This window comes from Micromonospora sp. WMMD734, from assembly GCF_049178975.1.
Lineage (GTDB): Bacteria > Actinomycetota > Actinomycetes > Mycobacteriales > Micromonosporaceae > Micromonospora > Micromonospora wenchangensis.
Genome location: NZ_JBMHMK010000001.1, coordinates 7,235,001 through 7,292,288 on the forward strand (window position 1 = coordinate 7,235,001; position 57,288 = coordinate 7,292,288).

A 57,288-nucleotide genomic window follows, 5' to 3' on the forward strand; every position below is an offset into this window, starting at 1 on the left:
GAGCCTGCTGGAGGTTGCCAGGCACGGCCTGGTTTCTCATACCGCCGGTGTTGGCCGGGTTTGGTGGGAAGCTGTGGGTTGTGGGTTGGTTGTTTGTTGAGAATTGCACAGTGGACGCGAGCATCTTTGTGGTCAAGTTGTCAAGGGCGAACGGTGGATGCCTTGGCACCAGGAGCCGATGAAGGACGTGGGAGGCCGCGATAGGCCTGGGGGAGCTGTCAACCGAGCTGTGATCCCAGGGTGTCCGAATGGGGAAACCTGGCACCAGTCATGTGGTGTCACCCACATCTGAACACATAGGGTGTGTGGGGGGAACGCGGGGAAGTGAAACATCTCAGTACCCGTAGGAAGAGAAAACAAATAGTGATTCCGTGAGTAGTGGCGAGCGAAAGCGGATTGAGGCTAAACCGGTTGCGTGTGATACCTGTCAGGGGTTGCGTGGTCGGGGTTGTGGGACCCTGCTGAACAGGCTGACACTTGTTCGAGGAGTTATAAAGTCAGTGGCTAGCCGAATGGTGTGGAAAAGCCAACCGTAGTCGGTGAGAGTCCGGTAGGTGAAAGTTGCTGATCTTCTGTGGGTGTTCCCGAGTAGCGGCGGACTCCTGAAATCTGCCGTGAATCTGCCAGGACCACCTGGTAAGCCTAAATACTTCCTGGTGACCGATAGCGGACGAGTACCGTGAGGGAATGGTGAAAAGTACCCCGGGAGGGGAGTGAAATAGTACCTGAAACCGTTCGCCTACAATCCGTCGGAGCCTTGCGGGGTGACGGCGTGCCTTTTGAAGAATGAGCCTGCGAGTTAGTGGCATGTGGCGAGGTTAACCCGTGTGGGGGAGCCGTAGCGAAAGCGAGTCTGAAGAGGGCGTTGTAGTCGCATGTTCTAGACCCGAAGCGGAGTGATCTAGCCATGGGCAGGCTGAAGCGCGGGTAAGACCGTGTGGAGGGCCGAACCCACCAACGTTGAAAAGTTGGGGGATGACCTGTGGTTAGGGGTGAAAGGCCAATCAAACTCCGTGATAGCTGGTTCTCCCCGAAATGCATTTAGGTGCAGCGTCGTGTGTTTCTTGCCGGAGGTAGAGCACTGGATGGTCTAGGGGGCCTACAAGCTTACCGAAATCAGCCAAACTCCGAATGCCGGTAAGTGAGAGCGCGGCAGTGAGACTGCGGGGGATAAGCTTCGTAGTCGAGAGGGAAACAGCCCAGATCACCAGCTAAGGCCCCTAAGCGTGTGCTAAGTGGAAAAGGATGTGGGGTCGCATAGACAACCAGGAGGTTGGCTTAGAAGCAGCCACCCTTTAAAGAGTGCGTAATAGCTCACTGGTCAAGTGGTTCCGCGCCGACAATGTAGCGGGGCTCAAGCACACCGCCGAAGCTGTGGCATTCACATGATACTTCGCATCTCCTTGATGGGGTGTGCAGGTGTGTGGATGGGTAGGGGAGCGTCGTGCCGGGGGTGAAGCAGCGGGGTGACCTAGTTGTGGACGCGGCACGAGTGAGAATGCAGGCATGAGTAGCGAAAGAAGGGTGAGAAACCCTTCCGCCGGATGACCAAGGGTTCCAGGGCCAGGCTAATCCGCCCTGGGTGAGTCGGGACCTAAGGCGAGGCCGAGAGGCGTAGTCGATGGACAACGGGTTGATATTCCCGTACCCGCGAAGGAGCGCCCGTGATGAACCTCGTTGTGCTAACCACCCGAGCTCCGGGAGGTCTTCGGACCGAACGGAGGGAGCGTGGGAACCTGGCGGGTAGTAGTCAAGCGATGGGGTGACGCAGGAAGGTAGCTGAGCCCGGCCGGTGGTTGTGCCGGGGTAAGCGTGTAGGCCGTGCCGTAGGCAAATCCGCGGTGCATTGAGGCTGAGACGTGATGCCGAGCCGATTCAGGTGAAGTCAGTGATCCTATGCTGCCGAGAAAAGCCTCTAGCGAGTTCTGAGCGGCCCGTACCCCAAACCGACACAGGTGGTCAGGTAGAGAATACCGAGGCGATCGGGCGAACTGTGGTTAAGGAACTCGGCAAATTGCCCCCGTAACTTAGGGAGAAGGGGGGCCGGAGACGTGAAGCCCCGTGCGGGTGGAGCGTTGTATGGCCGCAGAGAGCAGGGGGAAGCGACTGTTTACTAAAAACACAGGTCCATGCGAAGAAGTAATTCGATGTATATGGACTGACGCCTGCCCGGTGCTGGAACGTTAAGGGGACCTGTTAGCTCTTTCGGGGGCGAAGCGGAGAACTTAAGCGCCAGTAAACGGCGGTGGTAACTATAACCATCCTAAGGTAGCGAAATTCCTTGTCGGGTAAGTTCCGACCTGCACGAATGGCGTAACGACTTCCCCACTGTCTCAACCACAGGCCCGGCGAAATTGCAGTACGAGTAAAGATGCTCGTTACGCGCGGCAGGACGGAAAGACCCCGGGACCTTTACTATAGCTTGACATTGGTATCTGAATGGGCTTGTGTAGGATAGGTGGGAGCCGGTGAAACCTGTACGCCAGTATGGGTGGAGGCAATCTTGAAATACCACTCTGGTTGATTCGGGTATCTAACTTCGGACCGTTATCCGGTTCAGGGACAGTGTCTGGTGGGTAGTTTAACTGGGGCGGTTGCCTCCTAAAGGGTAACGGAGGCGCCCAAAGGTTCCCTCAGCCTGGTTGGCAATCAGGTGTTGAGTGCAAGTGCACAAGGGGGCTTGACTGTGAGACTGACAGGTCGAGCAGGGACGAAAGTCGGGACTAGTGATCCGGCACTTGCGTGTGGAAGCGGTGTCGCTCAACGGATAAAAGGTACCCCGGGGATAACAGGCTGATCTTCCCCAAGAGTCCATATCGACGGGATGGTTTGGCACCTCGATGTCGGCTCGTCGCATCCTGGGGCTGTAGCAGGTCCCAAGGGTTGGGCTGTTCGCCCATTAAAGCGGTACGCGAGCTGGGTTTAGAACGTCGTGAGACAGTTCGGTCCCTATCCGCCGTGCGCGTAGGATACTTGAGAAGGGCTGTCCCTAGTACGAGAGGACCGGGACGGACGAACCTCTGGTGTGCCAGTTGTCCCGCCAGGGGCACGGCTGGTTAGCTACGTTCGGAAGGGATAACCGCTGAAAGCATCTAAGCGGGAAGCCTGCTTCAAGATGAGGTATCCCACCCCACTTTGTGGGGGTAAGGCCCCCAGCTAGACGACTGGGTTGATAGGCCGGAAATGTAAGCTCGGTAACGGGTTGAGTTGACCGGTACTAATAGGCCGAGGACTTGATAACAAGGCTGCTACGCGTCCACTGTGCAACTCTGAACAAACACCGAACAACCCCCCACGGGTGAAAGTTTTCGTGGGTGTGTGTGTTGTTTGATATGTTCATAGTGTTACGGCGGTCATGGCGGAGGGGAAACGCCCGGTTACATTCCGAACCCGGAAGCTAAGCCCTCCAGCGCCGATGGTACTGCACTCGGGAGGGTGTGGGAGAGTAGGACACCGCCGGACAACCTTTCGGTCGAGGCCGGCCCCGTCACGGGGCCGGCCTCGACTGCTGTCCGCACCCATTCACCCGCGACAGCCCCTCCAGCTGCGTCGAGGCCAGTCGAGGCCGCATCCCGGGATGACCGTCCGCCCCGACGCCCAGGAAGCCACCCGGGTACCGGTGGTTGCGGGCATCGGCGGCTGGCATAGCGCAACACAGCACACGCAGCGGAGCGCCGGGTGAGGGTCAGTCCCGGGTCTGGATGCCCTCGCGGAGCTGGCGGAAGAGGCCGGCCGAATCGTCGACGGGACGGTTGGCGAACATGCCCATCGCCACGCTGCCGTGGTCGGCCCAGCCGCAGATCGCGAAGTCGCCGCCGTCGCCGCTGGTCCGTCCACACTTCATCACGCCGCCGTACTTCCCGGCGGGCACCGTACGGATGTCGGTCACCCGGCCGGTTTCGTCGGCCATCAACCGGAAGAGGCTGTCCAGTTCGCGTTCCGGCTGCCAGAGCAGGGTGGTGCCACCGAAGAACAGCACCACCCGCTTCTCGTCGGCCGGGTCGCGGTAGACCGTACCGATGCTGCGGTCCAGGTCGATGTCGGCGGCGAATCCACTGCGCAGGTAGTCGGCGGTGCTGCGGGCCCGTTCGGAGTCGTCGCGGGTGAGACCGGCGAGGTGTGCTGGTGCATCCATCCGGACGGCCTTCTCCTGGGCGATGCGCCAGCCCGCGACGCCGAGCGCGGCGGCACCGGCGAGGCCGGCCACGAGAGCGACTGTCAGCGCGATCCGCCGGCGTCGGGACACCAGGCCCCGCCCCTGCGGGTCCTGCTCCGGGTCGTGGGTGCTCAACCGGATCGGCTCGTCGGTCAGCTCGACCGGTTCGGGACCCTCGATGAGCTGACGCTCGGTGAGATGTGCGTCGGACATGTTCGCCACCGTACGCGAATGACCGGTGGTGCACGTCGGGTCCGCCGAAGCGCTCCGTAGACTTTCACAGGTGACCGAGAGACTGGATGCCCGACGCCCCGACGCCCCGACCCTTGCCGGCCAGTACCAGCCCGGCGAGGTAGAGCAGCGACGGTACGAGCAGTGGGTAGCCGCCGGCCACTTCCGGGCGTCGGCGCAGAGTGACAAGCCTCCGTTCACCATCGTGATCCCCCCGCCGAACGTCACGGGTGTGCTGCACATGGGCCACGCCCTGGACCACACCGTCCAGGACTCGCTGGTGCGCCGCAAGCGGATGCAGGGGTACGAGGCGCTCTGGCTGCCCGGCACGGACCACGCCGGCATCGCCACCCAGAACGTGGTGGAGCGGCAGCTCGCCGGCCAGGGGCTGTCCCGGCACGACCTCGGCCGGGAGCAGTTCGTCGAGCGGGTCTGGCAGTGGAAGGCCGAGTCCGGCGGGGCGATCCTCGGCCAGATGCGCCGACTCGGCGACTCGGTCGACTGGGACCGGGAACGCTTCACCATGGACGAGGGCCTGTCCCGGGCCGTGCAGACCATGTTCAAGAAGCTCTACGACGACGGCCTGATCTACCGGGCCAACCGGATCATCAACTGGTGTCCGCGCTGCCTGACCGCCCTGTCGGACATCGAGGTGGAGCACACCGACGACGAGGGTGAGCTGGTCTCGATCCGGTACAGCGACGACGTCGTGGTCGCCACCACCCGGGCCGAGACGATGCTCGGGGACACCGCCGTGGCCGTGCACCCCGACGACGAGCGCTACCGGCACCTGATCGGCACCACGGTGGAGGTGCCGTTGACCGGCCGGCACATCCCGATCGTCGCCGACGAGCACGTCGACCCGGCGTTCGGCACCGGCATGGTCAAGGTCACCCCGGCACACGACCCCAACGACTTCGAGATCGGCCAGCGGCACGACCTGCCCGCCCTGACGATCATGGACGAGCGGGGCGTCATCACCGCGCCCGGCCCGTTCCAGGGCCTGGACCGCTACGAGGCCCGCCCGGCGATCGTGGCGGCGCTGCGCGAGCAGGGCCGGGTGGTGGCCGAGAAGCGGCCGTACGTGCACGCGGTGGGGCACTGCTCCCGGTGCCGTACCACGGTCGAGCCGCGGCTGTCGTTGCAGTGGTTCGTCAACACCGCCCCGCTGGCCAAGGCGGCCGGCGACGCGGTGCGCGACGGCCGGGTGACGATCGAGCCGGCCGAGCTGGCCAAGCGCTACTTCGCCTGGGTCGACAACATGCACGACTGGTGCATCTCCCGGCAGCTGTGGTGGGGCCACCGCATCCCCGTCTGGTACGGCCCGGCCGGCGAGATCGTCTGCGTCGGCCCGGACGAGACGCCCCCCACCGGCGAGGGCTGGCAGCAGGACGAGGACGTCCTGGACACCTGGTTCTCCAGCGGCCTGTGGCCGTTCTCCACCCTCGGCTGGCCGGAGCAGACCCCGGACCTGGCCAAGTTCTATCCGACCAGCGTGCTGGTCACCGGCTACGACATCCTCTTCTTCTGGGTCGCCCGGATGATGATGTTCGGCCTGTACGCGATGGACGGCCGGCAGCCGTTCGACACGGTCGCCCTGCACGGCATGGTCCGCGACCAGTACGGCAAGAAGATGTCGAAGTCGTTCGGCAACGTGGTCGACCCCCTGGACTGGGTCGACCGGTACGGGGCCGACGCGACCCGGTTCACCCTGGCCCGGGGCGCGAACCCGGGCGGGGACGTGCCGGTCAGCGAGGAGTGGTGCCAGGGCTCCCGCAACTTCTGCAACAAGCTGTGGAACGCCACCCGGTTCGCGCTGCTCAACGGCGCGCACACCACCGGTCCGCTGCCGGCCGCCGACCAGCTCTCCACCGTCGACAGGTGGATCCTGTCCCGGCTGGCGCACGTCACCGCCGAGGTGGACGAGCAGTTCGAGGCGTACGAGTTCGCGAAGGTCTGCGACCTGCTCTACCACTTCGCCTGGGACGACGTCTGCGACTGGTACGTGGAGCTGGGCAAGCCGGTGCTCGCCGCCGGCGGGCTGGCCGCCGACGCCACCCGCCGGGTGCTCGGGCACGTGCTGGACCAGTTGCTGCGGCTGCTGCATCCGGTGATCCCGTTCGTCACCGAGGAACTGTGGACCGCGCTCACCGGGGGCGAGACGGTGATGACGGCGGCCTGGCCGGTCGCCGACCGTACGCTGATGGACGACGCCGCGGAGCGCGAGGTCGGCACCGTCCAGCGGGTGGTGACCGAGATCCGGCGGTTCCGCTCCGACCAGGGGCTGCGGCCCACCCAGCGGGTGGCCGCCCGGCTGGACGGGCTGGCCGGGGCGGGCATCGTGACGCACGAGCCGCTGATCCGGTCGCTGGCCCGGCTGGACGCCCCGGCCGACGACTTCCAGGCCAGCGCCACCCTCGCCATGCCCGGCGAGGTCAGCGTGGCGCTGGACACCCGGGGGTCGATCGACGTGGCCGCCGAACGGGCCCGGCTCACCAAGGACCGGGCGGCCGCCGAGAAGGAGGTCGCGCAGGCCCGCGCGAAGCTCGACAACCCGGCGTTCGTCGGGAAGGCGCCCGAGCCGGTGGTCGCCAAGATCCGTGACCGGCTGGCGGTCGCCGAGGCCGACCTGGTCCGCATCGACGCCGCTCTGGAGGCGCTTCCGTCGTGACCGACCGTACCGATAAGCCCGGCCGGTCCGGCGGGGAGCGCGATGAGTTCGCCGCCGTCGACGCGGAGTTGACGGCGCGCGGGTTCACCCGCATGCACTTCTCGCTGGACCGCATCGAGTCGCTGCTCGACCTGCTCGGCAGCCCGCAGCGGGCGTACCCGTCCATCCACCTGACCGGGACGAACGGCAAGACGTCCACGGCCCGGATGATCGATTCGCTGTTGCGGGCCTTCGGGCTGCACACCGGCCGCTACACCAGCCCGCACCTGGAGACCGTCCGGGAGCGGATCAGCCTGGACGGGGAGCCGGTCGACGAGGCCCGCTTCGTCGCCACGTACCGCGAGGTGAAGCCGCTGGCCGACCTGGTCGACCAGCGGTCCGCCGAGCCGCTCACCTACTTCGACCTGACCACCGCGTTGGCGTTCGCCACGTTCGCCGACGCGCCTGTCGACGTGGCGGTGGTGGAGGTGGGTCTGGGCGGTGCCGAGGACGCCACCAACGTGCTCCAGGCCGGGGTGGCCGTGCTCACCCCGATCGGGCTGGACCACACCGAGTGGCTCGGCGACACCCTGGAGGACATCGCCCTGCACAAGGCCGGCATCATCCACTCCGGCGCGACGGTCATCGCCGCCGCGCAGGAGGAGGAGGCGGCCCGGCCGATCCTGGAACGGTGCGCCGAGGTCGGCGCGACCGTCGCCCGGGAGGGCGCGGAGTTCGGGGTGCTGCGCCGGGCGGTCGCCGTCGGCGGCCAGGTGCTGACCCTCCAGGGGCTCGGCGGGGTGTACGACGAGGTGTTCCTCCCGCTGCACGGCGCGCACCAGGCGCAGAACGCGGCGGTGGCGCTGGCCGCCGTCGAGGCGTTCCTCGGGGCCGGGGCGAAGCGGCAGCTCGACGTCGAGGCCGTCCGGGAGGGGTTCGCCGCGACCAGTTCCCCGGGCCGGCTGGAGAAGGTGCGCAACGCCCCGACGGTGCTGCTGGACGGGGCACACAACCCGCACGGGATGGCCGCCACGGTCACCGCGCTCCAGGAGGAGTTCGCGTTCAGCAAGCTGGTCGGGGTGCTCGCCGTGCTCGGCGACAAGGACGCCGCCGGCCTGCTGGAACTGCTGGAACCGGTGCTCGACTCACTCGTCGTCACCCGCAACAGCTCACCCCGGGCGATGCCCGCCGAGGAGTTGGCCGGGCTGGCCCGGGAGGTCTTCGGGCCGGACCGGGTGCAGGTGGCCGCCTCGATGCCGGACGCCATCGAGGCGGCCGTCGCCGAGGCCGAGTACGACGTCCCCGGGGAACTGGCCGGGGTGGGGGTGCTGGTCACCGGTTCGGTGGTGACGGTGGCCGACGCCCGACGGCTGCTCAAGCGATGACCGGCCCGACCCCGGGTGGCCCACGCCGGGACCGCGCCCCTGCCGACGAGCCGGCCGGGAGTGCCGGCCGGGCCGACAGCGCCGGAGCGCCCGACCGCACCGCCCCGGCGCAGGACACGGGCCCGCAGGACACCGGATCGGCGCAGGACACCGGCCCGGCCGAGGGCAGTGGCCCGGCTGGGCGGCGTTCGGGGCTGCGTAATCCCGAGGCGGCCGTCCGGGGGCTCGGGGCCGGGACGCTCGGCCTGGAGGCGCTGGTGCTGCTGCTGGCGATCCAGCCGATCCGGCTGGTCGGCGGGCACTTCGGCGGGGCGGCGATCGCGGCCACCGTGGCGCTGGCCGTGGCGGCGGTCCTGCTGGCCGGCCTGATGCGCCGCCGGTGGGCCTGGTCGGCGGGCACCGTGTTGCAGGGGCTGCTGCTGCTCGCCGGCCTGCTGCACTGGTCGCTGTTCGGACTCGGGGTCATCTTCGCCCTGGTCTGGGCGTACGCATTGCACGTGCGGCGGGTCATCCTCGGCTGAGCCGGGTCACGCCTCGGCGCGTTCCCGCCACTGGGTCAGCGCGATGCCGTGCCCGTCCGGGTCCCGGAAGGCGGCGGCCCACACCTCCAGCCTGGTGCCCCGGTTGACCACCCGGGGCGCGTAGGTGAACCGGACGCCGGTGTCCTTGAGCCGCCGGTACGCCGTCTCGATGTCGTCGACCTCCAGGTTGACGTGGACCAGCCGGCGGCTTATCGGGGCGGCCCCGGTCACCTCGCGCAGCACCAGCCGGGTCTGCCCGGAGGCGAGCACCGCGTTGCCGGCGCCCCGGTCGAACTCCTCGAAGCCCAGGTCCCGGTAGAAGTCCAGCGAGCGGGACAGGTCGGTGACCAGCAGGGTCAGCCCGACGCCGCTGATCGGGCCGGCCGCATCGTCGCCCCCGGCGGTCGCGGCGGCCGGGTCGTACCCGAAGATCGCCTCGTCCAGGTCGGGGTCGAGCCGGCCGTCGCCGGTGGTGGTGGGGGCGTCCAGCGGGACGTCGACCGGGTCGAGAATCGGCGCGTCGAACCGTTCCTCGGCGGGCGGCCGGGGGGCGGGCGCGGCGGTGGCCGTCCCGGCGGCGGTGCCGGCAGCGGCCGAGGCGGTGCCGGCGGTGGCTGCCGAAGCGGTGCCGGCGGTGGTGGGGGCGGTGGCCCGGCGGGGGAGTTGGCCGGCCGTGGGCTGCTCCACCAGAGTGCCCTCCAGCACCACCGGGCCGCCCGGCCGCTGGTGCACCACCACCGGCTCCCGCTCGTCGTCGGTCAGCACCTCGACGTCGTCGCGCAGCGGCTCGGCCCGGACCGGGTCCGGGTGCGGCGACTCCGGGCGCAGCGGCTCGGCCCGGACCGGGTCGGCGGGCGGCGGCTCGCGCAGGTCGTCCCGGAACTCGTCGTGGAAGTCGTCGTCGGCCGTCCGGCCCGCCCACGGCGGGGCCTCCTGCTGGATCAGCATGTCGTCGAGCGGCTCGGCGTCGGCGTACTCCGGGGGCAGGTCGGTCACGCCCGTGGCGGCCTCGGTGTGGGTCGGCACCTCGTCCCAGAGGACGCGGACGTGCCGCTGGTCGTCCAGGGCCACCCGGATCGGCAGGGTCTGCCCCAGTGACGGCCATTTCGCCACCGGCACCCGGGGTTCGATGATCTTCTTGGACCGGGGCGGCAGGCCCGGCGCGTCGATCACCAACTGGAGTTCGCACCGGCCGAAGGCGTACTGGGTGGGGGGTTCGGAGGCGCTGTGTACGTGGCCGACGCCGACCACCCAGGTGCGTCCGCCGCCGCGCACGGTGCCCAGGGCGACGGCGAGCACGACCAGGGCCACCCCCAGCGCGACGATGGCCCAGCTGGTCATGCCCAGCCCGAACAGGACGACGAAGGCCGCCACGGTGCCGAGCACCACGGCGATCAGCTTGCGTACCGGCGCGATGGTGCGGTTCCCGCCATTCGCCACAGTGGACCTCCCAGGGGTCAGAGCCAGGCTAGGCCGCGCGGCGACCGAGGGAAAGAGCAGCCGCCGCGCCGGTGCCGGGACCGGGTCGCTAGGCTGACCGTACCCAGCCGAACCGCCTTGTGCGCACAGGAGGAACCCAGCGTGTCCAGCAGCAGCGCGGATGAGCGCACCCTCGTACTGATCAAGCCCGACGCGGTGCGCCGTGGCCTGGTCGGCGAGATCGTCTCCCGCTTCGAGCGCAAGGGCCTGCGGATCGACGCGCTGGAGATCCGGACGCTGGACGGCGGATTCGCCGACCAGCACTACGCCGAGCACGTGGACAAGCCGTTCTACCCGCCGCTGAAGACGTTCATGACCAGCGGGCCGCTGGTGTCGCTGGTGCTCTCCGGCGACCAGGTGATCGAGGTGGTCCGGGCGATGATCGGCAGCACCGATGGGCGGAAGGCAGCCGCCGGCACGATCCGGGGCGACCTGTCGCTGTCCAACCGGGAGAACCTGGTGCACGCCTCGGACTCCACCGACAGTGCCAAGCGCGAGATCGCCCTGTGGTTCCCCGCCCTGGGCTGAGCCCGCGCTGACCCGGGCGGATGCTACCGGCCGACCGGGTCGTGGGGCGCGGGGGAGGTCAGGGGACGGGGCGGTCGCGGAACGGGCGGCCCCGGCCGAGCGCGTCGGCGTACCCCCAGCGGCCCTTGATGTCGAGCAGTTCGATCTCGCCCAGTTCCTCGGGGACGGCGGCGTCGACGGCGAGATGGTCCTCGTACGGTTCGAGTCCGAGCAGCGCGCGCAGCAGCATCAGGGGCGCCCCGGCCGACGGCGCGTACGGGCTGTCGGTGAACCCGTGCGGGACGGGGACGTGGGTGGTGGCCCGGTCGTAGCCGGTGAGGTACGCCGGCAGCCGGCCCTGGAAGTGCCGGGCGGCGTCGAGCAGCCCGGTGGCGACCCGGGCGGCCTGCGCCCGGAACCCGGCCCGGCGCAGCCCCCAGGCGATCAGCGAGTTCTCCCACGGCCAGACCGCGCCGGTGTGATGGCCCAGCGGGTTGTAGTCGGCCGCCGTACTGGCCAGGGTGCGGATGCCCCAGCCGGAGTACAGCGCCGGGGACATCAGGTGCGCCACCAGCTGCTCGGCGCGGTGCGGGGCGACGATGCCGGTGCACAGCAGTTGCCCCATGTTGGACGTGAGGGAGTCCAGCGGGACGCCGTCGAGCTGCACCGCCACCGCGTAGTGGCCCCGGTCGGGCAGCCAGAAGTCCCGGTCGAACCGGTCCCGCAGCCGGGCGGCGTCGCGTTCGAGCCGGTCGGCCCAGGCGGGGTCGTCCCAGAACCGGCGGGCCATCCGGGCGGCCCGGCGGCGGGCCTCGAAGGCGTACCCCTGGATCTCGCAGATCGCCAGCGGGTAGGTGGGTGGGCGGCCGTCGTCGAAGCAGATCGCGTCGGCGGAGTTGCGCCAGCTCTCGTTCTGCGGCCCGGTGCGGGTCGGGTGCTGGGTGGACCAGACATAGCCGCTGCCGGCCCGGTCCGCGTCGCGTTCGAGCCAGCCGATGGCGGCCCGGATCTCGAACTCGAACCGGCGTACCAGGTCCGCGTCGCCGGTCCAGCGTTCGTACTCGTCGAGCAGGATGACGAAGGCGGCGGTGGTGTCGACCGCGCTGAAGCTGGCCGACTCCGGGGTGTCGTTGAACGCACCGGAGTCGCCGTACCGGCTCTCCTGGACGATCTTGCCGGGTTGTTCGCCGCGGAACGGGTCGTGCCGGACGCCCTGGCTCAGCGCCAGGATACGCAGCGTGTTGACCGCCCGTTCGGGCATGAAGGGGAGCGCCTGGAAGCTGCTGACCAGGCTCTCCCGGCCGAGCAGCGCCATCGACCAGGGCAGTCCGGTGGCGGGCAGCGCGGTCTGGAAGTTCAGCCCGGGGTAGTGCAGCGCGGCCAGGTCGCGTACGCCGTACTCGTACGCCTGCTGGAGCGGTTTGTGGTCGGCGCGCAGCCGGGGCACCCCGGCGGTGCGGGCGGCGATCTCCCGGCCCCGCTGGTGCCCGCTGCGGCCCACCGAACTGGTCAGCCGTTCCCGTAGGTCACGGCGGTGCAGGTCGCGTAGCAGGGCCAGCACCCGCAGCCGGGTGGACCAGGAGCCGTGGGGTTCGACGGTGACCGTCCAGGTCAGGCCGTGCTGGTCGAGCGCGGCCGGGGTGCTGGCGGTGATCACCGTCTCCCGGTGCAGGCCGGCCCGCCGGTAGTGCAGCCGTAGCGCGTCGTCGGCGACGGTGGCGGTCACCGGTCGGGCCCGCTTGAAGCCGTCGCGGACCTCCAACACCTCGGCGAAGTCCGCGCCGACGTCGAGTCGGACGACGTAGCGCACCGGTTCCGGCGCGTAGTTGAACAGGGTGATCTCTTCCTCGTACTCCGGACCGACCCAGCGGTGCCGCAGCACGGAGGTGGTGGCGTTGACGTAGTGCGTGGGTTCGCCGGGGACCAGCCCGAACTTCGCCTCGTAGGTGGCGACGTCGTCGACGGAGAGCACCGAGAGGGATTCGCTGTTGATGGTCAGCCGCCAGGTGGACAGGAACCGGGTGTCGAAGGAGAAGAGCCCGAGCGGGGAGGTCGGCGCGGCCGACACATTCCCGTTCCTCTCGCTGATCATGAAAATGTTGCCGGCGAAGACGCTGGTGACCTCGTTCAGCCCGACGACGCCGGTGGCGGTGTGGGGGGCCAGCTCGGCGGCGGGTTCGGTGCCGACGCTGTCGGCGTCGACCGGCAGCAGCCGCCGGAAGGTGAACAGCAGCGCCAGGTCGCCGGCGACCGAGATGTCGCCGCGCAGCAGCATCGACACCAGGTTGTCCCGACCGGCCAGCAGCCGGGCGAACGCCTCCGGCCGAACCTCCACCGTGCAGTCGGGGTGTTCGCCGGTGCGGGTGACCCGGGTCTGTGCACCGGCGAGCCGGACGTACCAGGTGGCGGTCTCGCCGCCCTCGGCGACGACGTCGAAGCGGAGCAGTCCGGTGGGGGCGATGGGCAGCCGGCCCCGGCAGTTCCCGACCAGGGCGGCGAAGAACTCGTCGATCCGCCCGTCCACGGCCTGCTCCCGTCCCACCGCTGCGCCACCCGAAAAAGGTCCAGGCGTGCCAAAAGGAACAATACGCCGTGCCGGGACCGGCGGGGCGCGCTTAAGTGGAAGAACGCCACTACCTGCGAAAATGCCGGGGAGGGTTCGACGATGGACGGGCAGACGGCCGCCGGGATGCGGTACCGGACGTACGGGCACGGCCGGCGGGGCACCTTCCTGCTGGTGCACGGCTGGTGTTGCGACCACGACTTCATGGCACCCCTCGCCCGGCACCTGGCCACCCGCCAGGACCGGGTGATCGCCGTCGACATGCCGGGCCACGGGGCCAGCCCACCCCCGGCCGACGGCTACGCGGTCACCGCGATGGCCGGCCACCTGAGGGCCTTCGTCGGCGCGCTCGACCTGCGCCGGGTCGTCGTGATCGGGCACAGCCTGGGCGGGGTCTGGTCACTCCAGGCCGCCGCCGGGGACCGGGACCGGTTCACCGGACTGGGGCTGCTCGACTCGGCGGTGGCCGGGGCACCCGGTTCCGCCGCCGCGATCGCCCAGGTGGCGGCGTCGCTGCGGGAGGACACCTCGGGCGCGGTCCGGGAGTCGATCGTCAGGTCGTACTTCCCGCCGTACTCCGACCCGCGCCTGGTGGAACGGGTGGTGGCGGCCTGCGCCCGACCGTCGACCGAGGTGGCGTACGCGCCGATCGCCGGGCTGGCCGACTGGATCGCCGGCGAGCAGGACGTGGCCGCCCTGGGCCGCTGGGACCGCCCGCTGCTCTTCGTGGGCAGCAACGCCCCGTTCGCCGACTACGCCCGGTTGGCCGAACTCGCCCCGCAGGCGTTCATCGGGCAGACCGTGGGTTCCGGGCACTTCGTGCAGCTCCAGGTGCCGGCGCAGGTCGACGCGATGGTCGACCGCTACCTGGAGGTCACCGGCTAGCGCCGTACCGCCTCAGAGAGTGTCGAGCGTGGCGCGGCGACGGGACTCCGCCTCGAAGACCGTCAACAGCCCGGCCGCCAGCACGGCGTAGCCGACCCCGACGGCCAGTTCGAGGCCGATCGCCGGCAGGACGTCGCCCAGCGAGGCACCGCCGGCCAGCCGCCGGGCCGCGTCGGCGGCGTGGGTGATCGGCAGCACCGCGCCCACCGCACGGATGCCCGCCGGCAGGTCGTCGGCCGGCACGTTCACCCCGGTGAACAACAGCAGCAGCGCCACCGCCACGTTCGAGATCAGGAAGACGTCCCGGAAGCGCAACCCGAGCGCCCCCAGGGTCAGCCCGAAGAAACCGCAGGCCAGCGAGGCCGTGGCCAGCGCCAGCAGCAGGCCGGGCAGGGCGGTGGCCGGGACCCGCAGGCCGAGCAGGAGCGCGGCGACGGTGAGCGTGCTCGCCGCGATCAGCAGGCCGTTGCCGGCGTACGGCAGCACCCGGCCGAGGAAGATGGCGGTGCGGCTGCGCGGGGAGAGCAACACGTGCCCCAGGGTGCCGAAACGCCGCTCGTTGGCCACCGCCATGGTGCCGCCGAACACGCAGGCCAGCGCGGCGGTGAGCACCGCGTTGCCGACGACGTAGAACCGGTCGTCGGCGACCCCGAACTCCCGCCCTAGATAGGCGAAGAAGAAGAGCTGGAACAGCGGACCCACCAGCAGGGTGCCCACGAAGATCGACGGGGTGGTCCAGTTGAACAGGGCCCGGTAGGCGATGACCCCGCCCACCCCGACCAGCCGCAGCAGCGCGCCCATCGGTGCCTCCTCAGGCCAGGGCCAGGGTCGCGGTGACCCGGGCCCGGCGCTCGACGTACGTCATCAGGGCCCAGCCGGCGGCCAGGCAGGCCAGGCTGATCGCCAGGCAGACGGCCAGCGCCGGCCAGACCGGCCCGCCGGACGCCGCCTCGTGCACCGCGCGGGCACCCCAGGTGGTCGGCAGCACCGCGGCGACCGGCCCGGTCCAGCCGGGCAGCGCGGTGACCGGCACGAGCATCCCGGAGACCAGCCAGATCGGGTACTCCAGCATGTTCGCCAGCGCGTTGGCGTGCCGCAGCAGCACGAAGCTGGACGCCAGCAGCAGGCCGAACATGCCCAGCCCGGCGATGCAACCGGCCACCGCCACCGGGAAGGCCACCGGGTGGGCGAAGTCGAGCGGGATGCCGTAGAGCAGCCGGCCCCAGGCCAGCGTGGCGAGCATCGCGTAGGTGCCGGTGACGCCGGTGGCCAGGGTGACCGGCAGCAGCACCAGCGCCGGCGGCCGGGGCGCCAACATGATCATTTCCAGGGTGCCCTGCCAGCGCTGGTTCTGGATCGCCCCGCCGGAGCCGAACAGCACCGTCGACCAGACCCCCATCAGGCCCGCCCCGACCGCCGCCTCCAGCAACCGGTCCGGCTCACCGCCGGCGCGGAACAGGTAGACCGCCAGGGTCGCCTGCACCACCGGCACGATCAACGCGATGGCGATCTCGAACGGGGAACGGCTGAGCTGCTTGACGTGCAGCAGCGCGCCGACCGCGATCATCCGTACGGTGTTCACGCCGGCACCGGCCCGGCCACCGGCGTCGTCGCCCGGTTGACGATCGCCACATACGCGTCCTCCAGGGTGGGCTGCCGGGCGGTCACCCGGCCCAGCCGTACCCCGCCCAGCTCCCGCAGCACGTCGGCCTGCACGTCCACCCCCGCGTCGGACTGCACCCCGAGCAGCTGCGCCGCCCCGTGCACCGCCAGGCTCACCTCGCGTACGCCCGGCCGGGCCCGGATGGCGGCCAGCTGCCCGTCGGTCACCCCGTACGCCTCCACCTCCAGCACCCGCCGGCCGTCGGCGTGGTGGCGCAGCTCGGCGGGGGTGCCCAGGGCCTGGATCCGGCCGCCCGCGATCACCGCGATCCGGCCGCACAACTCGTCGGCCTCGGCCATGTAGTGCGTGGTCAGCAGCACGGTGGTGCCGGTGGCGGCCAGGTCGGCGACGGTCTGCCGCAGCTCCCGGGCGGCCACCGGGTCGACCCCGATCGACGGCTCGTCGAGGAACAGCACCCGGGGCCGGTGCAGCAGCCCCCGGGCGATGTGCAGCCGCTGGCGCATCCCCCGGGAGTAGCCCTCGACCCGGTCGTCCTCCCGGCCGGTCAACCGGACCAGCTCGAACAGCTCCGCGATCCGACGCTTCTGCTCCCGGCCCGGTACGCCGTACAACTCGGCGAAGTAGCGCAGGTTGTCCCGGGCGGAGAGCCGGTCGTAGAGGCCCCGGTCGCCGCCGAAGACGTACCCGATGCGCCGGCGCACCTCCCGGGTCTGCCGGACCACGTCGAAGCCGCAGATCCTCGCCTCGCCCCCGGTCGGGACGAGCAGGGTGTTGAGCAGCTTGATGGTGGTGGTCTTGCCGGCGCCGTTCGGGCCGAGCAGGCCGAACAGCTCACCGTGGCCCACCGCGAGGTCGACCCCGGCGACGGCGTGCACCTCCCGGCGCTGCGGTCGTAACCAGCCGGTCCGGCTGCGGTAGCTGCGGTGCAGCCCCACCGCCTCGATCGCGTGCTCACCCATGGCCGCGAATCTATGGGTCGGCCGGGCCCGCCGCACCCCCGTTACTCGGCGGCGGCGACCCGCACCGGTCGAGTATCCTTGCCAGTACAGGCTTCGACCCGGCCATCACCGGTGAGCCTCCGGAAGAAAGGGCCCCGAGGGCCCGACTAGAACCGGACGGGGCGGCCCGTCACAGCCGACCAACGAGCGGGCGGTCGATCCTGACCGTCAAGCGGGGTGGTACCGCGGGCCCGGCCCGGGGCGTCGACGACGGCGTGCCGGCACAGGGCTCGTCCTCGCAGACCACGACTGAGTGAGCTGCCAGAGGAGAGCGACCCCCGATGGGCTATCCGTTGCACGACCCGACCGCCGCCGGCGTCCCGGCGAGCCCGGACCTGCCCGCGGTCGAGCGCCGTGTCCTGGAGCACTGGAGCGCCGACCACACCTTCGAGGCCTCGGTGGCGGCCCGGCCGGCCGGCGACGACGGCAAGAACGAGTACGTCTTCTACGACGGCCCGCCGTTCGCCAACGGCCTGCCGCACTACGGCCACCTGTTCACCGGGTACGTCAAGGACGTGGTGCCGCGCTACCAGACCATGCGCGGCCGGCACGTCGAGCGGCGCTTCGGCTGGGACTGCCACGGCCTGCCCGCCGAGGTGGTGGCCGAGAAGCAGCTCGGCATCACCAGCAAGGCGGAGATCCTCGACCTCGGGGTGGCCCGGTTCAACGAGGCGTGCCGCTCCTCGGTGCTGGAGTTCACCCAGGACTGGGAACGGTACGTCACCCGGCAGGCCCGCTGGGTCGACTTCACCAACGACTACAAGACCCTCGACCTGGACTACATGGAAAGCGTCATGTGGGCCTTCAAGACCCTGCACGACAAGGGCCTGGTCTACGAGGGCTTCCGGGTGTTGGCGTACTGCTGGCGCTGCGAGACGCCGTTGTCGAACACCGAGACCCGGATGGACGACGTCTACCGCGACCGGCACGACCCGACCCTGTCGGTGTGGTTCACCCTCACCCCCGACGAGAACGCCCCGGAGCTGCTGCGCGGGCCGGTGCGGCTGGGCGTGTGGACCACCACGCCGTGGACCCTGCCGTCGAACCTGGCGCTCGCCGTCGGCCCCGACATCGAGTACGCGGTGCTCGACCGCGACGGGGAACGGTTCGTCGTCGGCGCGGCCCGGCTCGGCGCGTACGCCAAGGAGCTGGAAGGTTACGAGCAGGTCGGCACCGTGTACGGCCGGGACCTGGTCGGCCGCCGCTACACCCCGCTCTACGACTTCCTCGTCGAGCAGGCCGGGGAGAACGCCTACCAGGTGCTCGGCGCGGAGTTCGTCACCACCGAGGACGGCACCGGGATCGTGCACCTGGCCCCGGCCTTCGGCGAGGACGACCAGAACGTCTGCAACGCCGCCGGCATCCCCACCATCGTCACCGTGGACGACCACACCCGGTTCACCGCGCTGGTCCCGCCGTACCAGGGCGAGCAGGTCTTCGACGTCAACAAGCCGGTGATCCGGGAGCTCAAGGAGCGGGGGGTGGTGTTGAAGCAGGACACCTACACCCACTCGTACCCGCACTGCTGGCGCTGCGACACCCCGCTGGTCTACAAGGCGGTGTCGTCGTGGTTCGTCGCGGTGACGCAGTTCCGGGACCGGATGGTCGAGCTGAACCAGCAGATCAACTGGACGCCCGGCCACATCAAGGACGGCTCGTTCGGCAAGTGGCTGGCCAACGCCCGGGACTGGTCGATCAGCCGCAACCGGTTCTGGGGCTCGCCGATCCCGGTGTGGAAGTCCGACGACCCGAACTACCCCCGGCTGGACGTCTACGGCTCGCTGGCCGAGATCGAACGGGACTTCGGCGTACGCCTGACCGACCTGCACCGGCCGGCCGTGGACGACCTGACCCGCCCCAACCCGGACGACCCGACCGGGCGCTCGACGATGCGTCGGGTGCCGGAGGTGCTGGACTGCTGGTTCGAGTCCGGGTCGATGCCGTTCGCCCAGGTGCACTACCCGTTCGAGAACGCGGACTGGTTCGAGCACCACTACCCGGGCGACTTCATCGTCGAGTACATCGGGCAGACCCGGGGCTGGTTCTACACCATGCACGTGCTGGCCACCGCGCTGTTCGACAGGCCGGCGTTCCGCAACTGCCTCAGCCACGGCATCCTGCTCGGCTCCGACGGGCGCAAGATGTCCAAGAGTCTGCGCAACTACCCGGACGTCTACCACGTCTTCGACGCGTACGGCTCGGACGCGATGCGCTGGATGCTGATGTCCTCGCCGGTGCTGCGCGGCGGCGACATGGCGGTCACCGAACCGGCGATCCGCGACGCCGTCCGGCAGGTGCTGCTGCCGCTGTGGAACGTCTGGTACTTCTTCTCGCTCTACGCCAACGCCGACGGGCACACCGCCCGGCGGCGGGTGGACAGCACGCACCTGCTCGACCGGTACGTGCTGGCCAAGACCCGCGAGCTGGTGGAGACCGTCGGCACGCAGATGGACGCGTACGACATCTCCGGGGCGTGCGCCTCCGTCCGGTCCTACCTCGATGCGCTGACCAACTGGTACGTGCGGCGCTCCCGGGACCGGTTCTGGTCGGGTGACGCCGATGCGTTCGACACGCTGTGGACCGTGCTGGAGACGCTCTGCCGGGTGGTGGCGCCGCTGGCCCCGCTGACCGCCGAGGAGATTTGGCGCGGGCTGACCGGCGAGCGGTCGGTGCACCTGACCGACTGGCCGTCGGCGCAGGACCTGCCCGCCGACCACGACCTGGTCGCGGCGATGGACGCCACCCGGGACGTCTGCTCGGCGGCGCTGTCGCTGCGCAAGGCCAAGGGGCTGCGGGTCCGGCTGCCGCTGCCGAAGCTGACCGTGGCCTCCCCGGTCGCCGACCAGCTCCGGCCGTTCGCCGACCTGGTCGCCGACGAGGTCAACGTCAAGGAGGTGGCGTTCTCGGCGGAGGTCGCCAGCTACTGCCAGCAGGTGCTGACGGTGGTGCCCCGGGCGCTCGGCCCCCGGGTCGGCAAGCAGGTGCAGCAGGTGATCAGGGCGGTCAAGGCGGGGGAGTGGGAGCTGCGCGACGGCGCTCCGGTCGCCGCCGGGGTCACCCTCGCCGAGGGCGAGTACGAGCTGCGCCTGGTCGCCGCCGACGCCGAGCACTCCGCGCCGCTGCCCGGTGGTGAGGGCGTGGTGGTGCTCGACACCGAGGTCACCCCGGAGTTGGCCGCCGAGGGGCTGGCCCGGGACGTGGTCCGGGTGGTGCAGCAGGCCCGTCGGGATGCCGACCTGGACATCTCCGACCGGATCGTGGTGTCGGTGGCGGCCTCCGAGCAGGTCCGGGCGGCGGTGTCGGCGTACACCGGGTTCGTGGCCCGGGAGGTGCTGGCCGACACGGTGGACTTCGCCGACGGCGTCGACGGCTTCACCGGTGAGGTCGGCGACGGCGAGCGGGTGACGGTGACCGTCCGCCCGGTGTGAGGACGTCGGTGGGGCCCCGCCCGTCGGGTCGGGGCCCCGCCACCACCCGCGCCATCCAGCAGGCGGACGCGCGTGCACCCGTTGGGTCGTACGGGCGTCCGTCCGCTACCGTGACACCGCCTGTTTCACCGTACGACCGCCGGAGGACCCGTGCCGCTGCTCTACACCATCGGCAAGCTCACCGTGGGACCCGCGATGCGGCTGGCGTTCCGCCCGGTCGTGGAGGGCCTGGAGCACATTCCGGCGACCGGCGGCGCGATCTTCGCGGGCAACCACCTCTCCGTCGCCGACGAGTTGCTGCTCGGCACCGTCGTTCCCCGGCACCTCGCCTTCTGGGCCAAGTCGGAGTACTTCACCGGCACCGGCCCGAAGGGTGCGCTGTCCAAGTTCGTGCTCACCGGTCTCGGTGCCATCCCGGTCGAGCGGGCCGGTGGCCGGGCCGCGCTGTCCGCGTTCGACGCGGCCATCCCCGCGCTGCGCGGCGGGGACCTGGTCGCCGTCTATCCCGAGGGGACCCGGTCGCCCGACGGCCGGCTCTACCGGGGACGGACCGGTACCGCCCGGCTGGCGGTGGCGGCCGGGGTGCCGGTGATCCCGGTCGGGGTGACCGGCACCGACAAGGTCCAGCCGATCGGCACCCGGATTCCCCGCCCCGGCAAGGCGAAGATCGTCATCCGGTTCGGCAAGCCGCTGGATTTCACCGGCCGCGGCGACGACCGCACCTCGCTGCGGGAGATGACCGACGAGATGATGGCCGAGATCCAGAAGCTCACCGGCCAGGAGTACGTCCCCCGGTACGCTCCCCGCCGTGCCGAGCCCACCTCGGGCGGTACGTCCACCGCCGGCAGCGCCCCGGCCTGACCGCCCGCCCCGACTCAGCCCTGCTTCGGGGTGACGATCTGGGCGCGCATCGTGGCGAGCAGCCGGGCGCTGTCGTCCACCGACAGCCTGGTGAACACCCCGGTGGCGCTGCTGCCGTAGTCCACCGAGGTGCAGACCACCACGTCGGTGCCCTGGGACGACCCGGTGGCGCAGCGCTCGTACCGGCCCCGGACGCCGCTGTCGACAGGCTGGGGCGTACCCAGGCCGAAGGTGTCGGTCAACCGCACCATCGCCTCGTCCGCGTCTGACTCCGGCCGGAGCCGGAAGCCGGTGTCCCCGAAGACGGTCACCCGTTTGCCGTCGGAGGTGCTGTAGACCCCGGCGTAGACGTCCTCGGCGAGCAGGTTCGCCTTGCGTACCTCGGCCTTGAGCTTGTCGACCTCGCCGCCGGAGTCCGACCGCAGGGTCAGGTCGGCCACCTGGACGGGCAGGGCGGCGTCGGCCGGGTACTGCTCCCAGGCCGGCCTGCCGAACCAGGCGGGACAGCCGCAGCAGCAGGCCAGGCTGAGCAGCAGCACCCAGGGCCAGCGTCGCCGCTTGCGGCGGACGTACCCCTTGGGTGGCCGGTTGGGCGGTGGCTGGGGCGGCGGGGCGGGCGGCTGCGGGCGGACCCGCCGCTGCTTCGGCGGGCGGGGCGACGCGGGCGGCGGAGGCGGCGGTGACGCCGGGCGGGCCGACGGGGGCGACACCGGGCGGGCCGGCGGCGGGGGTGCCGGCCGTGCGGCGGGCACCGGCGTGACCGGGTACGGCCGGGTCGGCGAGGGCGTGGCTGGGGCGGTCGGTGCCGCCGACGGGTACGGCGTCGCCGGGCTGTGCTGGCGTGGCGGGGTCGGCGTGTGCTGCTGCGGCGGGTTGGGCTGGTACGGCGGGACCGCCGCGGCGGCAGGCGGCTGGTCACCGGCCGCCGGGTAGGGGCGGGTCGGTGGCGGCGGGGCGTACGGCAGCGGCGTCAGCTCCGGATGGTGCACGTCCCAGCCACCGGTGTCGGCACCCGCCCACGGGTCGACGGGGGTGCGGTGCTCGGGCAGCTCCGGCGGCGGTGGCGGGGGCGGTGGAAGCGGGACGAACTCGACCGACTCACCCCACCCGGGTCGGCGTGGCGGTGGCGCGGGCACGGCGGCGGAGCCGCTCCACCGGGGCACCGCCGGCTCCTCCAGCGTCTGGTCGGGGCGCTGCCCGCCCGGGTGCTCGATCCGGGTGGCGTCCGGCCGCTGCGCCACCGGGGTGTCGTCGGGATGCCGATCGATGCGCGTGGGGTCGGGGTGCTGCCCGCCCGGGTGCTCCACCCGGGTGGCGTCGGGCCGGTGCGGTGCTCCGGGCGGGGTGATCCGGCCCGGAACGGCGGCCGACCCCCGCACCGGGGTGACCGGGCCGGGTGCGACCCCCCGCGCCGGACCAGCCGACTCCACCGGATCGGCGGACCCGGCTGGTGGAACGGGCCAGGCCGGGCTGACCTGGCCTGCCGGGCTGGTCGGGTCCCCGGGGTCGGTCGGATCCTCGGGGCCGGTCTGCTCCGGCGTGCTGCCCGGTTCCGGCAGACCGGACTGCGCGGTGGGGCTGCCGGGTGCCGGCGGGTCGGGTTGCCCGGCAGGCGCGGCCGGTTCGGCGGGCGGTAGCGGCTCTGCCGGCCCGGCCTGCTCATCCTGTGCGTCCGGGCCCCCCTGCGTGGCCGGGTCGTCCTGGTCGGCGGGGTCGTCCTGCGTCGCGGGGTCGTCCTGCTCGGTCGCGTCGTCCTGCGTCGCCGGGCCGTCCTGTGCGGCGGTCGGGTCGTCCTGCCCGGTGGGGGCGCTCGGGGCAGGCGCGTCGTCCTGTCCGTTCGGGCCGCTCTGCGTCACCGGGTCGACCTGCGTGGCCGGTTTGTCCTGTTCGGCCGGGGTTTCCGGAGCGGCGGTGGCATCGACGGGCGCGGTGGGGGCGGTGACGTCACCGGCCGGCGGCGCGGGGTCGGCCGGGGGAGCCGGAACGGGCCCACCGGCCGGCGTCGCCGGTTCGGCGGGGCCACCGGACGGCGGTACGGGGAGGTCGGCCGGACCGGTGGCGACCACCGGACCCTGCTGCCGACCCGGGACCGGGGCGTCCCCGTCGGCCGGCCGGTCTGCTCCCGGCTGCGGCTCCGGCATCGCGGCAATCTCCTCTCGCACCGGCTTGCGAGGTTAGTACCGGGCTGCCACCTCGACCAATCGGCCGCCCTCGGCCCCCGCCGACCGGGAAGCCTCGCACAGCCGGCCCGGGGACCTGCGGGTGCGGTCTCCGCCGTCCGGCCGGCCGGACGGCGGAGCGGGCGGGACGGTGGGTGACGGAGCGGGCAGGTCGGCGGTGCGGCGAGCCGACCGCCGGTGGACGCGTACCCTTGGGCTCCATGAGTGCTCCGTCCACGACCCCGCGCCCCGCCGCGGCCCCGACCGACGACGCGGCGGTCGCGTCGCCGCACCACGACACCACGTTGTCGGTGTGGCCAAGGCTGGAGGCGCTGCTGCCCCAGGTGACCAAGCCCATCCAGTACGTCGGTGGCGAGCTGGGCGCGGTGGTCAAGGACTGGGACGCCGCAACCGTACGGTGGGCGCTGATGTACCCCGACGCGTACGAGGTGGGCCTGCCCAACCAGGGCGTGCAGATCCTGTACGAGGTGCTCAACGAGCTGCCCGACGTGCTGGCCGAGCGGACGTACGCGGTCTGGCCGGACCTGGAGGCGCTGATGCGCACCCATGGCGTGCCGCAGTTCACCGTCGACGCGCACCGCTCGGTGCGCCGGTTCGACGTGTTCGGGGTCTCGTTCTCCACCGAGCTGGGGTACACCAACCTGCTCACCGCGATCGACCTGGCCGGCATCCCGATGCTGGCGGCCGACCGCACCGACGCCGACCCGGTGATCGTGGCCGGCGGGCACGCCGCGTTCAACCCGGAGCCGATCGCCGACTTCATCGACGCCGCCGTGCTCGGCGACGGCGAGGAGGCGGTCCTGGAGATCACCACGATCGTCCGGGAGTGGAAGGCGGAGGGCTCCCCGGGCGGCCGGGACGAGCTGCTGCTGCGGCTGGCCCGCACCGAGAGCGTCTACGTGCCGCGCTTCTACGACGTGGACTACCTGCCCGACGGCCGGATCCAGCGGGTGGTGCCGAACCGCCCGGACGTGCCGTTCCGGGTGCACAAGCGCACGACGATGGACCTGGACGCCTGGCCGTACCCGAAGAAGCCGCTGGTGCCGCTGGCCGAGACGGTGCACGAGCGGTACGCGGTGGAGATCTTCCGGGGCTGCACCCGGGGCTGCCGGTTCTGCCAGGCCGGCATGATCACCCGTCCGGTGCGGGAGCGGTCGATCACCACGGTGGGGCAGATGGTGCAGCAGGGGCTGGAGTTCTCCGGCTTCCACGAGGTGGGCCTGCTGTCGCTGTCCTCGGCCGACCACTCCGAGATCGGTGACATGTGCTCCGGCCTGGCCGAGCAGTACGCCGGCACCAACGTGTCGCTGTCGCTGCCGTCGACCCGGGTGGACGCGTTCAACATCGACCTGGCGCAGGAGCTGTCCCGCAACGGCCGGCGCACCGGGCTGACCTTCGCCCCGGAGGGCGGGTCGGAGCGGATCCGCAAGGTCATCAACAAGATGGTGTCGAAGGACGACCTCATCCGCACGGTGGTCACCGCGTACACCAACGGCTGGCGGCAGGTGAAGCTGTACTTCATGTGCGGCCTGCCCACCGAGACCGACGCCGACGTCCTGGAGATCGCCGACATGGCGCACGAGGTGATCCGGGCCGGGCGGGCGGCGACCGGCTCCAAGGACATCCGCTGCACCGTCTCGATCGGCGGGTTCGTGCCCAAGCCGCACACCCCGTTCCAGTGGGCGTCGATGGAGCGGCCCGAGGTCATCGACGGCCGGCTCAAGCTGCTCAAGCAGGCCATCAACGCGGACCGCTCGCTCGGCCGGGCGATCGGCTTCCGCTACCACGACGGGGAGCCGTCGCTGATCGAGGGCCTGCTCAGCCGGGGTGACCGCCGGGTCGGCGCGGTGATCCACGAGGTGTGGCGCAACGGTGGCCGGTTCGACGGCTGGAGCGAGCACTTCTCGTACCGGCGCTGGGTGGACGCCGCCGACGTGGTGCTCCCGACCTTCGGTGTCGACCTGGACTGGTACACCACCCGCCAGCGCGACGAGCTGGAGGTGCTGCCCTGGGACCACCTGGACTCGGGTCTGGACAAGGACTGGCTCTGGCAGGACTGGCAGGATTCGCTCGGCGAGTACGAGCAGGACGACTGCCGGTGGACCCCGTGCTTCGACTGCGGCGTCTGCCCGTCGATGGACACCGAGATCCAGATCGGTCCCACCGGCCGCAAGCTCCTGCCGCTCACCCCGGTGACCGCGTTGAAGGTGCCCACCGGCGCCCAGCAGTGACAGTCGACGGGACGGGGGTCGGCGCGCCACGGCGGGCCACCCGTCCCGTTGCGGCGGTTGTGCGGCTATCGTCACCGGCAGCCCGCGCCACGGGGGACGGCGGCCGGTGACCAGACCGAGGAGTACGACGATCAGCAGGAAACCACAGCCGGAGGGCGGGCAGGCGCCTGTCGTCCAGCGTGTCCGGATCCGGTACGCCAAGCGCGGGCCGTTGCGGTTCACCTCCCACCGGGACTTCGCCCGCGCCTTCGAGCGCGCCCTGCGCCGTGCCGCCGTGCCGGTGGCCTTCTCCCAGGGCTTCACCCCGCACCCGAAGATCTCCTACGCCAGTGCCGCCCCCACCGGTGTGGCCAGCGAGGCGGAGTACCTGGAGGTCGGCCTCCAGGCGACGGTCGACCCGGAACAGCTGCGGCTGGCCCTCGACGCGGCGCTCTCGCCCGGCCTCGACGTGCTGGACGTGGTGGTCGCGACCGGGGGGAGTCTGGCCGAGCGGATCGAGGCGTCGTACTGGCGCATCGAGCTGCCCGGGGTCGAGCACGCGGTGGCGCAACGGGCGGTTTCCGCCTTCGTGGCCGCCGACGAGGTGCAGGTCGAGCGGATGACCAAGCAGGGCCGGCGGACGTTCGACGCGCGAGGTGCAGTGACACGCATCGATGTGCTGCCCCCGGTGCAGACGCCTTCCGGGGCGGCGGAGCCGTCATGTGCGATACTCGAACTGGTCGTACGGCAGGTCACCCCGTCCGTACGACCCGATGACGTCCTTTCCGGCCTCCGCGTGGTGGCCGCCCTGGAGCCGCCGGTCTCCCCGAGGGTGATCCGGCTGGCGCAGGGCGTGTTGACCGCGCAGGGCGCGATCGTGGATCCGTTGGACGCGGACCGCGACGGGGCAGCCATCGGGGAACGCTGACCGTCGGTCGGCGTTCTGGCAGGCAGACTTCGGCGGTCGCGCACGTCGCGCGCCCGGCGGAAACACTTTTGCGGCGATCCTGCGTGGCAGCGCTCACCCGCGCCCGGGGCCGCCAGAACTGGAGAACGTCCATGCTCGAGAACGAGCCCGAGGGCGGCGAACGGACCGGTTCCCAGCCGGCCGGCGACACCGCCGACAGCACCATCGACGCCGGCGCGGGAGCCGCCGCGACACCACCGGAGGGCGCTGCGGCGTCCACGGAGGGTGTGGCGGCACCGACCAGGCGGCGGGCCACCAGGCGGCGGGCCGCGCCGCTGAGCCAGCCGGAGCTGACCGGGGGAGCGCCCGCCGAGGCGTCCGGCACCGCCCCGTCGGCCACCGACGAGTCACAGCAGGCCGAGGTGATCGTCCCGGTCGCCGGTGAGCTGGACTCCGCGCCGAAGACCACCCGCCGCCGGCGCAAGGCCACCCCGGCCAAGGCCGCCGAGGAACCGGTGGTCGTCGCCGGGGTCGAGGAGGGCAGCGCGGAACTCGTCCCGCCGGTGAAGGTGACCCGCACCCGGCGCAAGAAGGCCGTCGCCCCGGCGGCGACCGAGCCGCCCGCCGAGGTCCCGGCGCCGCCGGCCGCCGAGGTGACGACCGGTCAGGCGACCGTGGGCGAGGTTTCCGCAGCCCAGGATGGTGCCCTCGACGAGGAGGAGCCCGCCGTCGAGGCGGCCGCCCCGACCGAGCCGACCGTCGCCGACGAGGCCGTGGAGCCCGTTGCCGTGGAGCCCGTTGCCGGGGAGCCCGTGAAGCCCGTGGCGCAGGAGCCCGCCGTCGGTCGCGCGGCCGTCGTCTCGCCGTCGGCCGCCGGCAACCGGACCGGGGAGGTGTCGCCGGGCGTCGCCGTGCCGGCCACCGACGAGCCGGTGGAGCCGGCCGAGCCGCAGCCGCGCACCCGTCGGCGGCGGGCCGCGATCGCCGCGCCGACGGTCCTGTTCATGGCCCCGCAGCCGGAGGAGCCGCCCACCTTCCGGGTGGTCGAGCCCGGCCCGGTCGCCGAGGAGCCCGTCGAGGAACCGGTCGAGACCGGGCGGCGGCGTCGCCGTGGCCGCCGCGAGGTCGAGCCGGTCGAGGTCGTCGAGCCGGTCGAGGCCGTCGTGGAGGAGCCCACCGGCGAGGCCGAGGAGGGCGACGACAACGACGACGAGGACGACGACGAGTCGGCCGCCGCGCGTCGCCGCCGTCGTCGGGGCCGTCGGGGCCGGGGCCGGGGCAAGGGCGGCGCGGACGATGCCGACGAGGACGAGACCGAGGAACCGGCCCAGGCCGAGGCCGAGGGTGAGGGCGACGAGGCCGAGGACGAGGGCGACGGGGACGGGCTGACCCGGCGTCGGCGTCGGCGGCGTCGTCGGGGTTCCGGGGACGTCGAGGGCGGCGCCGACGACGGCGTGCCCACGGTGGTCAAGATCCGGGAGCCCCGCAAGGCCGTCGACGAGGTGCAGGGCGTCTCCGGCTCGACCCGGCTGGAGGCCAAGCGCCAGCGTCGCCGGGACGGTCGGGAGCAGCGCCGGACCCGTCCGCCGATCCTGAGCGAGTCGGAGTTCCTGGCCCGCCGCGAGGCGGTCGACCGGGTGATGGCGGTCCGTCAGCGCGGCGACCGTACCCAGATCGCGGTCCTGGAGGACGGCGTCCTGGTCGAGCACTACGTCACCCGCAACTCGTCGGGCACCATGGCCGGCAACGTCTACCTGGGCAAGGTGCAGAACGTCCTGCCCAGCATGGAGGCGGCCTTCGTCGACGTCGGGCGCGGTCGCAACGCCGTCCTGTACGCCGGTGAGGTCAACTGGGACAGCAGCGGCCTGGAGGGGCGCTCCCGCTCGATCGAGCAGGCGTTGCGTTCCGGCGACTCGGTGCTGGTGCAGGTCACCAAGGACCCGATCGGGCACAAGGGCGCCCGGCTGACCAGCCACGTGGCGCTCTCCGGCCGGCACCTGGTCTACGTGCCCAACGGCAACGCCTCCGGGATCAGCCGCAAGCTGCCCGACACCGAGCGCAAGCGGCTGCGCGACGTGCTCAAGAAGCTGGTCCCCGACGGTGCGGGCGTGATCGTGCGGACCGCCGCCGAGGGGGCCAGCGAGGACGAACTGGCCCGGGACGTCAAGCGCCTCCAGGCCCAGTGGGAGGACATCCAGGCCAAGGCGACCGCAGGCGGCGCCCCGGTGCTGCTCTACGAGGAGCCCGACCTGGTGATCCGGGTGGTCCGGGACCTGTTCAACGAGGACTTCCGCGAGCTGGTCATCGAGGGCGAGCAGTCGTACGGCATGGTCGAGTCGTACCTGTCGCACGTCTCACCGGACCTGGTCGACCGGGTGCGCCGGTACGTCGGCACCGCCGACGTGTTCGCCGAGTACCGGATCGACGAGCAGATCATCAAGGGGCTGGACCGCAAGGTCTTCCTCCCCTCCGGCGGCTCGCTGGTGATCGACCGCACCGAGGCGATGACCGTCATCGACGTCAACACCGGCAAGTACACCGGCTCCGGGGGCAACCTGGAGGAGACGGTCACCCGCAACAACCTGGAGGCGGCCGAGGAGATCGTCCGCCAGCTGCGGTTGCGCGACATCGGCGGCATCGTGGTGATCGACTTCATCGACATGGTGCTGGAGTCCAACCGGGAGCTGGTGCTGCGCCGGTTGACCGAGTGCCTGGGCCGGGACCGCACCAAGCACCAGGTGACCGAGATCACCTCGCTCGGCCTGGTGCAGATGACCCGCAAGCGGATCGGCGCGGGTCTGCTGGAGGCGTTCAGCGAGCCCTGCGAGTGCTGCAAGGGCCGGGGCCTGGTGATCCACACCGAGCCGGTGCCGGAGAAGCCGCGTACCGGTGGCGGCGCGGGCGAACGGGTCAAGGCGGTCGCCTCGGCGGTCACCACCCCGGCGGCCGAGGCGTCGCCCACCGCCACCGCGTCGGCGCGGCGGCGGGCCCGCAAGGCGGTGACCGCGGAGCGTGCCGTGGTGGAGACCACCGAGGCCCCCGAGGTCGAGGTCGCCGCCCCGGCGGCCGACAACGGCTACGACGACACCATGGGCTATGACCTGTCCCGGTACGAGACGCAGACCCCGGCCGCCCCGGCCGTGGACGACGCCCAGGCCGGCGAGTCGGCCCGGCTCGCCGGGGCGGACGACCCGGACGCGCTCGGCGACCCCGACGGCGACGACGGGGAGGCCGGCACGGGCCGGCGGCGCTCCCGCCGGGGCGGTGCCCGTCGCCGTACCCGGCCGTGACCGGCTGAGCCGCGCACCCGACGGCAGTGGACCCCTTCCCCGGCGTACCGCCGGTGGGAGGGGTCCTGCCGTGCCGGGGGTGCGGCGATACCATCGGTCACCCCCGGCTAGGAGAAGACCATGCGCCGCCTGCCCGCCGCCATCGTGGTGACCACCGTTCTGCTGGCCGGCGTCGGCTGTTCCGGCGACCGGGCCGACGCGCCGACGGCTTCCGGCCGGCCGTCCGGCGTCGCCACCCCCGCCTCCGTGGTCCCGTCGGCCGCGGTGAGCGGCTCCCCGGCCGGCGGCAACGGGCCGCAGGTGTGTGCCGACGCCGAGGCGGCGTCGACCACGGCGGTACGCACCTACGTCGAGGAACTGGGCACGATGATCGCGGCGGTCGGCGCGAACGACAGCGCGGCGGCGGACACCGCCCGCAAGCGGGCCGAGACGGCGCTGACCACCTGGCGGACGGCGCTGCGGCAGCAGTCCGGCCGGGCCACCGATCCGCAGCTGAAGACCCTGCTCACCGACCTGGCCACCGAGATCGGCCGGCTCGGCACCGACGTCGACTCGATCGACGAGACCGAGTTGGACCGGCTCCAGCAGCGGCTGGACCAGCTCTGCGCCCGCTGACCGCGGGCCCGGCCGGGCGGGGGGCCGGTTTGGGCGGCGGGCGGGGGATGGCGTACTCTTTCCTGCGGCGCACTTTGGTGTGCCGAGTTCCCGCGTGCCCGCGCTGCCGGTGTCACAGCTACCCGGCGAGTTGCCATGGGAACGACCGCCAGCAGCCTCAACGACAGGGAGTCCGCCTCCGATGTACGCGATCGTCAAGACCGGCGGCAAGCAGTACAAGGTCGCCGAGGGCGACGTGATCGAGGTCGAGAAGCTCACCGGTGCCCCCGGTGACGCGGTGAAGCTCACCGCGGTGCTCCTCGTCGACGGTGACGACCTGGTGACCGACGCGGCGAAGCTTGCCAAGGTCGCGGTGTCCGGCGAGATCGCCGCGCACACCAAGGGCCCGAAGATCCGGATCCACAAGTTCAAGAACAAGACCGGCTACCACAAGCGCCAGGGTCACCGCCAGCCGCTGACCCAGGTCAAGGTGACCGGCATCTCCAGCGGGAAGTAGGTCGTCGGACAATGGCTCACAAAAAGGGTGCGTCCAGCTCGCGTAACGGTCGTGACTCCGCGGCCCAGCGACTCGGCGTGAAGCGCTTCGGTGGTCAGGTCGTCAGCGCGGGTGAGATCCTCATCCGTCAGCGTGGCACCAAGTTCCACCCCGGTGACCTGGTCGGCCGCGGTGGCGACGACACGCTCTTCGCGCTGGCCGCCGGCTCGGTCCTGTTCGGCACCAAGCGGGGTCGCAAGACCGTCAGCATCGTGCCGCAGTAACACGCAGGCGAAGCGGGCCGTGGACCTGGGGGTCCCGGCCCGCTTCGCCGTTTCAGGTGGGGGAATGCCCCCACCGCCGGGTGCCGGCCGCCGTCGCGGCGGGGCCGGGGGTGTTTTTCAGGTGCGGGGCCGGACCCCGCTGGAAGGATTGGCGTCGTGACGACGTTCGTTGACCGGGTCGTCCTGCACATGCAGGCCGGCGACGGCGGGCACGGCTGTGTCTCCATCCACCGGGAGAAGTTCAAGCCCTTCGGCGGCCCGGACGGGGGCAACGGCGGGCACGGCGGGAGCGTCTCGCTGGTGGTCGACCCGCAGGTCACCACCCTGCTGGACTTCCACTTCCGCCCGCACCTCAAGGCCGAGAACGGCAAGGGCGGCGCGGGGTCGAACCGGGACGGCGCCAACGGCCACGACCTGCTGATCAAGGTGCCGAACGGCACCGTCGTGCAGACCCTCGACGGCACCGTGCTGGCCGACCTGGTCGGCGCGGGCACCACCTTCGAGGCGGCCCGGGGCGGGCGCGGCGGCCGGGGCAACGCCTCGCTGGCCAACGCCCGCCGCAAGGCCCCCGGCTTCGCCGAGTTGGGCGAGCCCGGTGACCGGCTCGACGTGGTGCTGGAACTCAAGAGCGTCGCCGACGTCGGCCTGGTGGGCTTCCCGTCGGCGGGCAAGTCGTCGCTGATCTCGGTGATCTCCGCCGCCAAGCCGAAGATCGCCGACTACCCGTTCACCACCCTCGTGCCCAACCTGGGCGTGGTCCGGGTGGACAACCACACCTTCACCGTCGCCGACGTGCCGGGGCTGATCCCCGGGGCGGCCACCGGCAAGGGGCTGGGCCTGGAGTTCCTGCGCCACGTCGAGCGGTGCGCCGTGCTGGTGCACGTGGTCGACACGGCGACCCTGGAGCCGGGCCGGGACCCGCTTGCCGACATCGACACCATCGAGGCGGAGCTGGCCGAGTACGGCGGGCTGGCCGACCGGCCCCGGCTGGTGGCGCTCAACAAGGTCGACGTGCCGGACGGGCAGGACCTCGCCGACATCGTCCGCCCCGACCTGCAGGCGCGCGGGTTCCGGGTGTTCGACGTCTCCGCGGCCACCCGGGAGGGGCTCAAGGAGCTGACGTACGCGATGGCGGAGCTGGTGGACCAGGCCCGCCGGGCCGCCCCGCCGGCCGAGCCGACCCGGATCGTGATCCGGCCGAAGGCGGTCGACGACGCCGGGTTCACCATCGAGGCGCAGACCGACGGCTCGTTCACGGTGCGGGGTATCCGCCCCGAACGCTGGGTCCGGCAGACGAACTTCGACAACGACGAGGCGGTCGGCTTCCTCGCCGACCGGCTGGCCCGGCTGGGCGTGGAGGAGAAGCTGGCCAAGGCCGGCGCCAACCCCGGTGACCTGGTCCGGATCGGGGAGCGGGAGTTCGACTGGCAGCCGACCCTGTACGCGGGCGTCGACTTCATCCCCGGCAACCGGGGGACCGACGTCCGGCTGGAGGAGAAGTCGACGCGTCCCGGGGCGGCCGAGCGGTTGGCCGCCCGTAAGGCGCGTCGGCAGCGCCCGGAGGACGAACTGGACGCGGCCCCGGAGCCGGCGGACGACGACGAGGACAGCGACGGGGACGAAGAATAGCCCGTTACCGGCCGGGTCCGGGTCGTTTCCTGGAAACCTTCGTGAAACGGACCCGTCCTACCGTGGGATGATGCTGATCGAGTCCCGTCCCGCCACCGACCCGGAGGTCGACGCGCTGGTCGCCGCCCAGCAGCGGGAGCTGCGCGAGGCCGACGGCGGACTGGACGGGCAGGCCACCGTGGTGCACGACGGCATCCGCTACCTGGTGGTGGTCGACGCCGGTCGGGTGGTCGCCTGCGGTGGCGTACAGTCGCTCGACGCCGAGACCGGCGAGCTGAAGCGGATGTACGTCCGGCCGGCGTACCGGGGGCGGGGGATCGCCAGGCAGTTGCTCAGCGCGCTGGAGGAGCTGGCGTTCCAGCGCGGCCACTCGGTGCTCTGCCTGGAGACGGGCAGTTACCTGCCGGCCGCGATCGGCCTCTACACCTCCTGCGGCTACCAACCGATCCCGGTCTACGGCGAGTACGTCGACAACCCGTACAGCGTGTGTTTCGCCAAGCGGCTGCCGGTGGCGGCCTGAGCGGGGCGGGTCAGGGCCGGTCGGCGGGGACGTCCAGCCGGCCGCCGGTGCCGGCGTCGTTGGACAGCAGCAGGCCGACGGCGAGCATGCCGAGGCCGAGCCCCAGGTGCAGCCAGCTGTCCGCGTCGTTGAACGGGACGATGTTGGCCGGGGCGTCCCGGGCGACGGCGAAGCCGTACAGCCAGAGCGCCAGGTAGAGCACCCCGCCGACGGTGAGGTAGAGCCGGGCCCCACCGAGCCGGCGGGCCAGCGCCAGGCCGACCACCCCGAACAGCAGGTGCAGCAGGTTGTGCAGGACCGACACCTGGAACACCCCGAGCAGCTTCGCCCCGGAGTGGTGGCCGGCGAAGGCCAGCCCGTCGTAGCCGGTGGTGACGCCGGGAACGAAGCCGAGGACACCGAGCAGCAGGAAGACCACCGCGACGGCGGCGGCGACCGTCTGCACCCGGGGCTTCGGGGCGGCCGGGGCGGGTCGTCGTACGGCGTGGGCCATCGCTGTCACCTCCACGGGAGCCAACTGCGCGGCACAGTCGGACGATCCTCACATTCTGGGCCGGCCGGCGACCTCCGGCGGCGGAAACGCGAATTGTGTGCCACCCACCGGCATCCGGCGCTGGCCGCCGACGCCGGGCCGGGCCGCGACCCCCGGCTGGGCCGCCGCCGCTGGGAGGCCCGGAACCGACAGTCATCCCGGGCACCCTGTCGGGCGTGCTCGCGGGTCACGTCCGGTCAGCGGCCCCGGGAGGCCGGATCGGCCCGCACCCACCGGATCAGCTCGCCCGGTTCGGCCGGGGCCATCAGGTGCCGCAGCGCCCGCACCGAGTGCGCCGGGCGGCGCACCCGCCGACCGGCGTGACGCACCCCGCCCCGGCCCACCCGACGGGCCACCGCGAGCCACCCGCAGAACCCGCGTTCGAGCAGCCAGAGCGGCGCGGCCAGGGTGGTGCTCGCCGGGAACACCGCCGTGCCGCCGGCCCGTCGCCGACCGATCTCCGCCAGCGCCACCGCCCCGGCCGCCGCACCGGCCACCAGCCCCGGCCGGCGGGCCACCGACGCGGCCACCACGGCAGGCAGCACCGCCAGTGTCACCAGCAGCCGCGCCGGTCGGGCCAGGTCGTCGTACGCCTGGCGGACCCGCTGGCCCCGGAAGCGCGCTGTGGACGGCGGCAGCCGGCGGACGTAGAGCCAGGCGGGACTCGCCTCGGTGCCGCCGTACGCGCGCACCGTGCGGACCAGCTCCAGGTTCTCGAAGAGCACGTCCGGGTCGTAGCCGCCCATCGCCCGGAAGGTGCTGCGCCGCACCGCCAGGGTCCCCGGCCAGTCGACGCCGAACGCCCGGTCGAGCAGGGTCCGGCCGGTGTCCCACCAGGCGTGCCAGGGCAGCGGGTCGAAGTAGTTCTGCGGGCGGACCAGGTCGACGGTGTCCAGCAGGCGGTGCACCACCAGCAGTTCCGCCTCGGCGTACCGGACGTCGTCGTCGGCGATCACCACGTGTTCGTGCCGGGCCGCCGCCACCCCGGTCAGCACCCCGCGTACCTTGCCGTTGAGCCCCTGCACCGCCGGGTCGGGCGGCAGGTGCCGCAGCAGGCCGCGCCAGTGGGCGGCGTGCCCGGCGAACACCTGTGGTGGTGAGCCGTCGACCACTGTCACGTCGACCAGCCGGCACAGCGTGCGCAGGTAGTCGGTCAGCTCGGCCAGGCCGTCGTCGTCGGTCCGGCGCAGCGGCAGGACGTACTCGACGGGGAGCCGGGGCGGGCGCGGCGGCCCGCCCGCCACGGCGGCCGGGCGGAACCCGGCCGGGGCCGGTCGCGCGGACCCGGCGGGGGCGCTCACCGGCGTGCCCCGCGACGTCCGGCGGTCCGCCCGCAGCGGACGGTGGTGGCGGCGTCCCGGCCGGTGCCGGCGCGGCGGTGGATCGTGTCGGGCACGGGTCCTCCCGGTGACGGTGGTCCCCGGACATCCCCCGCCCCCGGCCGGACAAACCGCGCGGCGTCAGGCACCCGCACCCGACCGGTGCCGCCGGGTCCCGTGCGGCGGCCCGGCCCCGGCGGTCAGTTGCTGGGGCGGACGTCGGTGAGCACCAGGCCGCTGGGCGGCAGGGTCGGCACCTGGGACAGGTCCAGGGCCAGGTCCTGCGGCGGCAGCCGGTAGTCCATCGCCCCGGTCAGCAGGCCGACCGCCCGCTTCATCAGCTCGATGGTGATCCATTCCCCGGCGCAGCGGTGGCCGCCCAGGTGGCTGCCCCCGCCCTGCGGCACGAAACCGTACGGGTCGTCGCGCCAGCCGGCGAACCGTTCCGGGCGGAACCGCTCCGGCTCGGACCAGATCCCTGGGTGGTGGTTGGTGCCGTACAGATCGAGCAGCACCCGGCGGTCGGCCGGGAAGTGGTGCCCCTGCCACTCGAAGGAGTCCCGCACCCGGGCGAAGGCGACCGGGAAGAACGGGTAGTAGCGGCGGACCTCCTGGACGAACCACTCGGTCGGCTCGTCGCCGGTGCGCACCCGTTCCCGCCAGTCCGGATGGTCGTGCAGGGCCAGGGCGGCGAACAGGACGTACCTGTCGACGGCCACGGTGGGACGCAGCACGTTGATCAGTTCCACGGCGGCGACCCGGCGGGGGAGCAGCCGCCCCCCGGCGTCGCGGTGCTCGGCGACCACCGCGAGCGCGCTGCCCTCGGGAGCGGCCACGGTGCCGACCCGTACCCGCTCCACCAGGTCGGCGATCCAGCGTTCGGCCCGCAGCCGGCCGTACAACCCCCGCCAGTGCCGGGGGCCGAGCGCGGCCGGTCCGTCGATCATGGCCTGCATCTGGGCGTTACGCCTGCCGACCTCGCTCTCCGGCAGCGGTACGCCCGCCCAGGAGCAGACGGCCCGCAACAGCATCGGACCGATCTCGTCGCGGAGCACCACCGGGCCGGCGGCGCCCCAGGCGGCCAGCCGGACGCGCCACTGGTCGGCGAAGAGCCGGCCGATCCGCTCGACCGCCGAAGGCGTCATGATCGACATGAACATCGCCTTGCGGTCCGCGTGGGCCGCCCCGTCCAACCCCTGCACCCCACCCTGCCCGGTCAGCGTCCGCTGACCCCGCTTGGGAGCGGCACCGGCGCGCCGGAACCGCTGCGGGTCGTAGAACAGTTCCGCCGCGGCCCGCCCGCGCAGGAAGATCGTCGGTTCCAGCAGCAGCCTGGCGGTGAAGATGTCCGTGTCGTAGCGCTCACACCTGTTGCTGATGAACCGGTAGCCCTCGCGGAAGAACGCCAGCGTGCTCTCCAGGCTGCGGTCGGCCGGTGTGGTGGCCATCGGGCTCTCCTGACGCGGTGACGTGGGCGGACCCGGCTGGTCGGCCGTGGGTGGTCTACCCGGGTCCGGGGCCCTGAATCCCGCCGTGCCCCGGACGGTGACCGGATGCCCGCTGGCCCCTCCCGGGCCGCCGCGAACCTGGTTTGCTCGACCCCGGGCCCGCACGGGCGGCCGTGGGGCGTCGACGACGGGGAGGACCGGATGCGGGAGATCACACCGCCGTACTGGCGTCAGCGACAGGTGGTCGATGCGCTCGGCCGGGCCGGCGGGGGCCACCCGCCGGGTCGGCCGCTGCTCGCCAGGCCACGCCGGCCGTCCCGGCGCTTCACCGTGCACCTCGGGTTCACCGCCGACGGGCCGGAACATGCCCGGGAGTTGGCGGTGGCGTACGCGGAGGCGCTGAGCCTGCTCCGTCCGGAGCTGGTGCTGGCCTCGGCCGCGCTGTCCCCGGCCGATGCCTGGCGGGGCGCGGAGCGGCTGTTCTGTTCCGCCGTCGGCCCGGACGGCGACCGCTGCGCCGACGTCGCCGGCCACCCCGGCTTCCACCACGCCCCGGGGCCGGGCGGACTGGGCTGGGGCGAGGGGGACGGGTGAGCCGTCGAGTGGGTGCCACCGCGCCGGCCCGGGGCGGGTCGGGGCGGCGGTCGCCCGATCAGCCGTGCCCCCGGGCGCGGGGCGGGTCGCCGCGTACCGCCCGGGGGCCGCTGCCCGGCCGTCAGTCCAGGTCGAACTCGCCGTCCTGCGCGCCTGCGACGAACGCGTCCCACTCCGCCTGGGTGAACACCAGCACCGGGCCGTCCGGCTCGGCCGAGTTGCGCATCCCGATCAGGTCGTCCACGAAGGCCACCTCGACCGCGCTGTCGGAGGTGTCGCCCTCGGCTCGCTGCCAGACCGCCCGGGACAGGTCGAAGTCGCCCTTGGGGTGCTGACCCATTGTTGATCCTCCATTGCCGCGCGTATCGGGGAGCCCGGCCGGCTCCCCGTCGGGCAGGATAAGCGGATGCCGAGCCTGACCCGTGTAGAGGCGACCGCGCGTCGCGCACTGATCGATGTCGAGTCCTATCAGGTGGACCTCGATCTGACCGGTGGCGAGGAGCGCTTCCGGTCGACGACCACCATCCGGTTCCGGGCCACCGCCGGTGCCGAGACCTTCGTCGAGGTCAAACCCGCGACCCTGGAGACGGTCCGGCTCAACGACCGGGAGCTGGACCCGGGAGCGCTCACCGACGGCCGGTTCCCGCTCACCGGGCTGGCGGCGGAGAACACCCTCACGGTCACCGCCGAGATGGCCTACTCCAACACCGGTGAGGGGATGCACCGGTTCGTCGATCCGGCCGACGGGGCGACGTACCTCTACGCGATGTCGTTCCTGGACGAGGCGCCGCGCATCTTCGCCGCCTTCGACCAGCCCGACCTCAAGGCCCCGGTGGCCCTCACGGTGACCGCCCCGCCACAGTGGACGGTCGCCGGCAACGGCCCGCTCGCCGCCAACCCGGCCCCGGGCCGCTGGGAGTTCGCCCCCACCGCCCCCCTGGCCAGCTACTTCGTCACGCTGATCGCCGGCCCCTGGCACGTCCGGCGGGACAGCCACGACGGCATCCCGCTCGGCGTCTACTGCCGGCAGTCGTTGGCCGCGCACCTCGACGCCGACCTCGACGAGATCCTCACCGTCACCAAGCAGTGCCTGGACCGCTTCCACCAGCTCTTCGCCGAGCCCTACCCGTTCGTCAAGTACGACCAGGCGTTCGTGCCGGAGTTCAACGCCGGGGCGATGGAGAACCCCGGTCTGGTCACCATCCGCGACGACGACGTCTTCCGTTCGGCGGTCACCGACAGCGAACGGGAGCAGCGGGCCACCACCATCGCCCACGAGATGGCCCACATGTGGTTCGGTGACCTGGTCACCATGCGCTGGTGGGACGACCTGTGGCTCAACGAGTCCTTCGCCGAGTACCTGGGCACCCGGGTCACCGCCGAGGCCACCCGGTTCGACCAGGCCTGGACGACGTTCGCGATCCGTCGCAAGGCCTGGGGGTACGCCGCCGACCAGCGCCCGTCCACCCATCCGGTCGCCCCGGACGAGGTCGCCGACGCCGCCCAGGGCCTGCTCAACTTCGACGGCATCTCGTACGCCAAGGGCGCCAGCGTGCTCCGCCAGCTCGTCGCCTGGCTCGGTGACGACGCCTTCCTGGCCGGGCTCAACCGGCACTTCGCCGCCCACCGGTTCGGCAACGCCACCCTGGCCGACCTGCTCGCCAACCTCAGCGCCGCCAGCGGGCGGGACCTCACCGACTGGGCCGCCCGCTGGCTGCGCCAACCGCAGGTCAACACGTTGCGGACGGAGACCTCGGTGGACGCCGACGGCCGGTGGTCCTCGGTGGCGGTGGTGCAGACCGCGCCGTCGGAGCACCCGGTGCTGCGCCCGCACCGGATCGCCGTCGGCCGGTACGCCCCCGACGGCGCGGCCGAGCGGGTCGAGGTCGACCTCGACCCGGCCGCGGACGGCGGGCGCACCGAGCTGCCCGCGCTGACCGGCCGGGTCGCCGGGGGCCTGCTCCTGCCCAACGACGGTGACCTCACCTTCGCCAAGATCCGGCTCGATCCGACATCGGTGGACGCGGTCGGCACGGTGCTGCCCACGCTCACCGACCCGCTGGCCCGCGCGCTGCTCTGGGAGGAGTCGCTGGACGCCGCCACCGACGGCGAACGGCCGGTGTCGGCGGTGGTGGCGCTGCTGACGGCGGCTCTGCCCACCGAGACCGAGGTGGCCGTCGCCGAGAGCGTGCTCGCCCGCAGCCGCAACCTGGTCGACCGCTACCTCGACCCGCTCGCCCGGGACGCCGCGCTGCTGCGCACGGCCGAGGCATGTGCCGCGCTGCTCGCCGCCGCCCCGGCCGGCGGCTCGTTGCAACTGGCCGCCGCCCGGGGGTTGCTCTCCGCCACCGCCGACGCCGACCTGCTCGTCGGGTGGCTCGCCGGCCGTGGCGTGCCCGACGGGCTGGCCGTCGACGCCGAGCTGCGCTGGGCGCTGCTGCACCGGCTGGTGGTGCTGGGTGCGGCCGGTGAGCCCGAGATCGCCGCCGAGGCGTCGGCCGACCGCAGCGCCACCGGTGCCCAGCGGGCGGCCCGGTGCCGGGCGGCCCGGCCGGAGGTGGCCGCGAAGGACGCCGCCTGGGAGATCATCACCCGGGACACCACCTGCTCCAACCGGCTCGTCGAGGCGGCGGCCGAAGGGTTCTGGCAACCCGAGCAGGCCGAGCTGACCGGCACGTACGTCGACAGGTACTTCGCCGAGATGCCGGCGGCGGCGCGGCGGCGTACCGCCTGGGTGGCCGAACGGGTCGCCCGGCTGGCCTTCCCCCGGTACGCCGTGGCCCCGCCCACCCTGGATTCGGCCGCGGCCCTGCTCAGCCGCGACGACCTCACCCCCGGGCTGCGCCGCAGCGTCGTCGACGCCGCCGACGACCTGCGTCGGGCCCTGGTCGCCCGCACGGCGGTCGCCGCTGCCGCCGCCTGACGCTCGGTCCGCGCCGGGCCCCGGCGGGCCCGGCGCGGGGCGGCCTACGATCATGGGGTGGAGGACGACATCCGACGGATCGGCATCATGGGCGGCACCTTCGACCCGATCCATCACGGTCACCTGGTGGCGGCCAGCGAGGTGGCGGACCGGTTCGGCCTGGACGAGGTGGTCTTCGTGCCGACGGGTCAGCCGTGGCAGAAGGCGGACACCCCGGTCAGCCCGGCCGAGGACCGCTACCTGATGACGGTGATCGCCACCGCCTCCAACCCCCGGTTCCAGGTCAGCCGGGTCGACATCGACCGCGGTGGTCCCACCTACACCGTCGACACCCTGCGGGACCTGCACCACGAGTACGGCCCGAAGGCGCAGCTGCACTTCATCACCGGCGCCGACGCGCTGGAGCGGATCCTGTCCTGGAAGGATCTGGACGAGATCTTCGCGCTGGCCCACTTCATCGGGGTGACCCGGCCCGGGTTCGAGCTGACCGACAAGCACCTGCCCGCCGACACGGTCAGCCTGGTGCAGGTGCCCGCGATGGCGATCTCCTCGACCAACTGCCGGGAACGGGTGGGTCGGGGGGAACCGGTCTGGTACCTGGTGCCCGACGGTGTGGTGCAGTACATCGCGAAACGGCGACTCTACCAACGGTGATCATGCCCGGTTGCTCCCACTTCGTGCCGGTAAGCGGCCAGAACTGACAAGTCGTCTCCGCGCCGGGTGTGAGACGCTTGACGGGTCGCACGGTTGATCGAAGGAGAACGGTGACAGTTTCCGAACGCGCTCACGAGCTGGCGATGGCCGCCGCCCAGGCCGCGGCCGACAAGAAGGCGCAGGACATCGTCATCATCGACGTGGGTGACCAGCTCGCCATCACCGACGCGTTCCTGGTGGCCTCGGCACCCAACGAGCGTCAGGTGATGGCCATCGTCGACGCCGTCGAGGAACGTCTGCTGGAGCTGCCCGAGAAGGCCAAGCCGATTCGCCGCGAGGGTGAGCGGGGTGGCCGCTGGGTGCTGCTCGACTACGTCGACATCGTGGTCCACGTCCAGCACACCGAGGAGCGCGAGTTCTACGCTCTCGACCGGCTCTGGAAGGACTGCCCCCAGCTCCCGTTCGTCGACCGCGACCTGGTCGAGGCCGACGCCGCGGGTGCCGCCGCCGAATGACCCGCCTGATCATCTGGCGGCACGGCAACACCGACTGGAACGCCACCGGTCGGGTGCAGGGGCAGACCGACGTACCCCTCAACGACCTCGGCCAGGAGCAGGCCGCCGCCGCCGCCCCGCTGCTCGCGGCGCTGCGCCCGGACGTCGTCGTCGCCTCCGACCTGCGCCGCGCCGCCGACACCGCCGCCGCGCTCACCCGGCTCACCGGCCAGCCGGTACGCCCCGACGCCCGGCTGCGGGAACGGCACTTCGGCCGGTGGCAGGGCCTCGCCCTCACCGACGCCGCCGCCCGGTTCCCCACCGAGCACGCCCGGTGGCGGGCCGGCGACCCGGACCCGGGAGCGGGCATCGAACCCCTCGACGACCTCGGCAAGCGGGTCGGCGAGGCGTTGCTGGCCGCCGCCGAGCTGGCCGACGGGGGCACCGTCGTGGTCGCCACCCACGGTGGCGCGGCCCGACAGGGCGTCGGTCAGCTCCTCGGCTGGGACCACACCGTGCTGCGCAGCATCGGCGCGCTGGCCAACTGCCACTGGACCGAACTGCGCCGCAACGACCTGCGGGGCTGGCACCTGCGCGCGCACAACGTGGGCCCGATCGCTCCGCCCCCGCCACCGGCCGAGCCGGTCTGAGTCGACCGGCCGGCAGCGCCCCGCCCCGGCCGCCCCGCAGCGCGCTGGGCCAGCTGGCCCGCAGCGCGCTGAGCCGGCCGGGCCGGGAGGTCAGTGCCGGCCGGCCAGGGCGGGTGGCCCGGCATCGGCTAGCGTGCCGGGCATGTCCGTCGCGGTCGTCACCGACTCCACCGCCTACCTTCCACCCGGGCCGGTGCGGGCGCACCGGTTGACCGTGGTGCCGCTGACCGTCGTCCTCAACGGCGCGGAAGGGCAGGAGGGGGTGGAGACCCTCCCCGCCGACGCCACCCGGGCCCTCGGTGGCCGGCGGGTCTCGGTGAGCACGTCCCGGCCGTCCCCGGCGCAGTTCGCCGCCACGTACCGGCGGCTGCTGGCCGACGGCGCGGACGGCGTGCTGTCGGTGCACCTGTCGGCCGACCTGTCCGGCACGGTCGACGCGGCCCGGCTCGCCGCCGCCGAGGTCGGCGACCGCGTCGAGGTCGTCGACAGCCGGTCCACAGGCATGGGGCTGGGCTTCCCGGCGCTGGCCGCCGCCGGCGCCGCCGAGGCGGGTGCCGACCTGCCCGGGGTACGCGCGGCGGCGCTGGCCGCCGTCGACCGGACCACCATCTTCTTCTACGTCGACACGCTGGAGTTCCTGCGCCGGGGCGGCCGGATCAACGCGGCGGAGGCGCTGCTCGGCACCGCCCTGTCGGTCAAACCGATCATGCACATACCGGACGGCACGATCGTGGTACGCGACAAGGTGCGTACCGCCAGCCGGGGGATGGCCCGTCTGATCGACCTGGCGGTCGAGGCCGCCGCCGACGCCGAGGTCGACCTCGGCGTGCACCACCTCGCCGCCCCGCACCGGGCCGAGCACCTGGTGCAGGCGCTCACCGCCCGGCTCGGCGACCGCCTGCACGACACGTACGTCTCCGAGGTCGGTGCGGTGGTCGCCGCCCACGCCGGGCCGGGCCTGGCCGGAGTCGTGGTCCACCGTCGTCCGGCCTGAACCGCTCCGGCCGCAGTGTCCGTCGGTCGGGGTCCGCATAGCAGATCCGGCCATGATCAGGCGGTTGTCCACAGCCGCCGTCGCCGTCCACAGCCGACCTCCGCCGGCCGGAACGGGTGCCGCCCACCGGCCTAACCTCGCGCCGTGTCGGAGGACGAGGAAACCAGGGTGCGGGGACGGCTGTACCGGTTGACCGCCGGGGTGGCGGCGGTGGCACGGACGGCGGACCCGCCGCAGCCGCCACCCCGCCCGTACCGGCCGGGGGCGTTGCGCGTACCGGGTGCGGGTGGGACGTCGCCGGAGGCGGGCACGGCCGGGGCGTCGGCCGGCCGCCGTTCCCGGCCGGCCACCGACGCCGGTTTCCGCGACGCTGGCTCCCTCGACCTCGGCGACTACCTCGACGGTGTTCCACCCGGTCCCGGGGCGCATGACGACGGCCCTTCCGACGCCGGTCCACGTCGACATGACGATGACTCTCCCGACGCCGGTCCACGTCGCCACGACGACGGCCCTCGTGACACGGGTGCACGTCGTCGTGCGGTGGACGATCCGGCCGTGTTCCGCCCCGGCGACCTGGACCACCGGCATCCCGCCGACGGTGACGACCCGGCACCGGCCGCCCGGTTGCCCGGTCCCGGTGTCTTCGACCCCGGCCGGCGCGGGGTTCGGGCGCTGGCGGCCGTGGCGGTGGTCGTGGTGCTCGGCGCGGGATTCTGGGCCTGGCGGTCCCGTCCACAGCCGGAACCGGTGCGCCCCGCGGCGACGCTGGCCGGGCCGGAGTCCTCCGGCGGGCCCGCGTCCGGTCCGGCCGTCGCGCCGACCGGCGAGCTGGTGGTGGCGGTGGCCGGGCGGGTCCGCCGGCCCGGTCTGGTCCGGGTGCCGGCCGGGGCGCGGGTCGCCGACGCGGTCGAGGCGGCCGGCGGGGCCCTGCCCGGCACCGACGTGGCACTGCTCAACCCGGCCCGGAAGGTGGCCGACGGGGAGCTGATCCTGGTCGGTGTCACCGCCCCACCCGGCACCGTAGGCTCCGGTGCGGCCCCGGCCGGGCCGGCGGCGGCACCCGGCGGGGCGACATCGGGTGGCCGGGTCAACCTCAACACCGCCACGTTGGCCCAGCTCGACGCGTTGCCCGGGGTCGGTCCGGTGCTCGCCCAACGCATCCTCACCCACCGCGACCAGCACGGCGGCTTCCGCAGCGTGGGCGACCTGCGCCAGGTCGACGGCATCGGCGACGCCCGGTACGAGCAGCTCAAGGACCTGGTGACGGTGTGACCACCGACCGTGCACCCGACCTGCGGCTGGCCGGGCTGGCGGTGGCGGCCTGGTTGGCGGCGCTGTCCTGCCTGCACCTCACCACCCGCCCGGCGGTCCTGCTCGCCGCGAGCGCCGCCGTCCTCGCCGCCCTGCTCACCGCGCACCTGCTCGCGGTGCTGGGCCGCCCGGCCGCCCCGGTCCGCCGGTACGGCTGGATCGCCGTCGCGGTGCTGCTCGGCGTGGTCTGCGGCGGCACCGCCACCGCGGCCCGGCTGCACGTGCGGGACGCCGCACCACTGAGCCCGCTGGTCGACGACCGGGCCCGGGTCACCGTCGACCTGGTGCTCCGCGACGATCCCCGCCCGGTACGCGGGGCACCAGGCCGTCCGGCGACCCTGCTCGTCACCGCGCAGTCGAGCGTCCTCACCGACCCGCAGGGCCACCGCCTCCGGGTTCCGGCACGCCTGCTCGTGCTCGCCACCGACCCGGCCTGGCGGGGTCTGCTGCCGGGGCAGCGGCTGACCGTCCAGGGCAGGCTCGCCGCACCCCGGGGCGGTGACCTCACCGCCGCCGTGCTGACCGTGTCCGGCCCACCGGTCCGGAACGGGTCACCGCCGTGGCTCCAGCGCGCCGCCGGCACCCTGCGGGCCGGTCTGCACCGGGCCTGCGCCCCGCTCCCGCCCGAGCAGGGTGGCCTGCTGCCCGGCCTGGTCGTCGGGGACACCAGCCGGTTGCCGGCCACCGTGGAGGAGGACTTCCGGGCCACCGGGATGACCCACCTCAACGCCGTGTCCGGTGACAACGACTCGTCAACCCTGTAGTGTCCCGAGTCGTGAAAGCCGTCATCTACACGCGGGTCAGCTCCGATCCCCGGGAGACTGGCCGGTCCGTCGAGGACCAAGAGGCCGAATGCCGCCAGCTCTGCGAGCGCCAAGGGTGGACCGTCGACCGGGTGTTCTGCGACAACGACCGCAGCGCCAGCCGGCACAGCAAGCGCCCCAGGCCCGACTACCTCAAGCTGCGCGACTACCTGGCCGAACACCCGGTTGACGTGCTCGTGCTGTGGGAGGGCTCGCGCGCCCAGCGGGACCTGGCGGACTACCTCAAGCTGCGCGACCTCTGCGCCGACCGGGGAATCCTCTACTCCTACTCGGGTCGTACGTACGACCTCAGCCGCACGGACGACCGGTTCAACACCGGCCTCGACGCGCTGCTCGCCGAACGCGAGGCTGACGTCACCCGCGACCGGGTGCTACGCGGCGTCCGCAGCGCCGCCGCCGCCGGCCGCCCCCACGGGAAGCTGCTCTACGGCTACCTGCGCGAGTACGACGAGCGAGGCAACTTCGTCCGCCAGGTCATCAACACCGAGCAGGCCGAGGTCATCCGCGAAGCCGCGCGCCGCGTCGCCGCCGGCGAACCCTGCCGTGCCGTCGCGCTGGACTTCAACGCCCGAGGTATCACCGCACCGCGCGGCGGGCAGTGGGACCTGACCCAGGTTCGCCGAGTAGTCACCAACCCCGCGTACATCGGGCAGCGGGTCCACCGGGGGCAGGTCATCGGCGAAGGGCAGTGGCCGGCAATTCTCGACGAAGCCGACTACATCAACTGCAAGGTGCGGATGGACGACCCCAGGCGTAAGACCGTCCGCGACACCACCGTGAAGCACCTGCTGTCCGGCGCTGCACGGTGCGGCGCCTGCGGATCGCGGATGCGTGTGCAGAAGAACCGGACCCACTTCGCCTACCTGTGCACGCGAGGGTTCTGCGTCTCGGTGAAGACGACCAATCTGGAAGAGTTCGTTGAGGCCATCGTCGTTGAGTGGCTGGCCCGGCCGGACGTCATCAAGGTGCTCGCTGCCCCCCACCAGGACGACGAAGCCAAGCGGGCCGAGGGTGAAGCGGCCGAGATGCGTACTCGCCTGGAGGCGTTCTACGCGGCGTCCGCCGCCGGCAACATCTCACCGGCTGGCCTAGCGAAGATCGAAGCGAGGCTGCTCGGCGAGATCAACGCGGCCGAGCGCCGGGCGTACTCGGCGAGGGTGCCGCAGATCCTCCGCGACGTCGCCCGGCCCGACATCGGCGAGGCCTGGGCGCAGATGCCCGTAGCCCTCCGCCGAGAAGTGGTCGACCTGCTCATGGTGGTCAAGGTGCACCCGACCGGCCGTGGTCAACGCATCTTCCGGCCCGAGCGGGTTGAGATCGAATGGAAGTACTGACCTGACCCACAACTGAATGCGCCCCCGGCGAGGCGATTCCAGCGCCTGCCGGGGACGACTTGATCCGCTCATCCCCCAAGAAGGCGAGCAGACCCATGCAGGATCTTAGGCCCTGCCGTGCCCGCGTATCACCCGGCGCGGCCCTTCCGAGCCGGCGGCAGGAAGCCCCGCCGCCGAGCCTCGGCAATCCAACGGTGGACAGTGGCCACCGGCACCTCGCTCCGCTCAGCGATCACCGCAGCGGGCTTGCCCGAGCTGGCTACCGCCGCCACGTACGCCGCAGCGACCAGACGATAGAACCCGTCCGGGTTCGTCCCGTCCGGGCGGACCAGCTTCGGCAGTTCCTCTGTGCTGAACGGCCGCAGCTGCTCGAAGTAGTCGCGCTTGCGCTTGTTCAGAGCTTCCCGGGTCGGGTCAGCGTTCGGGTCTTCGCTGTCCTGTTGGGCCAGCCAAGTCAGGGCTTCGGGGGTGTTGATCGCGCTCTCAATCCAGCCGATCGGCACCGCCTTCAGCTTTCCGGCGGTAACCCCAGGCGGCCCGCCGCCGGCACTGATGACCAGGTCGGCAATGACCCTGCGGCCCTCCCATTCCCTGGTCTTGGCGATCACCACGAACTTCTCGTCACCGTCGCTCAGGCCGTTCACGCGCACCCAGCCCTGCGAGCCGAACTCCACCCAACGCATGCCGGCCAGCATCGCACCGCGCGACTTCGCCGCGCAAGCAACGCCGGACATGCGCGTAAGTTGAGCTACTTGCGCATACGGGGGCGGACGTGCTTCCCTACAACCGAAGATCAGCGCGGCTTACTCGGTCAAGCCGCGCATCCCCTCGGAGGTATGGACGTGGCGACCACGGACACCCGGCTCTACACCGTCGATCAGGTCTGCGAACTCTTCCAGTGCGGCCGGAGCACGATCTACAAGCTCATGGACTCCGGCGAACTCCAGTCGGTGAAGATCGGTGCGTTGCGCCGCATCCCCCCGGAGGCCGCACGGGCGTACCTCGCCCGACAGCTCGGCGAGGCGGTGACCACCGATGCAGCCTGACTACCCGCACGCCGACTACGTGCGGCGGCTCGTTGATGCCGCCCCGCCGCCGACCGACGCACTGCTGATCCGGTTGGCCGCTCTGCTCCGGCCCGCCGCGCAGGCCGTTACCCGGCCGGCACCCGTCCAGCGACGGGAGGCCGAAGCGGCATGACCACCATGCAGAACGCCCGCCCCCGGGGTGAAGGCCGGGAGGCGGGCGGCGAACAGGTCAGCGGGACCTACGAAGAGAGTACGACGCTCGACGGCGCGCTGGCGATGGTCGACCGTGGCTGCTACATCTTCCCCGTTGACCACCCGGAACTGCCGAAGTGTGCTGGCGTGCGGACCCCCGACCACGACCCCGACGCCTGCACCAAGCGGGGCAAGCACCCGGTCGTGAAGAAGTGGTCGATCGAGTCCAGCTCCAAGGTCGCTGACATCGCAGTCCACTTCGCCGGGGCCACCCGCAACTACGGCATCGACTGCCGGGCGTCCCGCCTGCTCGTCATCGACGAAGACGCCCCGGGGGTCTTCCAGAAGTACGCAGACGAGCACGGCCACACGATCCCGCGCACCTTCACCGTCAGCACCGGCCGGGCCGGCGGCGGCCGACACCTGTACTTCCGGGTGCCGCTGGACAGCCCGTTCACCACCGCCACCGGCAGCCTGCCCAAGGGCATCGACGTGCGAGGCCGCAACGGGTACGTCGTCGGCCCCGGGAGCATCCACGAGACGGGGGCCGTCTACACCCCGGACGACTGGGACGCCCCGTTCGCCGAGCTGCCCGGATGGCTCGCCGACGCCCTCACCGTGAAGACCGCGCCGGCCCTGTCCGCGGCTACCGCCGAACCCCTCGACGGGCCGCTGCCCCGCCGGGTCGCCGAGCTGCTCGACGCCGACCCCGGCGACCGGTCCGAACGGTTCCACCGGATCGTGCGGGAACTCGCCGAGGCCGGATTCACCCAGGGCCAGGCCGTCACGGTCATGGGCCCGTGGTGCGAACGGCACGCCAAGTACGTCGGGCGCGTCGACGCCGAGGTGGCCCGGTCGTGGGGCAAGCCCGGCCGCAAGGCCACCGTGCCCGGCCAGCGTCAGCGGCAACCCGCCGACGATGACCTGTCCGACGCCCGGATGGCCGAGACGGTCAGCGACGGCGTGCTCAGCGCCCGGTTCTGCTGGACGGCTGCGCTCGGCTGGATGGAGTGGGACGGGAAGCAGTGGAGTCGCAGCACCGAGGCTGCCGTCATCGAGGTGGTCCGCCAGTACGTGCTCGACCTGTTCACCAGCGAGGTCCAGGACGGGGCGACCGGCGACCGGCGCAAGATGCTGTCCACCCTGCTCAACAGGGGCCGCATCGGCGCCATCGCCTCGTTGGCGCGCGGCATCCTGCTCCAGGACGCGGCGCACTTCGACCAGCAACCCGACCTGCTCAACACCCCGTCGGGCGTGGTCAACCTGCGCACCAAGGAACTGATGGCGCACGACCCCGCGCTGCTGATGACCAAGATGACCGCCGTCGCCTACCGGCCTGACGCGGTTCACCCTGACTGGAGCACCGCGCTCCAGGCCATCCCTGATGACGTGCGCGACTGGTACCAGGTGCGCCTCGGCCAGGCCGTCACCGGCCACATGACGCCCGACGACGTGCTGGTGGTCAACCAGGGCGGCGGGGAGAACGGCAAGACGACCCTGCTCGGCACCGCCGGCAAGGTGCTCGGCAGCTACTACGTGCTTGTCTCCGACCGGGTGCTGCTCGCCGACGCCGGGTCGCACCCCACCGAGCTGATGGAGCTGCGCGGGGCCCGGCTGGCGCTGATCGAGGAGACGCCCGAGGCGCGGCGGCTGTCCGTCGGCCGGCTCAAGAAGGTCGTCGGCACGCCGGAGATCGAGGCGCGCTACATCCGTCAGGACTCGGTCACGTTCAAGGCGACGCACAGCCTGTTCCTGTCGACGAACTACCGGCCGTTGGTGGAGGAAACCGACCACGGGACGTGGCGGCGGCTGGCGTTGGCGCAGTTCCCGTACCGGTTCGTCAAGCGCGCCGCAGACATCACCGGACCTGACGACCGCCTCGGCGATCCCACGCTGCGCGAGCGCCTGGCGGCCACCGAGGCTGCCCGCGAGGCTGCATTGGCGTGGATGGTCGCCGGGGCGCACCGCTGGTACCAGGCCGGCCGGGTCATGCCGGAGATGCCGCAGCGGGTCGTGGACGCCTCCCGCGCGTGGCGGGCCGAATCCGACCTGGTGCTGGCCTACATCGACGAGCGCCTGGTGCCGGACCGGGACAGTCATGTCATCTCCACCGAACTGCTCGGCGACTTCACGGAGTGGCTGTCCGACCACGGACACCGAGCGTGGTCGGACAAGGTGTTCACGAGCAGGTTCGGCGAGCACGACGAGGTGAAGAAGCACCGGGTCGAGAAGCGCCAGATCACCCACAGGGAGGGGCTGTCCCGCCGTCCGGCGATGCCCGGCTTGGTCCGGCCAGGCCCGTCAAACCGCTACATGGCTTGGTTGGGCGTCCGCTTCACCGTTGGCGGCGACACCGCCACTGAGCAGGCGAAAGCCGTCACCGCAGAGGCGAGTGCAAGGGATGCAAGGCAGATCCCGGTGAACGCAGATTCCTATACGCGCGAGAGTTTCCAGGATTCAGCCTTGCACCCCTTGCAGCATCGACCGACAGCGATGTTCGGCGGGGCTTCCGGCCCCTCCCTGTGGCCGGACGAGGCCCCTCCCTGCCCCGACTGCGGATGGCCGTACGACGCTGCCGCCCACTACCAGAACTGCGAGGCACCCCGATGATCCCAGCGCCCCGAGGGCTCGCCGCCCGGTACAAGCGCGCCAACTCCACCCACCACATCCACCTGCCGCTCGTCGCGTTCGACGACGAGGGCCACCCCCTGGTCGTCAGCGAGAAGACCGGCGCACTCGTACGTGCGGACAGGTCCCGGGACTTCGACGGCGTCGAGCCTTACCCGTACTCCGAGCTTGTCGCCATCGCGCCGGCTGGCGGGTGGCGGGTGGCGTGGAAGACCGCCAGCGGTGGCGAGTGGTCGCAGCCCTTGGTGGGCTGGGGGCTCAAGGCCGACGGCACGGTCGTGCCGCTCGACGCCGACCCGGGCGGCTTCGTCGACGACTTCGGCGACAGCCCCACGCACACGTACCGGATTTACCACCCCGACGCCGACCCGACGCCCGACGCCGAAGGGTCAGCCCGGTGACGCCCGCCCTCGCCCTGGAGGCGTTGATGCTGCACCCCCGGTACGAGGAACTGATGGCGCACGTCCGGGCGCACACCCCCACCGGGCACGTCGACCAGGTCGACGCCGCCGCCGACGACGCCCTACGCCTCATGACCACCGTCGGCCGGGCAGCCTACGACGGCCACCAGCGGCACCACCCGACCACCGCCGACGTGCCCGGGTGGCTGCGCCTCGGACTGCTCGACACCCTCACCGCGTGGGTCGACGGGCAGGCCGTCACCTGCCGGCACCAGCCCACCCCCGACCGGCCGCAGCCCATCGTCGCCGCCGCGTGGCGGCCCCGCCTGGTGGTGTGCTCCCGCTGCGTGCACCTGACCGCGCTCGCCCGGGGCAGCGCCCGGGACCGCACCTGCGACGCCTGCGGCCGGGTGTGCGCCGGGGTGGAGCACGGCGACGGGGTGTACCCGGGCATGGTGCAGCTCGGCCCGCTGGTCTACCAGTACGGCACCTGCGACGGCTGTCGGCCCCCTGCCGTCGACAGCCACCCGGTCACCGCCGGGCGGCCGGTGCCGGGCAGTGGCCGGAGCAAGCCGCGAGGTGCGCGCGGCCGGGGCCGGGGGCGAGGCGCACGCCGGTGAGCATCCTCCGCTGCGTCCTCTGCCCGGCCGCCGCCGGTGACTCTCTCGCCGCCGGGTGGACGACGCGCACCCTCGACGGGCCGGTGGCCTACCGGTCCCGGCTCGGCGGGCCGCTGCCGCCCACCCCCGCCGGCACGCACCACCTGTGCCCGACCTGCACGACGTGGCTGGCCGGGCACCGCGACCGGGCCCTGCCGCCGGCCGTGGTCGACGGGATCACTGCCACGGTCGCCGCCGCCGGCCTGCACCCGGCCACCGCGCGGGTGCTGCGGCGGGAACTGGTGGGGATCGTGCGGCACCTCGCCGAGGCGTTCACCCACACCCGGGGGCCGGGCGAGTGACCGAACGGGAATGGCGACCCCCGGCCGCGTACGTTCACGGCCTCGACGGCCCGACAGTGGTTGTGCCCGGCCGGGTCGCCGCCTGGCTGGAGCGGCACGCGAACCTGCGGCAGGTCCGCACCGCACAGCGCGGTGCCGACCCCGAGGTCGACGCGGTGCTCGTCGCCCTGGCGGTCGCCGCCGCCGCGTGGAGGCAACAGGCCGTCCCCGGTTCCGATCACGGAACTGACCAGCGGAACCGGCCGGAACTCGGGGCATCGTGCGAGCTGTCCACGACGGAAGCGGCTGACCGGATCGGCATCACCGACCGGGGAGTACGCGCCGCCATCGCCGCCGGCAGGCTACCCGCCCACCGCGACGGCGACCGGTGGCGCATCGACCGGGAAGACCTGGAGCACTACCGGGCCGGCCGGGCAGCCTGACCAGCAGGGGAGCGTCATGCCACCCGAACCGCCCAGCCTGGAGCGGGCCCTGTTCGGCCTTCCCGACGGTGCCGGACCGGCCGAGGCGATCAGCTACCGCGACGCCGCCGACCGAGTCGCCGCCATCACCAGCCCCGGCCAGCTCGGGGCACTCATCACCCGGGCCACCGACAGCGGCGACGACATGCTGCGCCGCGCCGCCCTCGCCCACGCCTGCCGGCAGGGCTGGCACGGCCTGGTCGTCGACCACGCCGGCCCCGCCGCCCTCCCGCTGCTCGACGCAGCCTGACCACGAACGGAGAACCACAGTGACCATCGACACCATCACCACGGCCAGCCCGGCAGAAGCCGGTCAGCGGCTCGTCGACCAGCTGCGGCGCATCACCCGCGAGCACGTCGCCGACCGGGCCGCCGCCCAGGCCGCCATCGACGACTTCCTGACCGAGGTCGACGGCGTCGACACGACGGCAGTCGAAGCCGCAGCGTGGAACGTCATCGACCAGCACGAGCGTTCCCGGCAGCACTACGCCGACGCCGGGCCACGCGGGGCAAGTGCCGCCCTGGTCGCACTGATGATCGTCGTGGACACCATGGCGCAACCGCTGGCCCGTGAGGTGGCCGCCGCCGAGCAGACGCTCACCGAGCGGGAGCGGGCCGCCTCCGTCGCGCTCACCGCGTTGGAGCGGGCCATCGGTGGTGGCGACCCGGCCGAAGTGCGGCAGCTGCGCGACCAGGTGGAGGTCGAGCACCCCCGCCGGATCGCCGAAGCGCGTACCGCGCTGCTGGAGCTGCGTGCCACCCAGGCCGCCGCCCGGCTGGAGTGCACCAAGGGGCGGCCGGCGGAAACCGCGCAGCGGGTGGCCGACGCCGGGAAGCGACGTGACGAACTGGTGGCGGAACTCCGGCGGGCCGCCGAAGAGGCGACGCTCGCCGAGGTGGAACAGCAGTGGATGAAGGACGCACGCGCCAGGCAGGAGGCCGAAGCGAACACGGCCCGGCGGGAACTGGCCGACTTCCAGGCCAGCCGCGAGCGGGAGATGCGTGACCGCGTGCGCCGCATCGTCGGCCTGCCCGACCCGACCCCGGCGCCGCAACCGTCGGCCCTGCCGCGCCAGGTCGTCCAGGACTTCTCTCCCACCGAAACCACCTACTACAGCAGCAGCGTGGTCGCCTGATGGCCGTCGACCGCACGACGCTGCGCGACCGCGTCAACGCCCGCCTACGCCGCATGGGCCTGCCCGACACCCAGATGCCGACCACGCCCACCACCGCCGTCGAGCGTGCCGCCGCCCGGCTCCGCCGGCTCGGCCTCATACCCGTCGCCGACCAGCAGACCAACCAGCAGAGGAGTCAGCCGTGAGCAACTGCCCGGACTGCGGCAAGGACACCAGCACCGAACCCGCCGCCCCGGCCGGCACCATCGCCGCCGGCTCGCAGCTCTACCGCACCCGCCGCCAAGGCGTACGCATCGACCGCGGCAGCGACACCGGGACCGACGTCACCCCACGCGGGAGTGATGCAGCGTGACCGGAACGGGGGCGAGCGGACCGGCGGCTCGGAGGGGGTGGGGCTCATCCCCGTCCCCCACCCCCCTGAGCAGGGACCGCCGGGGAGGTGGATTCCTGGCCGGGCACCCTGAAACAAGTCGACCTTGGAACGAATAGGGATCAATCGTGACTAAGGGTGATGACGGGAAGCTGCGTGCGCCGTCCGGGTTGCGTGCTCCGGGCCGCCGGTTGTGGGAGTCGGTGACCGGTGACTACGACCTCGACGAGCACGAGTTGGCGCTTCTGGTGGAGGCGGTCCGCACGGTTGACCTGCTCGACGAGCTGGAGAGGCGCGTCCGGTCGGACGGGGCGGTGATCGACTCGCCGCAGGGGTTGAAGGCGCACCCGGCGGCGGTGGAGGCCAGGCAGCAGCGGATCGCGTTGGCCCGGTTGGTGGCGGCGCTGCGGATGCCGGCCGGCGACGAGGAAGGCGACCAGGTGCAGGGGCGTCGGCCGCAGCGGCGTACAGGCACCCGCGGGGTGTACTCGATCCGGGGCGGGCGGGCGTCGTGAGGCGTCGTGTGGAGCTGCCGGCGGGGGTGGATGGGGTGCCTGCCTGGCTGCGGACGTTCGAGCCGGCCCGGTGGTCGGCGGGGGTGGGTCCGCCGCCGCCCGGGTGGGCGTTCGGGTCGGCCCGCTGGCGGGAGATCCAGGCTCACCGGCGGTGGGCGGACGCCGGCCGGGCCTGGCTGGCCGAGCGGGGCCAGCGGGCCGCCTGGTGGTCGTTGACCCGGCATCGGGCGGTGGCCCGGTGAGGCGACGCGACCTGCTCGCGGCCCACCAGGCGGCACCCGCCGAGGTGCCGGAGCATCTTCGGTCGATGCGCGGGGTGTCGACGTTCCTGCCGCAGGTCGCCGCCGAGCCGGTCCCGGTGTGGGTGCCGCCGGCTGAGGTGTCGATGTGGCGGTCGGTGGGCGCGTTCCGCCTCTGGTTGCAGGCCCGTCGGGAGTGGTGCCGGGTGAACGGCCGGGACTACGCGGCGACGTTCCGCCCGGTGGGGGGTGGCCGGTGAAGCGCAGGAAGCCACCGGAGCCGGACCGCCCTACCCGTGAGGTGCCGTTGTGGGTGCGCAATCTCGGGGTCGGGCTGCGGCACGTGGCCGGCCGGGCTCCTGACGACCCGGTGACCACGGATGACCTGGGGCGCGACCTGGAGGCGTTGCGGGCGGCGCGGGCGGTGTGGTGCGCCGAGAACGGCTGTTACCGGATCGGGAAGACGTGCCGCGAGGCGTACGGCGTGATGCCGCAGCGGTGCCAGGGAGAGGGGTAGGGGATGGCGCTACGAACGGTCGGGGTGCGCCTTCAGGCTGAGGTGTCCGGCTACATGGCGGGGATGCGGCAGGCGAAGGGTGCGACCCGGGACCTGATCGGCGAGATGGACAAGGCCGGCAAGAACCGCCACGCCCTGGACTCGGTGGGTGATGGTGCGGTGGTCGCCGGGGCCGGTCTGCTGGGGCTGGCGGGGGCTGCGGCGAAGTTCACGATGGACTTCGAGAAGCAGATGTCTGAGGTGTCGGCGGTGTCCAACGCCACCGCCGGGGACATGGAACGGTTGCGGTCTGCCGCGTTGCAGGCGGGTGCGGATACGGCGTTCAGCGCGACGGAGGCGGCCAAGGCTGAGGCCGAGCTGGCGAAGGCCGGCCTGTCGACGTCGGCGATCCTGGGCGGCGCCCTAACGGGGTCGCTGTCGCTGGCCGCCGCCGGCACCCTCGACCTGGCCGAGGCCGCCGACATCTCGGCGAAGACCATGAACATGTTCGGGTTGAAGGGTGCCGACGTCGGCCACATCGCCGACGTGTTGGCGGCGGCGGCCAACAAGAGCGCCACCGACGTGCACGAGATGGGCGAGGCGTTGAAACAGGGCGGCCTGGCCGCCGACGCCGCGGATATCGGCCTTGAGGAAACCGTCGGCACGCTGGCCGCGTTCGCCGACCGGGCCCTTGTCGGCTCGGATGCCGGCACCAGCTTGAAGACGATGCTGATGATGTTGCAGGCCCCGACGGACAAGGCCGCCGGGTTGATGGAGGAACTGGGCATCAAGGCGTACGACACCAGCGGGAACTTCGTCGGCACGGTGAAGCTGGCCGGGCAGCTTCAGAAGGCCCTGGGTGGGCTCACCCAGGAGCAGCGCAACGCCGCGTTGGCGCAGATTTTCGGCGCGGACGCGATGCGCGCGGCGAACGTGCTCTACAGCGTGGGCGAGCAGGGCCTACGTGACTACGTGGCGGCGGTCGACGACCAGGGCGCCGCTGCCGACGTGGCGGCGAAGAAGATGGACAACCTGGCCGGGGACGTCGAGAAGCTACGCGGGTCACTGGAGACGATGGCCATCGAGGCGGGATCGGGGGCGAACGACGGGCTGCGGCTGCTGGCGCAGGGCACCGGGGCGTTCGTCGACGAGCTGGCCGAGTTGCCTCCGGCGGTGGGCTCGACGTTGACGGTGGTGGCGGGCTTGTCGGGGGCGGCTCTGCTGCTCGGCTCGGGTTGGGTGCGGGTGCGCCGGTCGACGGCGGACATGCTCGACGAGCTGCGGCAGGTCGGCCCGAACGGGCAGCGGGCCGCCCGGGGGTTGGAGGTGACGACGAAGTGGGCCGGCAGGGCGGCGGTCGCGTTCGTCGCCCTGGAGGCCGCGTCCGCGGTCGTCTCATCGGCCCAGAGTGACCTGAATCCGCAGATCGAAGCGCTGGGTGTTGGCTTGGCGAAGTGGGGCCAGTCGGGTGCTCTCGCGGGCGAGTCGGCGCGTCTGCTGGGCGACGACATGAAGGACCTGGCGGTGGGCTTCAAGTTCCTCGCCGACGCAGACAACGACCGGCGAGGCTCGGCGCGGTGGATTCAGGACCGGCTGGAGAGCATCCCGGTGCTGGGTGAAGCGCTGGAGGGAACGAACACGAGCATGGCGCGGACCCGGGAGCGGGTCGACGCCATGGATCAGGCGTTCGCGCAGCTCGTCCAGGGCGGCAAGGCGGATGAGGCGCGGGCCGCGTTCGACCGGCTGGCGGCGAGCGTGGCGGCCGACGGCGTGTCGGTCGACGAGGTGCGCAAGCAGTTCCCGGCGTACGCGGCGGCCCTGGAAACCACGGCGGCGGCGGCCTCGAAAACGGTGTCCCCGACCAGCTCCCTGACCGGTGCGACGAAGGAATACAAGACGGCCGCCGACGCAGCCGCTTCGGCGGCGACCGGGCAGCGTGAGGCCCTGGTTGCCCTGTCCGAGATGATGCGCGCCGAGGCTGATCCGGTTTTCGGGCTGCTCGATGCCCAGCAGAAGTTGACCGAGGCGCAGAAGGCTGCGGCGAAGGCGGTCAAGGAGCACGGCCGGAACAGCGACGAAGCCCAGGAGGCCACCCGGAAGCTGGCGCTCGCGGCCATCGGCCTCCAGGAACAGGCCGGCGTGCTCAGCGGCACGTTCGACGGGAAGATGACCCCGGCGCTGCGGCAGACCCTGAAGGCGGCCGGGCTGACCGAAAGCCAGATCAAGGATGTCGCCGGCCAGTTCCGCACGGCGAAGAGCGCCGCCGACAAGTACGAGGGCACCTACAAGGCCAACGTGTCGCTCACCGGCTACCCGACGACCATGGACCGCCTGAAGCGGCTGTCGACCTACCAGCAGGCCCTGAAGAAGGGCACCATCCCGGTGG

The 57,288-nt window shown here is 72.3% G+C and carries 51 protein-coding genes, 2 rRNA genes and 1 pseudogene (1 of these 54 cut by a window edge); 42 read left to right on the forward strand and 12 right to left on the reverse strand.

Translation table 11 applies throughout. The annotated features are described in order from the left end of the window. Window positions 1-130: 130 nt before the first annotated feature. Window positions 131-3,241: ribosomal RNA gene (locus ACN267_RS31885) — 23S ribosomal RNA — on the forward strand. Between the two features lie 104 nt (window positions 3,242-3,345). Beyond that, a 5S ribosomal RNA gene (gene rrf / locus ACN267_RS31890) occupies window positions 3,346-3,462 on the forward strand. Between the two features lie 223 nt (window positions 3,463-3,685). Here the strand turns inward: rrf and ACN267_RS31895 are convergent. Beyond that, window positions 3,686-4,369, reverse strand: coding sequence for a hypothetical protein (locus ACN267_RS31895; RefSeq protein ID WP_421490337.1), 684 nt, complete (start codon window positions 4,367-4,369; stop codon window positions 3,686-3,688). 70 nt (window positions 4,370-4,439) lie between these two features. Between ACN267_RS31895 and ACN267_RS31900 the strand changes: the two genes are divergently transcribed. The 3 genes from ACN267_RS31900 to ACN267_RS31910 all read left to right on the forward strand — a co-directional run bounded on the left by ACN267_RS31900 (window position 4,440) and on the right by ACN267_RS31910 (window position 8,943). Next, on the forward strand, window positions 4,440-7,058 hold the full coding sequence (locus tag ACN267_RS31900; RefSeq protein WP_421490338.1) for a valine--tRNA ligase: 2,619 nt from the start codon (window positions 4,440-4,442) through the stop codon (window positions 7,056-7,058). 92 nt (window positions 7,059-7,150) lie between these two features. After that, window positions 7,151-8,422 carry a bifunctional folylpolyglutamate synthase/dihydrofolate synthase gene (locus tag ACN267_RS31905; protein WP_421490529.1) on the forward strand — a complete coding sequence of 424 codons (1,272 nt, stop codon included), beginning with the start codon at window positions 7,151-7,153 and terminating at the stop codon, window positions 8,420-8,422. Beyond that, window positions 8,419-8,943, forward strand: coding sequence for a DUF4233 domain-containing protein (locus ACN267_RS31910; RefSeq protein ID WP_421490339.1), 525 nt, complete (start codon window positions 8,419-8,421; stop codon window positions 8,941-8,943). The genes ACN267_RS31905 and ACN267_RS31910 overlap by 4 nt, the downstream gene beginning before the upstream one ends. A gap of 6 nt (window positions 8,944-8,949) precedes the next feature. On the opposite strand, the gene ACN267_RS31915 is transcribed toward ACN267_RS31910, so the two are convergent. After that, window positions 8,950-10,383 (reverse strand): VOC family protein, encoded by a 1,434-nt coding sequence (locus tag ACN267_RS31915; protein WP_204959592.1) that lies wholly within the window; start codon window positions 10,381-10,383, stop codon window positions 8,950-8,952. A 141-nt stretch (window positions 10,384-10,524) separates the two neighbouring features. On the opposite strand from ACN267_RS31915, the gene ndk reads away from it, so the two are divergent. Next, window positions 10,525-10,950 (forward strand): nucleoside-diphosphate kinase, encoded by a 426-nt coding sequence (gene ndk / locus ACN267_RS31920; protein ID WP_204959591.1) that lies wholly within the window; start codon window positions 10,525-10,527, stop codon window positions 10,948-10,950. Between the two features lie 58 nt (window positions 10,951-11,008). On the opposite strand, the gene ACN267_RS31925 is transcribed toward ndk, so the two are convergent. After that, window positions 11,009-13,471: a glycogen debranching N-terminal domain-containing protein gene (locus ACN267_RS31925; protein WP_281894928.1), complete on the reverse strand. Its 2,463-nt coding sequence runs from the start codon at window positions 13,469-13,471 to the stop codon at window positions 11,009-11,011. Window positions 13,472-13,594: 123 nt separating this feature from the next. Between ACN267_RS31925 and ACN267_RS31930 the strand changes: the two genes are divergently transcribed. Then, entirely contained in the window at window positions 13,595-14,377 is a 783-nt protein-coding gene (locus tag ACN267_RS31930; RefSeq protein WP_204959589.1) for an alpha/beta fold hydrolase, read from the forward strand. A 12-nt stretch (window positions 14,378-14,389) separates the two neighbouring features. Here ACN267_RS31930 and ACN267_RS31935 read toward each other — a convergent pair whose 3' ends face one another. The 3 genes from ACN267_RS31935 to ACN267_RS31945 are packed head-to-tail and all read right to left on the reverse strand — an operon-like array spanning window position 14,390 to window position 16,960. After that, window positions 14,390-15,178 (reverse strand): ABC transporter permease, encoded by a 789-nt coding sequence (locus tag ACN267_RS31935; RefSeq protein ID WP_421490340.1) that lies wholly within the window; start codon window positions 15,176-15,178, stop codon window positions 14,390-14,392. A gap of 10 nt (window positions 15,179-15,188) precedes the next feature. Beyond that, a complete protein-coding gene (locus tag ACN267_RS31940) occupies window positions 15,189-15,959 on the reverse strand; it encodes an ABC transporter permease (RefSeq protein WP_281894934.1) in 771 nt (256 codons plus the stop codon). After that, window positions 15,956-16,960, reverse strand: coding sequence for an ABC transporter ATP-binding protein (locus ACN267_RS31945; protein WP_421490341.1), 1,005 nt, complete (start codon window positions 16,958-16,960; stop codon window positions 15,956-15,958). The genes ACN267_RS31940 and ACN267_RS31945 overlap by 4 nt, the downstream gene beginning before the upstream one ends. A 320-nt stretch (window positions 16,961-17,280) precedes the next feature. Between ACN267_RS31945 and ileS the strand changes: the two genes are divergently transcribed. Together ileS and ACN267_RS31955 are read left to right on the forward strand one after the other, a co-directional pair. After that, a complete protein-coding gene (ileS, locus tag ACN267_RS31950) occupies window positions 17,281-20,427 on the forward strand; it encodes an isoleucine--tRNA ligase (protein ID WP_421490342.1) in 3,147 nt (1,048 codons plus the stop codon). Between the two features lie 150 nt (window positions 20,428-20,577). Then, window positions 20,578-21,288, forward strand: coding sequence for a lysophospholipid acyltransferase family protein (locus ACN267_RS31955; protein WP_204959586.1), 711 nt, complete (start codon window positions 20,578-20,580; stop codon window positions 21,286-21,288). A gap of 14 nt (window positions 21,289-21,302) precedes the next feature. Here ACN267_RS31955 and ACN267_RS31960 read toward each other — a convergent pair whose 3' ends face one another. After that, the gene (locus ACN267_RS31960; protein ID WP_421490343.1) at window positions 21,303-23,450 is read right to left on the reverse strand and encodes a hypothetical protein; all 2,148 of its coding nucleotides are present in this window, start codon (window positions 23,448-23,450) and stop codon (window positions 21,303-21,305) included. A gap of 218 nt (window positions 23,451-23,668) precedes the next feature. Between ACN267_RS31960 and ACN267_RS31965 the strand changes: the two genes are divergently transcribed. The 8 genes from ACN267_RS31965 to ACN267_RS32000 all read left to right on the forward strand — a co-directional run bounded on the left by ACN267_RS31965 (window position 23,669) and on the right by ACN267_RS32000 (window position 33,398). Then, entirely contained in the window at window positions 23,669-25,699 is a 2,031-nt protein-coding gene (locus ACN267_RS31965) for a TIGR03960 family B12-binding radical SAM protein (RefSeq protein WP_421490344.1), read from the forward strand. Window positions 25,700-25,886: 187 nt separating this feature from the next. Then, complete coding sequence (locus ACN267_RS31970) at window positions 25,887-26,606, forward strand: TIGR03936 family radical SAM-associated protein (RefSeq protein ID WP_204959683.1); 720 nt, start codon at window positions 25,887-25,889, stop codon at window positions 26,604-26,606. Window positions 26,607-26,737: 131 nt separating this feature from the next. Further along, the gene (locus ACN267_RS31975) at window positions 26,738-29,875 is read left to right on the forward strand and encodes an Rne/Rng family ribonuclease (RefSeq protein ID WP_421490345.1); all 3,138 of its coding nucleotides are present in this window, start codon (window positions 26,738-26,740) and stop codon (window positions 29,873-29,875) included. Between the two features lie 120 nt (window positions 29,876-29,995). Further along, window positions 29,996-30,490, forward strand: a complete 495-nt coding sequence (locus ACN267_RS31980) for a hypothetical protein (protein WP_421490346.1) — start codon at window positions 29,996-29,998, stop codon at window positions 30,488-30,490. A gap of 181 nt (window positions 30,491-30,671) precedes the next feature. Beyond that, on the forward strand, window positions 30,672-30,986 hold the full coding sequence (gene rplU, locus ACN267_RS31985; protein WP_067312477.1) for a 50S ribosomal protein L21: 315 nt from the start codon (window positions 30,672-30,674) through the stop codon (window positions 30,984-30,986). An 11-nt stretch (window positions 30,987-30,997) separates the two neighbouring features. Continuing rightward, window positions 30,998-31,249 (forward strand): 50S ribosomal protein L27, encoded by a 252-nt coding sequence (gene rpmA, locus ACN267_RS31990; RefSeq protein ID WP_088647594.1) that lies wholly within the window; start codon window positions 30,998-31,000, stop codon window positions 31,247-31,249. Window positions 31,250-31,405: 156 nt separating this feature from the next. Beyond that, entirely contained in the window at window positions 31,406-32,878 is a 1,473-nt protein-coding gene (gene obgE, locus ACN267_RS31995) for a GTPase ObgE (protein ID WP_281894951.1), read from the forward strand. A 70-nt stretch (window positions 32,879-32,948) separates the two neighbouring features. Continuing rightward, window positions 32,949-33,398 (forward strand): GNAT family N-acetyltransferase, encoded by a 450-nt coding sequence (locus tag ACN267_RS32000; RefSeq protein WP_204959581.1) that lies wholly within the window; start codon window positions 32,949-32,951, stop codon window positions 33,396-33,398. 10 nt (window positions 33,399-33,408) lie between these two features. Here the strand turns inward: ACN267_RS32000 and ACN267_RS32005 are convergent, their stop codons facing one another. The 3 genes from ACN267_RS32005 to ACN267_RS32015 form a co-directional block, all read right to left on the reverse strand. Continuing rightward, window positions 33,409-33,891: a DUF4383 domain-containing protein gene (locus ACN267_RS32005; RefSeq protein ID WP_204959580.1), complete on the reverse strand. Its 483-nt coding sequence runs from the start codon at window positions 33,889-33,891 to the stop codon at window positions 33,409-33,411. A gap of 236 nt (window positions 33,892-34,127) precedes the next feature. Further along, on the reverse strand, window positions 34,128-35,231 hold the full coding sequence (locus tag ACN267_RS32010; RefSeq protein WP_281894955.1) for a glycosyltransferase: 1,104 nt from the start codon (window positions 35,229-35,231) through the stop codon (window positions 34,128-34,130). Between the two features lie 218 nt (window positions 35,232-35,449). Continuing rightward, on the reverse strand, window positions 35,450-36,697 hold the full coding sequence (locus tag ACN267_RS32015) for a cytochrome P450 (RefSeq protein ID WP_204959579.1): 1,248 nt from the start codon (window positions 36,695-36,697) through the stop codon (window positions 35,450-35,452). Window positions 36,698-36,802: 105 nt separating this feature from the next. On the opposite strand from ACN267_RS32015, the gene ACN267_RS32020 reads away from it, so the two are divergent. Then, complete coding sequence (locus tag ACN267_RS32020) at window positions 36,803-37,291, forward strand: hypothetical protein (RefSeq protein WP_421490347.1); 489 nt, start codon at window positions 36,803-36,805, stop codon at window positions 37,289-37,291. Between the two features lie 121 nt (window positions 37,292-37,412). On the opposite strand, the gene ACN267_RS32025 is transcribed toward ACN267_RS32020, so the two are convergent. Further along, entirely contained in the window at window positions 37,413-37,631 is a 219-nt protein-coding gene (locus ACN267_RS32025; protein ID WP_067312494.1) for a DUF397 domain-containing protein, read from the reverse strand. A gap of 66 nt (window positions 37,632-37,697) precedes the next feature. Here ACN267_RS32025 and pepN point away from each other — a divergent pair, with 66 nt between their 5' ends. From pepN to ACN267_RS32065, 8 genes and pseudogenes are all read left to right on the forward strand, one after another. Continuing rightward, window positions 37,698-40,214 carry an aminopeptidase N gene (gene pepN, locus ACN267_RS32030; RefSeq protein WP_421490348.1) on the forward strand — a complete coding sequence of 839 codons (2,517 nt, stop codon included), beginning with the start codon at window positions 37,698-37,700 and terminating at the stop codon, window positions 40,212-40,214. Between the two features lie 57 nt (window positions 40,215-40,271). Then, a complete protein-coding gene (nadD, locus tag ACN267_RS32035) occupies window positions 40,272-40,868 on the forward strand; it encodes a nicotinate-nucleotide adenylyltransferase (RefSeq protein ID WP_088644365.1) in 597 nt (198 codons plus the stop codon). Window positions 40,869-40,978: 110 nt separating this feature from the next. Continuing rightward, window positions 40,979-41,383, forward strand: coding sequence for a ribosome silencing factor (gene rsfS, locus ACN267_RS32040; RefSeq protein ID WP_204926278.1), 405 nt, complete (start codon window positions 40,979-40,981; stop codon window positions 41,381-41,383). Next, a complete protein-coding gene (locus tag ACN267_RS32045) occupies window positions 41,380-42,012 on the forward strand; it encodes a histidine phosphatase family protein (protein ID WP_421490349.1) in 633 nt (210 codons plus the stop codon). The genes rsfS and ACN267_RS32045 overlap by 4 nt, the downstream gene beginning before the upstream one ends. Window positions 42,013-42,154: 142 nt before the next feature. Next, window positions 42,155-43,006 (forward strand): DegV family protein, encoded by an 852-nt coding sequence (locus tag ACN267_RS32050; protein ID WP_421490350.1) that lies wholly within the window; start codon window positions 42,155-42,157, stop codon window positions 43,004-43,006. 555 nt (window positions 43,007-43,561) lie between these two features. Next, a complete protein-coding gene (locus tag ACN267_RS32055) occupies window positions 43,562-44,278 on the forward strand; it encodes a helix-hairpin-helix domain-containing protein (RefSeq protein WP_372445999.1) in 717 nt (238 codons plus the stop codon). Further along, window positions 44,275-45,063 (forward strand): annotated as a pseudogene (locus ACN267_RS32060) (competence protein ComEC); the annotation flags it as partial. The gene ACN267_RS32055 and the pseudogene ACN267_RS32060, both read left to right, overlap by 4 nt. A gap of 29 nt (window positions 45,064-45,092) precedes the next feature. Next, on the forward strand, window positions 45,093-46,475 hold the full coding sequence (locus ACN267_RS32065) for a recombinase family protein (protein ID WP_421490351.1): 1,383 nt from the start codon (window positions 45,093-45,095) through the stop codon (window positions 46,473-46,475). Window positions 46,476-46,603: 128 nt separating this feature from the next. On the opposite strand, the gene ACN267_RS32070 is transcribed toward ACN267_RS32065, so the two are convergent. Next, window positions 46,604-47,209 (reverse strand): hypothetical protein, encoded by a 606-nt coding sequence (locus tag ACN267_RS32070; protein WP_421490352.1) that lies wholly within the window; start codon window positions 47,207-47,209, stop codon window positions 46,604-46,606. Window positions 47,210-47,317: 108 nt separating this feature from the next. On the opposite strand from ACN267_RS32070, the gene ACN267_RS32075 reads away from it, so the two are divergent. The 16 genes from ACN267_RS32075 to ACN267_RS32150 all read left to right on the forward strand — a co-directional run. After that, window positions 47,318-47,521: a helix-turn-helix domain-containing protein gene (locus ACN267_RS32075; protein ID WP_421490353.1), complete on the forward strand. Its 204-nt coding sequence runs from the start codon at window positions 47,318-47,320 to the stop codon at window positions 47,519-47,521. Continuing rightward, on the forward strand, window positions 47,511-47,675 hold the full coding sequence (locus tag ACN267_RS32080; protein ID WP_421490354.1) for a hypothetical protein: 165 nt from the start codon (window positions 47,511-47,513) through the stop codon (window positions 47,673-47,675). The genes ACN267_RS32075 and ACN267_RS32080 overlap by 11 nt, the downstream gene beginning before the upstream one ends. Further along, window positions 47,672-50,305 carry a phage/plasmid primase, P4 family gene (locus tag ACN267_RS32085; RefSeq protein ID WP_421490355.1) on the forward strand — a complete coding sequence of 878 codons (2,634 nt, stop codon included), beginning with the start codon at window positions 47,672-47,674 and terminating at the stop codon, window positions 50,303-50,305. The genes ACN267_RS32080 and ACN267_RS32085 overlap by 4 nt, the downstream gene beginning before the upstream one ends. Continuing rightward, window positions 50,302-50,724, forward strand: coding sequence for a hypothetical protein (locus ACN267_RS32090; RefSeq protein ID WP_421490356.1), 423 nt, complete (start codon window positions 50,302-50,304; stop codon window positions 50,722-50,724). The genes ACN267_RS32085 and ACN267_RS32090 overlap by 4 nt, the downstream gene beginning before the upstream one ends. Continuing rightward, a complete protein-coding gene (locus ACN267_RS32095) occupies window positions 50,721-51,344 on the forward strand; it encodes a hypothetical protein (protein WP_421490357.1) in 624 nt (207 codons plus the stop codon). Before ACN267_RS32090 ends, ACN267_RS32095 begins: the two co-directional genes overlap by 4 nt. Beyond that, window positions 51,341-51,685, forward strand: a complete 345-nt coding sequence (locus ACN267_RS32100; RefSeq protein WP_421490358.1) for a hypothetical protein — start codon at window positions 51,341-51,343, stop codon at window positions 51,683-51,685. The genes ACN267_RS32095 and ACN267_RS32100 overlap by 4 nt, the downstream gene beginning before the upstream one ends. Next, window positions 51,682-52,107, forward strand: coding sequence for a helix-turn-helix domain-containing protein (locus tag ACN267_RS32105; protein ID WP_421490359.1), 426 nt, complete (start codon window positions 51,682-51,684; stop codon window positions 52,105-52,107). The genes ACN267_RS32100 and ACN267_RS32105 overlap by 4 nt, the downstream gene beginning before the upstream one ends. 16 nt (window positions 52,108-52,123) lie before the next feature. After that, entirely contained in the window at window positions 52,124-52,396 is a 273-nt protein-coding gene (locus ACN267_RS32110; protein WP_421487613.1) for a hypothetical protein, read from the forward strand. A gap of 19 nt (window positions 52,397-52,415) precedes the next feature. Then, window positions 52,416-53,282, forward strand: coding sequence for a hypothetical protein (locus ACN267_RS32115; protein WP_421487614.1), 867 nt, complete (start codon window positions 52,416-52,418; stop codon window positions 53,280-53,282). Further along, a complete protein-coding gene (locus ACN267_RS32120) occupies window positions 53,282-53,467 on the forward strand; it encodes a hypothetical protein (RefSeq protein ID WP_421487615.1) in 186 nt (61 codons plus the stop codon). Before ACN267_RS32115 ends, ACN267_RS32120 begins: the two co-directional genes overlap by 1 nt. Then, window positions 53,464-53,634: a hypothetical protein gene (locus tag ACN267_RS32125; protein ID WP_421487616.1), complete on the forward strand. Its 171-nt coding sequence runs from the start codon at window positions 53,464-53,466 to the stop codon at window positions 53,632-53,634. The genes ACN267_RS32120 and ACN267_RS32125 overlap by 4 nt, the downstream gene beginning before the upstream one ends. Window positions 53,635-53,780: 146 nt before the next feature. Next, window positions 53,781-54,167, forward strand: coding sequence for a hypothetical protein (locus tag ACN267_RS32130; RefSeq protein WP_421487617.1), 387 nt, complete (start codon window positions 53,781-53,783; stop codon window positions 54,165-54,167). Window positions 54,168-54,202: 35 nt separating this feature from the next. Next, window positions 54,203-54,409: a hypothetical protein gene (locus ACN267_RS32135; RefSeq protein ID WP_421487618.1), complete on the forward strand. Its 207-nt coding sequence runs from the start codon at window positions 54,203-54,205 to the stop codon at window positions 54,407-54,409. Then, window positions 54,406-54,666, forward strand: a complete 261-nt coding sequence (locus tag ACN267_RS32140) for a hypothetical protein (RefSeq protein ID WP_421487619.1) — start codon at window positions 54,406-54,408, stop codon at window positions 54,664-54,666. The genes ACN267_RS32135 and ACN267_RS32140 overlap by 4 nt, the downstream gene beginning before the upstream one ends. Before the next feature lie 53 nt (window positions 54,667-54,719). Beyond that, window positions 54,720-54,923, forward strand: a complete 204-nt coding sequence (locus ACN267_RS32145; protein ID WP_421487620.1) for a hypothetical protein — start codon at window positions 54,720-54,722, stop codon at window positions 54,921-54,923. Window positions 54,924-54,926: 3 nt separating this feature from the next. Beyond that, window positions 54,927-57,288: the 5' portion of a phage tail tape measure protein gene (locus tag ACN267_RS32150; protein WP_421487621.1), read on the forward strand. Its footprint extends 863 nt past the window's final position; only the first 2,362 of its 3,225 coding nucleotides appear in the window; its start codon is at window positions 54,927-54,929; its stop codon lies beyond the right edge, outside the window.

Excerpts from the sequence above, each read along its gene's own strand:
- ileS (WP_421490342.1), top strand. The coding sequence starts at position 17,281 with ATGGGCTATCCGTTGCACGACCCGACCGCCGCCGGCGTCCCGGCGAGC.
- pepN (WP_421490348.1), top strand. The coding sequence starts at position 37,698 with ATGCCGAGCCTGACCCGTGTAGAGGCGACCGCGCGTCGCGCACTGATC.
- ACN267_RS31980 (WP_421490346.1), top strand. The coding sequence starts at position 29,996 with ATGCGCCGCCTGCCCGCCGCCATCGTGGTGACCACCGTTCTGCTGGCC.
- ACN267_RS32025 (WP_067312494.1), bottom strand. The coding sequence starts at position 37,631 with ATGGGTCAGCACCCCAAGGGCGACTTCGACCTGTCCCGGGCGGTCTGG.
- ACN267_RS32070 (WP_421490352.1), bottom strand. The coding sequence starts at position 47,209 with ATGTCCGGCGTTGCTTGCGCGGCGAAGTCGCGCGGTGCGATGCTGGCC.
- ACN267_RS32120 (WP_421487615.1), top strand. The coding sequence starts at position 53,282 with ATGGCCGTCGACCGCACGACGCTGCGCGACCGCGTCAACGCCCGCCTA.
- rplU (WP_067312477.1), top strand. The coding sequence starts at position 30,672 with ATGTACGCGATCGTCAAGACCGGCGGCAAGCAGTACAAGGTCGCCGAG.
- ACN267_RS32050 (WP_421490350.1), top strand. The coding sequence starts at position 42,155 with ATGTCCGTCGCGGTCGTCACCGACTCCACCGCCTACCTTCCACCCGGG.
- ACN267_RS31945 (WP_421490341.1), bottom strand. The coding sequence starts at position 16,960 with ATGGGTGAGCACGCGATCGAGGCGGTGGGGCTGCACCGCAGCTACCGC.
- ACN267_RS32080 (WP_421490354.1), top strand. The coding sequence starts at position 47,511 with ATGCAGCCTGACTACCCGCACGCCGACTACGTGCGGCGGCTCGTTGAT.
- ACN267_RS32020 (WP_421490347.1), top strand. The coding sequence starts at position 36,803 with ATGCCCGCTGGCCCCTCCCGGGCCGCCGCGAACCTGGTTTGCTCGACC.
- ACN267_RS31965 (WP_421490344.1), top strand. The coding sequence starts at position 23,669 with ATGAGTGCTCCGTCCACGACCCCGCGCCCCGCCGCGGCCCCGACCGAC.
- ACN267_RS31905 (WP_421490529.1), top strand. The coding sequence starts at position 7,151 with ATGCACTTCTCGCTGGACCGCATCGAGTCGCTGCTCGACCTGCTCGGC.
- ACN267_RS31895 (WP_421490337.1), bottom strand. The coding sequence starts at position 4,369 with ATGTCCGACGCACATCTCACCGAGCGTCAGCTCATCGAGGGTCCCGAA.
- ACN267_RS32045 (WP_421490349.1), top strand. The coding sequence starts at position 41,380 with ATGACCCGCCTGATCATCTGGCGGCACGGCAACACCGACTGGAACGCC.
- ACN267_RS31930 (WP_204959589.1), top strand. The coding sequence starts at position 13,595 with ATGGACGGGCAGACGGCCGCCGGGATGCGGTACCGGACGTACGGGCAC.
- ACN267_RS31910 (WP_421490339.1), top strand. The coding sequence starts at position 8,419 with ATGACCGGCCCGACCCCGGGTGGCCCACGCCGGGACCGCGCCCCTGCC.
- ACN267_RS32005 (WP_204959580.1), bottom strand. The coding sequence starts at position 33,891 with ATGGCCCACGCCGTACGACGACCCGCCCCGGCCGCCCCGAAGCCCCGG.
- ACN267_RS32110 (WP_421487613.1), top strand. The coding sequence starts at position 52,124 with ATGCCACCCGAACCGCCCAGCCTGGAGCGGGCCCTGTTCGGCCTTCCC.
- ACN267_RS32015 (WP_204959579.1), bottom strand. The coding sequence starts at position 36,697 with ATGGCCACCACACCGGCCGACCGCAGCCTGGAGAGCACGCTGGCGTTC.
- ACN267_RS32090 (WP_421490356.1), top strand. The coding sequence starts at position 50,302 with ATGATCCCAGCGCCCCGAGGGCTCGCCGCCCGGTACAAGCGCGCCAAC.
- ACN267_RS32085 (WP_421490355.1), top strand. The coding sequence starts at position 47,672 with ATGACCACCATGCAGAACGCCCGCCCCCGGGGTGAAGGCCGGGAGGCG.
- ACN267_RS31935 (WP_421490340.1), bottom strand. The coding sequence starts at position 15,178 with ATGGGCGCGCTGCTGCGGCTGGTCGGGGTGGGCGGGGTCATCGCCTAC.
- ACN267_RS32000 (WP_204959581.1), top strand. The coding sequence starts at position 32,949 with ATGCTGATCGAGTCCCGTCCCGCCACCGACCCGGAGGTCGACGCGCTG.
- rpmA (WP_088647594.1), top strand. The coding sequence starts at position 30,998 with ATGGCTCACAAAAAGGGTGCGTCCAGCTCGCGTAACGGTCGTGACTCC.
- ACN267_RS31975 (WP_421490345.1), top strand. The coding sequence starts at position 26,738 with ATGCTCGAGAACGAGCCCGAGGGCGGCGAACGGACCGGTTCCCAGCCG.